Source organism: Kitasatospora sp. NPDC001547 (assembly GCF_042894165.1).
In the GTDB taxonomy this organism is placed as follows: Bacteria; Actinomycetota; Actinomycetes; order Streptomycetales; family Streptomycetaceae; genus Kitasatospora.
The window spans coordinates 54,989-112,659 of record NZ_JBIAVL010000014.1 but is presented as its reverse complement, the minus strand read 5'-3'; the positions used below and the strand labels follow the sequence as shown (position 1 = coordinate 112,659).

Sequence of the window (57,671 nt, the reverse complement as noted above, 5' to 3'; positions counted from 1 at the left end):
CGATCAACCAACTCCCGAACATCATGCTGAAGTTGGGTGAGATGCAGTCACGGTTGATGACCGCCAGGCTGGCCGCGTACCACGCCTCCCACCTGCTCGACCACGGCCGCGCCTGCGACGCCGAGCTGATGAACGCCAAGCTGATCAACACCGAGTACGCACTGGACTCCGCGCGCAACGCCATGGAGATCCACGCCGCCCGCGGCCTCCAGCCCGAGTTCGGCATCGAGCGCTACCTGCGGGACGCCACCCACGTCTACCCGCCGGCCGGCACCTCGGACGTCCAGCGGCTGCGGCTCGGGCAGGTCGCCTCGGGCACGTACGGCAAGCAGTGGTCGGCGGAGCTCTCCGACCTGACCAGCTGGGCCTGGAGCGAACTCGCCGCCCAGCGGGACGCCCCGGCGGAGGAACCGCCGGGGCGGGGCGGGCGGGTGCTGCCGATGCCACTGGCGGGCTGAGCCCGCCCGCCGGAGCGGCACTTGACCCGTTCCCGACGGATCCCCCAGCGGCCGCCCCCGGCCGCCGGGGACCGTCGGACCGGACCGGCCGCGGGCCGTGAGCTGCGGCGTTGCGCCGTCGAACGATTCGCCCCGCACTCCGCCCCCACTCCATCATCCCTTCGTCCAGGGCCAGTTGAGGTTGCGGCGCCGACACCACGGGCTGATAGCGTTCCGTGGCGTCGGCGGTCGCGCTGCACCCCCGCCGGGCCCGGTGGCAGTACGCCACCGGCTCCGGCAGTCCCGGCCTCGACTCCCTGAAGCCCGGCCGCGCCGTACGGGGTCGACCCGCCGCCCGGACCCCACCGGTCCGCGACCGGCGGCCCGGTCCCTCGGCTCGGCCCTGCAGCAAGGAATCAGATGCCAGGCATATCGGGCCCTCGCACGGGCCACCGCGCCGGCCGGTCCGGCTCCCTCCGCCGCCCGCTCCTCGCCCTCGTCCTGGTCCCCGGCCTGGGCCTCGCCGCCGCCTGGGGGTACGCCCTCTACCTGCTGCGCGGGTCCGGACAGCGCACCGAGCTGCTGGCCGGCAGCGCGGCCGTCGCCCTGGTGCTGCTGATCAGCCTGGTCCGCGGCCTCCGGACCGCCTGGACGCTGTCCGCGCGGCTGTCCGACCTACGGGCCGACACCTTCGCGCTCGCCCAGCGGGAGATCCCCGAGGTGGTCGAACGGCTGCGCGCCGGGGAACAGGTGCCCGTCCCGCCCGTCTGGGCGCCGTCCCGGCGGACCGGCGACGACGTCCAGCAGGCCTCCGAGGGCCTCGCCGCCGTCCGCCAGGCCGCGGTCGCCGCCATCGTCCACCAGGCCCAGGGCCGCGAGGGGACGAAGAAGGTCTTCCTCAACATCGCCCGGCGCACCCAGATCCTGATCCACCGGCAGATCAGCATGCTGGACGCGCTGGAACGCGAGCACGAGGACCCGGAGCTGCTGCGCGAACTGTTCGCGGTCGACCACCTGGCCACCCGGATGCGGCGCAACGCCGAGAACCTGGTCATCCTCGGCGGCGCCCTGCCCGCCCGGCGCTGGCGCACCGCCGTACCCGTGGTCAACGTGCTGCGCAGCGCCGTCTCGGAGACCGAGAGCTACTCCCGGGTCGTCGTCCGGGGCGTGCCGCGCGTCTCGCTCGGCGGGCAGGCCGTCGCCGACGTCATCCACCTGGTCGCCGAACTGATCGAGAACGGCACGACCTTCTCCCCGCCGTACGCCCAGGTGCAGGTCTCCGCGCAGGAGGTCTCCGAGGGCCTGTCGGTGGAGGTCGAGGACCGCGGGCTCGGCATGACCGAGGAGGAGTACCGGCGGCTCAACGAGTACCTGGCCCACCCGCCCGAGCTGGACGTCTCCGCGCTCGGCGACGACCTGCGGCTCGGCCTGTTCGTCGTCGCGCGACTGGCCGCCCGGCACGACGTCAAGGTCACCCTGGGGCCGTCCCCGTACGGCGGCACCCGGGCCGTGGTGCTGGTGCCCTCGGCGCTGCTGGAGCAGGCCCGGCAGCCGGCCGCGGCGCCCGGACAGTCGGCCGCCGTGCCCGGGCTGCCGTCGGGTGCCCGGATCACCCGGGCTCCGGCGGCCGACGGTCAGCAGGCGGCGGGGGGTGGGGACAGGGACGGGGCCGGCCCCGGGGCGGGGGCAGGGCCCGATGGCCTCGGGCCGGTGCCGTCCGGCGGGGTCGGTGGACTGCCGGGCGGGGGCCAGGGGGCTCCGGGGCCCTTCGGCGCCCCGGGGGCTCCGGCCGTCCCGTACACCGCGGACGGCGCGGGGGCGGGCGCCGGTACGGGCGCTGTGGGGACGGGCGCTGTGGGCGACGGGGGTGCCGTCCGCGCTGAGGCACCCGTCAACGGGGGCCTGGCGGTGGGCGCCGAGATCCCCGGACTGCCCGGCGCCGTGGTCGTACCCCGGCCCGTGCTGCCGCGCGTGTACGACCTGTCGGGCGGCCCCGCGGTGGGCGGTCGCGCCGCGGGAACGCCCGGCGACGGCCCGGACGGCCGGCCGCGCGCGCTTCCGGTCCTGCCGCAGCGGGCCCCCGACGCCGGGCCGGGCGCGCCCTCCGCCCCGCAGCAGGCCCCCGCTGAAGCCCCCGCCGCCCGGGAGGCCGAGGAGCCGAAGTGACGACGCGGCGGGCGTCGGCTTCGGACCTCGCCGCGGGGTTCAGGCCTTGGTACGGGGCGGCAGGCCTTGTCGCGGGGCCTCAGGCCTTGGCGTGGACCGGGTGGAGCTCACCGAGCGATTCCACCAGCGGGGCCAGCTCGGGGACGTCGGTGGCCTCGGCCAGCGTCGCCTCCAGGGCGGCGTCGTGCACCGGGCGGGCGGCCGTCAGCAGGTCCCGGCCCTCGGGCGTCAACTCGGTGTAGATGCCGCGCCGGTCGTCCACACAGAGGAAGCGGCTGAGCAGGCCGCGGTCCTCCAGGCGGCTCACCAACCGGGTGGTCGCGCTGCTGCTCAGCGCCGCCGCCCGGGCCAGCTGCTGCATCCGCATGTGCCAGCCGTCCTGACGGGAGAGCGCCTCCAGCACCGTGTACTCGACCACCGAGAGCTTGAACTCGGCCTGCAGCGCCTTCTCCAGCGCGGTGTCGATCATCCCGTGCAGCGCGGCGAGCGTCCGCCAGCCGCGAGCCCGGATCTCGGCCGCATCGTCGCGGATTCCCATGACTCGCCCACCCTTCCGTCGCGCTGATCGTGCCGTGTCGTGCCGTGTGCCGGACGAGGCCGTCTGCCAGGTCTCGTCCGGTGTCCTCGATCTACGACAAGTATGCCAGTAGGCGCGGAATATCGGACTGTGCAAATAGTTCGCCTTATACCTCGGCGGTTCACCCCTCCCCGGACCAGGCCGCCGCGCACAGCGCCGTGGCCAGCTCCTCGGTGTAGGAGGCCGCGGCCAGCCAGGCGGTGGCGAAGGCCTCGTGGTCGTCCGTGACGACCCGGCCGAAGACGTCGCGCCGCCGGTTGGCCGCGGCGGCCCGCAGACCGTCGAGGAGTTCCGCGGCGGTGGCCAGTCCGGCGGCGCGCAACAGGGCGCGGTCGGCCGCCGCCGAGGCCTCGCTCGGGGCGAGGGCGTGCCGACCGGTGGTGACCGCCTGCTCGACCCGGCGGCCGAGCACATGGACGGGCGGGCCGTACGGCGCCGGGGCCGTCGGCTGGTCCGCCCGCTCGTCGGCAGGTTGGTCCGCAGGCCGGTCCGTCCGGCCGGGCCCGGTGGGCGGGGCGGTCGCGGGCCAGGCAGTCGCGGGCCCCGCGAGGTCGGCGGTCTGGAGGCGTTCGAGGCCGAGGTTGACCCGGCCGGCCCGGTCCGCGGGCAGGGTGAGCGGGCCGGGGTCGTCCGGGGGTGCGCCGACCGCGAGCAGGTGCAGCTCCGGGCGGTCCGCGCGCTCCAGCCGGCCGATCACCCGCAGCCGTAGGCCGGGCGCGGTGGCGAGCAGCGCGAGGTTCGCCCGGAACGGCAGGTCGGGATGCTCGTGCGCCGGGCGCAGGACGATCACCGGGCCGCCGGCAGCGCCCTGCGCCGAGCCGTCTGCCGGGCCGCCCGTCGTACAACGCGCCAGCAGCTGCGGCGTCCCGCCCGGACCGGCGGGGGCGGTACCCAGCAGCGTGACGTCCAGGAACAGCAGGTCGCTCCCGGCCGGGCGGCTCTCGTACGGCAGCTCCTGCGCCGCGAGTGCCCGGGCCACCTGGGCGGCTGCCGGTTGACTCCAGAGCCGGGCGACCGGATCCGCCGTCCACGCCGCGCCCGCCGCGCGGACCGCCCGCACCGAGGCGCCGGCGCCCAGTCGGCCGCCGGTGGACCTGGTCGCGCCCTGGACGGCCAGCCCGGCGCGGCTGAACTCGCGGTGGCTGAGCGCGGCGTCGCCCAGCCGGAGCGTCCGGTTGCCCGCCCCGACCGCCTGCCGGGCGGCGGCCGCCGCGTCGTCGTGCGGCATCACCTCGGCGATCGAGCTGAGGCGCCCGGTGGCGTCCACCGCCCAGCTGACCGCGCCCGCGTGGGTGGCCGTCAGCACCGGCTCGGCGAACAGGCCGTGGAGCCGCAGACCGCCCTCCTCCCGGTAGGCCTGGCGCGCGGTGCCGCGCAGCTCGGCGACCGGGGCGGCGCCGGTGGCCAGCGCGGTGGTGAGGCCGAGCAGTTCGCGCAGACCGGCCACCAGGTCCACCAGGCGGTGGTCGGGCGCCCCGGAACGCGCCGCCCGGATCCGGGTCGCGACGGTGACCGCAGCCGCGGCCGGGCGGTACAGGCCCGCGAGGCGCGCCCGGTGGGCGGCGCGCAGCAGTTCGGCCTGGGAGACGGCACCGGCCCCGCTCACCCCGGCGGCCAGCACGGCGGCCGCGGCCCCGTGCAGGTGGTGGACGGCGGCGAGTTCGGCGGCGGTGAGGGGGACGGCGGCCGACTGGTCGGCCGGCTCCCCGGGGGTTCCCGGGGCTCCTTCCCGGCCTTCCGCGGCCACCGCCCCGGGGGCGCCGTCGGCACCGCCGCCGGTGCCGCTCCCGGGCTCGGGCTCAGGACCGGGCCCTGACCCGGCCTCGGGCTCGGCACCGGCCTCGGCGAGCGGGCAGAGGGTGACGGCGGCGGCCCGGTGCACACAGGCCGGGGCAAGCAGACAGCCGCAGCGGACGTCGACCTCCCTGGCGACCACCCCGCCCGGGGCGTGCAGCACGAGCACCGTCTCCTCGTCCACCTCCACCCGCCACTCGTCGCCCTCCCGGGCCACCGGCCGCTCCGCCAGCTTCGCCGCCGCGGCGTCCAGCCGCTTCTGCAACCGGGCGCTCAGCCCGGCCACCACCTCGGCGACCACCTCGGGCCGCACGCCCGGCCAGTCACTCGTCCGCGCCGTCACGCTCATCGCACCTTCTCCCCCACCCAGCGGGCCAGTTCCAGCGGGCTCAACGCCGCCACGGGCATTCCGGCCGCGACCAGTCGGCCCGCGACCGCCTTCGAGTAGCGGGCCGTCCCGGTGTCGTCCAGCGCCGCGCAGCCGAGCAGGTGCACCCCGGAGTCCACCAGGGCCCGGGTCTGGGCCAGCAGCCCGCCGACCGGCCCGCCCTCCTCGAAGTCGCTGACCACCGCGATCAGCGTGCGGGACGGCACCGTCACCAGGCTCCGCGCGTAGCGCAGCCCGCGCGCGATGCTGGTGCCGCCGCCGACGCTCACCTCCAGCAGCAGGCTCAGCGGATCGTCCACCCGTTCCGTGAGGTCCAGGACCTCGGTGGAGAAGGCGACGAAGTGGGTGCTCAGCGAGGGCACCCCGGCCAGGATCGAGGCCGTCAGCGCGGCCCACACCGTGGAGGCCTCCATCGACCCGGAGACGTCCACGACCAGGATCAGCCGCCAGTCGTTGGCCTGCCGCGCCCTGGTCCGGAAGACCGGACGCTCGGGCACGATCAGGGTGCCGCCGTCCGGCCCGGGGCGGGCGGTGGCGAGGTTGGCCCGGATGGTCCGGTCCAGGTCCAGCCCGCCGCCCGGGCGGCGCGAGGGGCGCGGGACGGCGATCCCGGTCAGTGCCGGGCGCAGCCGGGTGGCCAGCTCCCGGCTCAGCTCGTCCACCAGGCGCCGCACCAGCGGGCGCAGCCGGGCCACCCGGGCCTCGGGCAGGCCGCCCGCGTGGTCCAGCACGGTGCGCAGCAGGTCGACGGACGGGCGGACGGCGGCCGGGTCGATGGCCTCCAGGACGTCGGTGCGGCCCTGCGCGACGGCGGCGGCCAGTACCTCCTCGCGCACGCCGGGGCCGAACAGCGACTCCAGCTCCTCGGCCCACTCCCGTACACCGGGGTACGGGGCTTCGCGGCCGCCCTTGCCGCCCCGGCTGTCCAGGCCCGGGCCGGAGCCCTCGCCGTGGCCGCTGCCGTACAACTCGTCCAGCGCGGTGGCGAGCCGGGCACTGCGACCGGTCAGGCCCCCGTTGCCGCGGCGGCCGAGGAGCAGCCGCCAGCGCTCGGCGAGGGCGAGGGCGAGGGGCTGGGCGGTCGTGGCGGGGAGCCGCTCCGGGGCCGTGGGGACCGGTGCGACGGCCGAAGACTCCACGGACGCCGGGAGTTCCACGGACGCCGGGGGTTCCGAGAGCTCCGAGGGCAGGAGGCCGCGACGGGCGAGTGCCGCACGCGCCGCGAGGTCCGCGCGCACCCAGCCGGCGAGCGCGGCGGGGCCGGCCTCCTCGGGCAGGGCCGCGAGCCGGGTGCCCAGGCGCTCCTCGACCAGGGCCAGCAGCCGGTCGCGGGCGGCCGGGCTGAGCGTGTCGAAGCCGCCGCGCAGCGCGGGCAGCCGGTCCAGGAAGGCGTCGTCGGGCAGCGAGGTGACCCGCTCCAGCACCGGTTCCAGCGCCTGCGGCGCGGAGTCGAACAGCCCCTCGGCAGCCGTCAGCAGGCCGACCAGCGCCCGCCCGAGCGCGTGCCGCGCCTCCGGGCCGGTCGCGCCGTCCACCCACGAGGCGGCCCGGCCGCCCAGCACCTCGGCCGGCTCCTGACCGAGCAGCACCCGCACCGCACCGGCCGCGCCCCGCACCAACGGGCTCCCCTGCTCGGCGAGTCCGGTCAGCACGTGGGCCAGCCGCACTCCACCGAGCCGGTCCGCCCTGCGCACCAGCTCCACCAGCGCCCGGGCGTCCTGCGGGTCGTCCGACCCGCCCAGGCCCTCCAACTGCCGCACGGCGGCGACGGTGAGCAGCTCGCCTGCGGCGGCGAGGCGGGACCCGCCGCCCGTGGGCCCGGGGAGCGGGCCGGGACCGCTCCCCGCCGCAGGGCCGCCGGCGGAGGCGTGGAGGCCGTCGGCACCCGCCCCGCCCGGCACCGCCTCCCCGGCCGCTGCCGGGTCGGCACCGGCCGGGGAGGCGGTGTCCGTCGCCGCAGCCTCCGGTGCGTAGCCGGGGAAGTGGCCCGCGGTCAGCCGGTCGACCAGCGCCAGCGCGTCGAGGAGTTCGGGGAGGGTGGCGGAGGCGGGGAGGTCGGTGGTGAGCTGGGTGAGTCGGGTCTCCGCGAGGGCCGGGAGGGCGCAGGAGGCGGCGGCGGTGAGGCCGTCGACGATCTCGCGCGGAGTCGGGTCGTCGGTGAGTCGGGTGCGCAGGGCGCCTTCGGCGGCCTGGGCGGGGGTGACGCCGCGGGTGCCGGCGACGGTGAGCATGGCGGCGGTGGCGGGCGTCCAGTGCAGGCGCCAGCGGGTGCCGACGGTCTCGGTGCCGCCGGCGCCGGTGGTGGCGACGGGTTCGGCGTAGGGGACCTCGCAGACGGTGAGGCGGTGCAGCAGGACCTCGCGGCGGCAGTCGAGGTCGCTGCGCAGCGGGTCGAGGCGCAGGTCGCGCGGGCCCGGGTCGGCGGGGCCGGGGAGGCCGAGGCCGGCGAGGAGGGCCTCGACGGCGGGGGCGAGCCCGCTGCGCGGGGCGGCGGGGGTGGGGCGGCCGGTGCGGGTGCCGACCAGGACCTGTTCGAGGGCGCGGGCGACGGCCCGGCCGCGGCCGAGGGGTTCGCCCTGGGCGAGGACGGCCTGCACCGCTTCGACGAGTTCGCCGCGGCCGGGGGCGGCGTGGCCGCGCAGCCGGGCGAGGTCTCCGGCCAGGCGGACGATCTCGCGGGCGTCGGCCGGGCCGCTGGGGTGGTCCTGGGCGCGCAGGGCGGCGCAGATCCGCACGGCGGTGGTGGTGAGCGCCTCCGCGAGGCGTTCGGGGTCGCCGCCGGCGTCCAGGACGGTGTGCTGCCACTCCGGGTCGCGGATGCCCGCCGGGTAGCCGGAGCGGGCGTCGAGCAGCGGGTAGGTGTACGGGATGAGGGACAGCACGTGGCCGGGGTCGTCCGGGTGCGGCGGCTCCTCGGCGGCGAGCGGGCCGTCCAGCAGGGCGGGGGCGTGGAAGGCGCCGATCACGGCGGCGACCCGCCGCCCGCCGGCCGAGGCGGCCCGGATGCGGGCCCGCATCCAGGCCTCGCGGCGCAGGTCGTACGGGTCGACGCCGGGGCCCGTCTCGGCGTCCCGGCGCAGCGCCCAGCCGACCAGCAGCGCGGCGCGCCGGACGGCCTCCGGGGTGGAGCCGGGGGCGGCCGTCTCGACCAGGCGGTCCCACAGGTCCTCGTCGGAGCCGCGGCCGGTGAGGCGGTGGCGCAGCGCGTCGGCGACACCGGGTGCGTCCGGGCGTCCGCCGGTGGCCGGCCGGCCCACCGCGCGGGTGGCGCGGTGGGCGAGCGGGAGGTCGCAGGCGATGGCCTCCACCCCGTTGCGCCGGGCCCAGCGCAGGGCGGCGAGTTCCGGGGAGAAGTCGGCGAACGGGTAGAAGGCGGGCCCGGCCGCCTCCTCGGGCCCGGCCGGGGCCGCGGCGAGGGCGACCGGGGCCTCGGTCGCCTCGTCGGCGAGCCAGCCGAGCCAGGGCTGGAACTCGGCGGGCAGCTCGACCAGGACGGCGTCAGGCCGGGCCGCGTCGAGCAGCGCGGGGACCACCGCGCTGAGGGACGGCGCGTGGTGGCGCACACCGATCAGGTGCGGGCCGGGGCGGCCGGTGCCGGAGGCGGCCAGCCGGTCGGCCTCGGCCCGGACCGCCCGGTCCGCGTCGTCCGGGCGGGTGATCTCCGCGCTGCTCATCGGATCAGGCCTCCAGTGCCGAGCGGAGGTCCCACAGGGTGCGCCAGGTGGCGGCGCCCTGCTCGGCGCGGCGGCGGACCGGGCCGTCCCAGTAGCCGAGCAGCCGGGCCGCGTCGGACGGCTCGTCCTTGCGGACCACGCCGAGGAGCTGGCCGGGCAGCCGGCCGAGCAGGTCCCCGCCGTCCGGCAGGTAGGCGGCGCTGACGCCGAGCGAGGTGGCGACGGAGACCGCCTCGGCGGTGCTCATCACGGTGGACGGGCGTTCGACGTCCCAGCCTTCGGTGGAGCGGCCGGTGCGCAGGTCGCGGAAGGCGGTGACCAGGGCCTCCAGGACGGCGTCGTCCACCGCGTAGGCGGCGCCGGCCCTGGCCACGGCGGCGGTGGACTGGCGGCGGACCAGCTCGACCTCGGCGGCGAGGCTGCCGATCGGGCCGACCGTCTCGAAGTTGAACCGCCGCTTGAGCGCCGCGGACATCTCGCTGACGCCCTTGTCCCGCAGGTTGGCGGTGGCGATCAGGGTGAAGCCGGCCGCGGCGTGCAGCTGCCCGTCCGGGGTGCCGGCCAGCTCGGGGACGGCGATGCGCCGTTCCGAGAGCAGCGAGACCAGGGCGTCCTGCACCTCGGGCAGGCAGCGGGTGACCTCCTCGACCCGGGCGACCGCGCCGGTGGTCATCGCGGTGAGCACCGGCGAGGGGACGAGGGCCTCGCGGCTCGGCCCCTTGGCGAGCAGCAGGGCGTAGTTCCAGCCGTACTTGAGCTGGTCCTCGGTGGTGCCGGCGGTGCCCTGGACGGTGAGCGCGCTGCTGCCGCAGACGGCGGCGGCGAGCAGTTCGGAGAGCATGGACTTGGCGGTGCCGGGCTCGCCGACGAGCAGCAGGCCGCGCTCCCCGGCGAGGGTGACGACGCAGCGCTCGACCAGGGCGCGCTCGCCGACGAACTTCGGCTCGATGACCAGGCCCTTGCGCCCGGCCTTGAGCTTCTCGCCGCCGCTGCCGATCACGAAGGTGACCACGGCGCGCGGGGTCAGGCGCCAGCCGGGCGGGCGCGGGCCGCTGTCGTGGGCGGCCAGGAACTCCAGTTCGGCGGCGTACTTCTCCTCCGGCGGGACGGTCTGCCGGTCCGCGGCGGCGACCGTGGTGGTCGCTCCGGTGGTGGTCTGGTCGGCGGTCATCGGCGGGCCTTCCTGCGCTTGCTGGTCTGGAGCTCTTCGTAACCGGGGGCGTCGCCGTCGACGGTCCGCCGCCAGGCCCGGGCGAACAGCTCGGGGACGGGCAGGGTGACCAGCGCGGGCCGGTGGGTGGGCAGTTCGTACAGGGCGGCCTTCCAGGTCTCGGCCGGCAGCCCGGGGGCCTTGGCCTCCTGCCAGCCGCCGGGCAGGAAGAGGCCGCGGCCGGCCCGGGCGCGCTTGGCCTCCAGCACCAGGCCGCTGGCGGCGAGTTCGGCGCGGGCCTTCTTCAGCCGGGCGGGCTTCCAACCCGTCCAGCGGGCGGCGTTGCGGTCGGTCGGGTCGGGCAGGGCGAGCAACTGGAGGTAGAGCGCGGCCGCGTCCTCGCCCAGGCCGTGGGTGCGGGACACCTCGGCGACCAGCTCGGGGACGGACAGCTGCGGGTTCTGCAGCCAGGCCGGGCCCTCAGCGGGGGCCGGCACCGCGGCGGCGGAGGCGGCCAGCCGCTGCGGCTCCCCGCGCAGCACGGACTCGATGGCCCGCCGTTCGGCCGGGAACCAGTAGCTGCTGGACAGCCCCTCCAGCAGCTCGAGCAGCGGGTCGTCCGGTCCGGTGAGGGCGGCGGGACGCAGCCAGACCCGCTCGGCCTCCTCGTGGTACGGCGTCAGGACGAGCGCCGGTCCGCAGCGGACCAGGCCGTCCCGGTCGGCGCCGCCCTCGGCGGGCAGGCCGAAGTGGGTGCGCAGGACCGCGGACAGCGAGGCGCCCTTGGCGGTGCGCATCAGGTCGAGGTCGAGCAGCAGCTCCGGATCGGCCAGGCGGTCGCGCAGCGCGTCGGCGGCCGTGGGCAGCAGCGGACGCAGTGGGCTGTCGGCGGGCAGGTGGTAGGCGAGCCAGCGCAGCGCGGCGATGGTGGAGCTCAGCGCGCCGGTGTCGGGGACGGCGGAGGCGTCCTCGGGGACCAGCCGCGGGCCGGCCTCGCCCACCTCGGTGAGCCGGAAGCCGGTGCGGCCGGTCAGCCACGGGGTGTGGGCGGGGTTGAGCACCGCCTCGACCGTGTCGATGGACACGCCCTGGACGGTGGCCAGCGCCTCCTCGGGGAGGGTGACGAGCCGCCCGAAGCGGCGGATCCACTCCTCGGCGCCGGCGGCGACGTCCGGCCCGTCGCTCCACAGGGTCTTCGGGTCGGCGGGCAGCAGGGCGCCCCAGACGGCGGCGAGGCCGTCGTGGTCGTGCCGCCGCAGCCACTGCCTGGCCGCCTTGAACTCGGCTGCTTTGAGCTCGAGTTCGGCGGGAACGGGGATGTCCATCCAGTACAGCAGGCCGGACGGCGGGCCGAGCAGCAGGGCGGAGCGGGCGGTGCCGATGCCGGTGAGCCCGCTGAAGGCCTCGGCCCTGGCACCGTCCCACGGCACGGCGTCGCGCAGTGCGGCGAGCTGCTGGAAGGTGGCGATCCAGGCGGCGTCGACCAGTTCCTCGGTGCCGCGCTCCTCGACCGTGGTGAAGTGGGCGACGGGCCCGAACTCCCCGCTCGGGTCGTGGCCGACGGCGAGCCAGTGCACGGTGCCGTCGGTGAACTGCCGCAGGTGGCCGAGGATGACGACGGTGCGCCCGCCGTGCCGCAGCACCTGGCCCTGGCGGCGGACGACCGGTCGGCCGCTGGTGGTGTTCGCGGGCTCCGGGGCCTGCTCGGCGAGGACGATCTCGCGCAGCGTGGCGCCGCGGTCGGCCAGCGGGCCCCTGGTCAGTTCGCCGAGCAGCAGGGCCAGCGAGGAGCGGTGGGCGGGCTCGGTGAACGGCGAGGCCAGCGCGTGGGCCAGCGCGTGGACCCGGCCGAGCAGGCGCAGCCAGCCGTGACTGGCGTCGCCGTTGTGCAGGGTGACGGCGGCGGGGCTGCTCCAGCCCTCGCCGTCGGCGGCGGGCGGGGCGGCCAGCACACCGGTGACGGCGCGCAGGTTGTTGAGCACCCACCAGTGGTCGCCGGAGCCCCAGTTGTTGCCGAAGCCGCCGATCTCGGGCAGCACCGCGCGCACGGCGTCGCGCAGTTCGTGGTCGCGCCCGTGCTCGGGCTGCCACTCGGTGTCCTGCTCCTTGCTCGGGCGCTCGGCCTCCGGCTGGGGGGCGAACCGGGCGACCCGGTCCAGCAGCTGGGCGGCGAGGCGGGCGAGCCCGGCGACGCCGGCCAGCAGCCGCGGGTGCGCGATGCCGGGCAGGATCGCGCCGACCTCCTGGACGGGCAGGGTGCGCGGGCTGCGCCGGGCGAGCGGACGGCGCACGCCCTGGACGGTGAGCCAGCACTGCTCGTCCTCGGGGACCGGCTCGGTGTCGGTCGGCCAGGCGGCGTCGATCAGCCGGGCGGCCTGCTCGGCGGTGACGGTGCGCAGCACCTTCGAGCCCGCCTCGTCGCGCGGGCGCAGGGCGTGCCAGTGCGGGTACGGCGGGACGAGCGGGGTGCCGGCGGCGGAGAGTTCACCGGAGTGGCAGGGGCGCAGGTCGACCGTGCGGTCGGCGTCGCCGGCGAGGTCGGGCAGGTTCAGCGAGAAGTGGCCGCCGGAGGTGTGGCCGACCACCGGGGAGGCCGCGCCGGGCAGGGCGAGCCGGCCGACCGGGAAGGAGCCCGTCCGCTGCGCGGCCGGCGGCAGCACGATGCGCCCGCCGTCGGCGGTGAAGGTGGTGACGGCCCTGCCGGGATCGACCCGGACCCAGTTGCCGAGCACGGTGCCGTCGGTGCCCAGCGGTGTCCCCTCCAGGCCGGGCTGGAGCGGCAGCAGCCAGGTGCTGCGGTGGACCAGCCGGCCGGCCGCGGCGGTGGCGGCGATCACCGGCGGCTCGGCGGTGCGGCCCAGGGTGCCGGTGGCCGGATCGAGTTCGCGCAGCACGGCCTCGCCGCCGGAGCTGCGGCGCGCCGTCCAGTAGCCGGTGCCGTCGCCGAGGACGCGGTGCTCCTCGGGCATCCGGGTGTCGCCGGCGTGCAGCGGTCGCTCGCCGGTGGTGCGGCCGCCGCCGGGCAGCTGGAGGGACGGCGCCTCGGGCTCCCGGTCGCGGTAGTAGTAGCCGGCGATGCTCTCGCCCGTCAGCTCGAACTGCTCGTCCGGTCGGCTGGACCAGTACGCGAGCTGCTTGCCGTCCTGGTACCAGACGACCAGCAGCTCGCCGTCGACCAGGCGCAGCCTGGGCCGGTTGCGCTGGTGCTGCGGCTCGGGCACGCGCAGGGTGTGCTCCAGCACGATGCCCTCCGGGCCGACCACGACGGCCCGGTCGAGGCGGGCGAGGATCAGGTGCGGCCAGGCGTCCTCGATGATCAGGCCGTTCAGGCCGGCGCCGCCCAGGCTCGGGACGGGGTGCTGCGGGGCGTCGTCGGCGGGCGGGTCGGCGAGCTTGCCGAGCGCCTCCTCCAGCGCGGGCCAGCCGAGTTCGTCCAGGATGCCGGCCCGGAGGGCGTCGGTGAGCAGCGCGGCGACGTCGAGGGCGGCGACCCGGTCGGCGACGGCCGGCGCGACCGTCCGGACGGCGGTGCGGTGCTGGCCGAACGAGCGGACCAGGTCGATGGCGCCGGTCAGGCCGCGGGCGGCGAACAGCTCCTCGGCGCGTTCCTCGGCCCACTCGGCGAACAGTTCGTTCAGCAGCGGCAGGGCGGGCACCTCGCGCTTGGCGGCCGTCGCCCAGGCGGCCGGGGTGGCGCGGCGCAGCAGCGGCCGGTAGCGCTCGTCGGCGCCGACGGCGGCGAGCGTGGGGCTGTCGGGGCCGCACTCCGCGACCCAGTCCTGCAGCTCGAAGCCGAGGCCCTCCGGCGGGTCGGCCACCGGCACGCCCGCGGTCAGCAGGAGGTCCAGCAGGTCGATCCTGGTCCGGCTGGCGCGGATGCCGGTGTGGAGGTCCACCGGGACGGCGTCGGCCTTCAGCCGCTCGACCATCCGGCCGGCCAGCGCGATGGTGTCCGGGCAGCTGGGCCGCCGGCTGCGCCAGCCGCGGCCGTGGTGGTGGCACCAGCGCTGGAGCCAGGCGGCGGCGGGTTCGGCGCCCTCGGGGCGGGGGCCGGTGAGCAGGGCCTCGGCGCCGGTCTCGGCGAGGACCGCCAGCCAGGCGGTGTCGTGCGGGCCCGGGTCGGCGGAGGCCGGGTCGGGCAGGAGTTCCAGCAGTCGGGTGCGTACGGCCGCGTCGCCGCGGCCGAGTTCGACCAGCGCGCCGTGCCAGGACTTCCAGAACGCGGCGGGTGCCCGGTTGACCGCCGGGGAGTCCAGCAGCTCGGCGAGCAGCGCCCGTTCGTGCTCGGTGCGGTCCAGCCCGGCGGCCTTGATCAGGGCGCGGGCGTCCTCGGCGACCCCGGCGTACGGGGCCATGCCGGCCGCGGAACGCTCGGTGCACAGCTGGCGGAAGCGCTGCCAGGCGGTCAGCGGGTCGAGCCGCTGGGCGAGCTCCTTGACGTACTGGCGCAGGGACTTGACGGTGAGCGCGCCGGCCAGGGCGAACTCCAGGAAGACGGCGCGCAGCCGCTCCTCGTCCACCGTCAGGCCGTGGGTGCGCTCGGCCTCGCGGGCCTTGCCGAACCAGGCGGCGGCGTAGGTCTGGTTCTCGTGGCGGAGGAAGATCCGGCCGACCTCCTCGCAGAAGGTGGGCAGGAAGTGCGGGACGGCCCGGCCGAGGCGGGTGGCGAGCTCGTCGAAGCCGTCCTTGGCGGCGCCGGGCTTGGAGGTGGCCTGGCGGGCGAGCCGCTCCATCTCCTTGACCAGGGCGAGGGCGTGGTGGCCGTTGGCCGGGTCGTGGACCAGCGCCCAGGCGGGGAAGCCGAGCGCTTCCTGGCGGACCTGGCCGACCTCGGCGGGTGCGGCCTGCGGCGCCAGGCCGAGGAAGTCGAGGGCGAGGTCCTCGGCGGGGCCGAGCGCGCCGGGGACGAGCCGGACGATCCGGCGGCCGTCGAGCGCGGGGTGGGCGTAGCTGCGGGCGGTGAGCACGTCGGCGCCGCTGTCGGGGCGGCCGACGTCGGACAGGGTGCCGATCGGGAGCACGGCTCCGGCGTCGAGCAGCTCCTCGGGCGTGACGGCGGCCGGGTTCGTCGTGGCGGTCGAGTTCGCGACGGCGGCCGGGTTCGTGGTGGCGGTCATTCGGCTTCCTCCCCCTGGATGGTGCGGCCCGCGTACAGGGCGGCGGCCATCCGCATGCCCTCGGACCAGGCGACCGGCCCGACCTCGGTGAGCGGCAGGGCGCGGCCGTCGGGGCCGGCCCAGCTGAGCGCGCCGGTCTCGCACTCGTCGTACTCGTAGTAGTCGCCGGCCCAGACCCGGGCCTCGACGGTGCGTCCGCCCTCGGTGACGGGCTGGACGGCGAAGCCGCCGCGGACCCGGCAGCCGAGCCTGGTGCAGCGCCCGAGCAGCTCGCGCAGCTCCCGGTAGCGGCCGCCGGCGTAGGTGGTGACCTCGGTGTCGGCCGGCAGCTCCGCCGGCCGGTGCCAGACCTCGCGGTAGAGCTGCTGGACGCGCTGGGAGACGCCGAGCTCGACGGCGAACTCGCGCAGCTCGTCGAGGTCCTGGAGCAGGACCGGGTGCGGTATCAGCACCTCGCCGTCGGTGAGGCGCACGGTGTCGCCGTCCAGGTCGACCAGGCCGAGGCCGCGCTCGGCGTCGGCGCCGCGCAGGAAGCCGGCCACGGAACCGTCGGTGGCGGTGACCACGAGGTCCTTCAGGACGCCCTGCCAGGCCTCGTCCGGCCACACCGCGGTGAGCACGGCGGCGGGCACCGGCAGCGAGCGGACCATCCAGCGCTCGACGTCCTGTCGGCAACCCCGCTCGTGCGCGGCCAGCCACTCGGCCAGCTGCTTGAGCTGGGTGACCACCGGGTCGTCACCGAGCTTCGACGGTACGGACTTGAGGTCGCGGCCCGCCGCGTTGCGGCACACCACCCTGCCCTCCCCGTCGAGCGCGACGCGGTACCCTCCCGCGCCCGTCTCCACCCATGCCACGGCCGTACTCCTCCCACCGGGGAAACACCTGTCGATCGCCTGCTGACCAGCGATGCGAGGAACGTAGCGAGGCCCACTGACACTGATACTGCTAGCGGGTCCCTGGTGGTCGTGGCTCTGCCACTGACTGACGCCCTGCTGGGCTGTCCTCGCGTTGTTCTGTCCGGCTGCCGGGGCCCGTTCCGAAGGCCCCGGCCGGGCGGAGCATGACCTCATAGGAGCCTGGCCAGAGGCCCCCTCAGTGTCCTGTCTGCCCCACCCGACCGGAGGCCGCCTCCGGCAAGGAAGGCAGTACCAGCATGACAGGACCGGTCACACATGCCCCGGGCGAGACGGTGTTCGGCGGTGTCGACTCCCACGCCGACACGATCCACCTCGCGGTGATCACCGACCACGGCGGCCACGTCGCCGACGCTAAGTTCCCCACCGGCCAAGCCGGTTGCACAGCCGCGGTTGCCTTCCTGACCGCCCACGGCACGGTCGCCGCAGTCGGAGTGGAGGGCACCGCCTCCTACGGGGCCGGCTTCACCCGCGCCGCCCGCCGAGCCGGCCTGACCGTGGTCGAGGTCAACCGCCCCGACCGGGCCGAACGCCGCCGAATCGGCAAGTCCGACCCCATCGACGCCTACGCCGCCGCCCGCGCGGCCCTGTCCGGACGCGCCGACTCCGCCCCCAAGGACGACACTGTCTCCGGCATACGCGCCCTGCACAACACGGCCCGCTCCGCCGTCAAGGCCCGCACCGCCGCCCTCAACCAGATCACCCACATCCTCATCACCGCACCCGAGAGCGTCCGCACCCGATACGGCACACTCAAGACGGCCGAGCGCACCGACGCCCTGGCCCGGCTGCGGCCGGCCGGGGACGCCATCCACACCGCGGTCCTGACCGCGCTCAAGAGCCTCGCCCGGCGCGTCAAGGACCTCACCGCCGAGCACCAGGCCCTCACCAAGGCCCTCGACGACCTGGTCAGCGCCCACAACCCCGGCCTGCGGGCCGCCCACGGCGTCGGACCCGACACCGCAGCCCAGCTGCTGATCACGGCCGGCGGCAACCCCGAACGCCTACGCACCGAGGCCGCGTTCGCCGCCCTCTGCGGAGCCGCACCGGTGCCCGCCTCCAGCGGCAGGACCAACCGGCACCGCCTCTCGCGCGGCGGGGACCGGGCAGCCAACGCCGCCCTCTACCGCATCGCCCTGGTCCGCATGTCCAGCGACTCCCGCACCCGCGAGTATGTGGCACGACAGACCGCCGCCGGCCGAACGAAGAAGGAGATCATCCGGCTCCTGAAACGGGCCATCGCCCGGGAGGTGTTCCGCTGCCTGACCACCACGGTCACCGTCCCCGGCATCGCCGATCTGCGGCCACTGCGGCAGTCGAAGAACATCACCCTCACCGCCGTCGCCAACCACTTCGGGGTCTGGCCCGCCACCATCTCCACCCTCGAACGCGGCATCCGCCGAGACGACGACCTCGCCAACGCCTACCGAGACTGGCTCACCGCCGCTTGACAGCCAATAGGAGCATCAACGCGACGGGCGGGGTGAACCTGGGCCCTGACATGCAGAGTTCAAACCACTCGAACGGGTGATCGAAGATCGCGGCGGAGAACAGCGACCCGCGCCCGGACAGCAGGGCGGGGCGGCTGCCCCCACGCAGTCGCCCCGCCAGTCCCTCGCCCCGCCGGCCGCCCTGGCGGCCACACCGCCGGCCACACCGCCGGCCGTCCCGCCGGCCGCCCCGCCGGCCGCCCCATCAGCCCAGCGGCGCCCGGGGCACGATCACCGGAGCGCCGTCGCCCGGCGCCGCCAGCACATGGCTGTCGATGTCGTACAGCGCCCGCACCAGCGGCGCGTCCACCACCTCGCGCGGCGGCCCGCAGGCCACCACCGCGCCGTCCCGCAGCGCGACCAGCAGGTCCGCGTAGCGGGCGGCCGCCGCGAGGTCGTGCAGCACCATGACCACCGTCCGCCCGCCCGCCGCGACCCGGCGGACCAGCTCCAGCACCTCCACCGCGTGCCCGAGGTCGAGCGCGCTGGTCGGCTCGTCGAGCAGGACCACCGGGGTGTCCTGGGCGAGCACCATGGCCAGCCAGCAGCGCTGGCGCTGGCCGCCGGAGAGCCGGTCGAGCCGGCGGTCGGCGAGGTCCTCCACGCCGGTGGCGCGCAGGGCCTCGGCGGTCAGCCGCTCGTCCTCCGCCGACCACTGGCGGAAGAGCCCCTGGTGCGGGTGGCGGCCGTAGCGGACCAGCCCGCCGACGGTGACCGCCTCCGGCGCCTGCGGGCTCTGCGGCAGCAGCGCGATCCGGTGGGCGGCCTGGCGCGGGCGCAGCCGCCACACGTCCTCGCCGCCGACCAGCACCCGCCCGCCGTCCGGCCGGTGCAACCGCGCGACGGCCCGCAGCAGGGTGGACTTTCCGCAGCCGTTCGGGCCGACCACGGCGACCACCCGCCCGGCCGGGACGGTCAGGTCGACGCCTCCGAGCACCGGGCGCCCCGGCCCGTAGCCGGCGCTGAGTCCCTCGATCGTCAACTCCATGGCAGCTCCCCCTCGCCGGCGCGCGCTCAGCTGCCGCCGAGCGCCTTGGCGAAGTCGCCGATGACGACGTCGGCGGCGAGCGGGCCGCCACGGGTGGACCAGACCGAGCCGTCCACGGTGACGGTGTGGTTGTTCTTCACCGCGCCCAGGCCCTGGTAGGCGGGCTTGGACTGGACGTCCTTGAGCGCGGCCTTTCCGTCGTCGGTGAGGGTGGACAGGAACAGCCAGTCGCCGTCGATCTCGCCCAGCTTCTCCAGGCTGAGCGCCGGGCTGTGGGCGTTGCCGTCCTTGTCCTGCGCGGCCGGGCGGGTCAGGCCCATGTCCAGGGCGACGCCACTGGCGAACTGCTTCTTCTCCATCCAGCTCGGGCCGGTGGGGTTCCAGCGCACGATGGAGACCGCGGCGCCCTTGTTCGCGGTGAGCTCGCCGCCCGCCTTGGCGGCCTTGGCCTCGTAGTCGCCGATCACCTTGTTGGCCTGGTCGAGCTTGTTGACGGCGTTGCCGATGCCCCGGAAGGCGAGCTTCCAGTCGTCGGTGGGCGCCATGGTGACCAGCGTGGCGGGGGTGATCTCGCGCAGCTGCTTGAGCACCTGCTCGTCCTGCATGTCGCCGGCCAGGATCAGGTCGGGCTTGGCGGCGATCACCTTGTCCATCACGGGCTGGAGCAGGTTGCCGACCACCGGGACGCCCTGCACCTTGTCCTTGAGGTAGGCGGGCGGCTCGGCCAGCCCCTGGCCGTTGGTGATGCCGACGGGCTTGACGCCGAGGGCGAGCACCGCGTCCAGGTCCTCCTGGGTGAGGGTGACGATCCGCTTGGGCTCGGCGGGGACCTCGACGGCCTTGCCGGTGGCGTCCTTGACGGTCCGCTTGCCGCCGTTGCCGCCGCCCGCCGCGTCCGCCGCCGGGGAGGCGGCCGCGGACGAACCCGAGGACGAGGAGCCGGAGGAACCGCAGCCGGTGAGCAGGAGCGCGGCCGCCCCGGTGACGGCCAGCGCCTGGGCCGCACGGCGGCGGACGGGGCTGAGCGGGCGACGGGCGAACGGCATGAGTGCCTCCGGGCAACGGTGGTACGGGAGTTGAGCGGCATCCGGGCAGTTCGGCGGGGCGGGGTGCCCCACGGGTGCCCCTCGGGACGGGCTCGGTCATTAGGTTAGCCTTACCTTATGACATTGTCGCAAGCCGGCGTCCACCCGGCGCCCCCCGCCACCGCGCCGGACTCGCCGCCACCGGGCGGGCGCAGCCGGCGGCCCGAGGGCACCCGCCCCACCTGGCCGGCCGTCACGGCGGCGGTGGTGCTCCTGTTCGCCCTGGCCGCGCTGTCGCTGTCGGTGGGCGCCGGCGAGGTCGGCCCCGGCCGGGTGCTGGACTATCTGCTGAACCGAGACGGCGCCCGCGCCGACGGCCGACTCGCCCTCGTCGTCGGCGACCTGCGGCTGCCGCGCACCCTCACCGCCCTGCTGGTCGGAGCCGCGCTCGGCGTCGCCGGCGCGCAACTGCAGTCCGTCACCCGCAACCCGCTGGCCGAGACCGGCCTGCTCGGCGTCAACGCCGGCGCCTCGCTGGGCGTCGTGCTCGGCATCGCCGTGCTCGGCGTGCAGACCTCCTTCGGCTACCTCGCCTTCGCCTTCGGCGGGGCGGTGCTCGCCAGCACCGTGGTGCTGCTGGTCGCCAGCACCCGGGGCGGCGGCTCACCGATGCGACTGGTGCTCGCCGGCTCCGCCGTCGCGGCGATCTTCCGCGGCCTCACCGACGTGCTGATCGTCAACTCCCCCGAGGCGTACGAGCGGTACCGGGTCTGGGTGCTCGGCTCGCTGGCCGGGGTGGAGGGCTGGACGACGCTGCGCCAGCTCGCCCCGGTGCTCGGCGCCGGATTCCTGCTCGCCGCGCTCACCACCCGGCCGCTCACCGCGCTCGCCCTCGGCGACGACCTCGCCCGCGGCCTCGGCCACCGCCCCGGGGCCACCCGGGCCGCCGTCGCCGTCGCCGTCACCCTGCTGACCGCCTCCGCGGTCGCGCTGGCCGGGCCGGTCGCCTTCCTCGGACTGCTCTCCGGCTTCCTCGCCCGCACCCTCGCCGGCCCCCGGGTCGGCCGACTCACCCTGCTCGCCGCGCTGTTCGGCGCCGCCGTGCTGACCGGCTCGGACGTGCTCGCCCGGGTGGTGGCCCGGCCCTTCGAGGCGCCGGTGTCGGTGATCGTCGCGCTGATCGGAGCCCCGGCCCTGATCGCGATCGTCCGCTCCCGGCGCTCCGCCGCCCTGGCCATGGCCGACCCGCCCGCGTCCGCTCCTCCCCCGCGCCGGGGTGAACCGGCGCCCTCGAAACCCGACTTGACGCTGCGCTACGGCGCGTGGTCGCTGCTGCTGCCGCACCGGGCCCTGCTGGCCTCGCTCGGCCTGGCCGCCGCGCTGCTGGCCGCCGTGGTCGTCTCGGCGCACGCCGGGCAGAGCGAACTCGGCCTCGCCCGCACCTTCCAGGCCGTGTTCGGCTACGGGGACCGGCTGGACGTGCTGCTGGTGCAGAAGTTCCGGCTCGGCCGGATCGTCGCCGGGCTCGCCGCCGGCGCCGCCCTCGGCCTGGCCGGCTGCCTGACCCAGACCCTCGCCCGCAACCGCCTGGCCACCCCCGAACTCCTCGGCGTCAACGACGGCGCGACGGCCGCCGTGCTGATCTCCGCCAGCACCGCGGGCACCTTCGGCGCCTGGTGGGCCGGACCGCTCGGCGCGCTGGTCGCCGTCCTGGTCGTCACCCTGGCCTCCGGCGGGCTCGGCGCGCGCGGCTACCGGGTGCTGGTGGTCGGGCTCGCCATGTCGGCGCTCGCCTCGGCCGTCATCCAGGTCGCGATGGCCCGGCGCTCGCTCAACTCGGCCAGTTCGCTGTACATCTGGACCAACGGAAGCCTCAACGGGCGGGACCTCGCCGTGGCCACGCCCGTGCTGATCGGGCTGGCCGTACTGGTGCCGCTCGCCCTCGTGGTGGCCCGGCGGCTGGCCGTGCTGCGCTTCGACGACAGCGTCGCCTCCGCGCTCGGCGTCGACCCGGGCCGGGTCCGGCTGGCCTGCCTGCTGCTGGCCGTCGCACTGGCCGGGCTGGCGGTCGGCGTCTGCGGGCCGGTCGGCTTCGTGGCGCTGGCCGCACCGGTGATCGCCGGTCGGCTGGCCGGGCCCGCGCGGGTGCCGGTGCTCGGCTCGGCACTGACCGGGGCCCTGCTCGTCGTGCTCGCGGACACCCTGGGACGGGTGCTGTTCGCCGGGGTGGAGATCCCCGTCGGCATCGTCACCACCGTCCTCGGCGGTCCCTTCCTGCTCTGGGTGCTGCTCGGCCGCAAGGGCAGCCCCGCCTAAGCCTTCTTGGAGTCACTGCTGTGGAAACCCCGTTCATCGCCCCCGACCCCGACGACCCCGCCTACCGCCTGGTCACCTTCACCCACCGGGACGCCGACTGCGACGGCGTGCTCGCGCTGCTGCACACCGTCACCGACAAGGACCGCCACGCCGGAGACCTGACACCGCATCTGATGTCCCGCCGGGAGGACGGGACGTGGGCGATCACCTACCGGCTGCGTGCCGACCACCGCGCTTCCTACCAGCTGTACCCGTTCCGGGGCGAGGCCCCCGGCACCACCCGCCCCGACTGGCTGCGGGTCCTCGACCACGCCCGCCCCGACCCGCACGACACCGAGCCCCGGCTGCCGGCCCGCGACGGCCGCCACCCCGCCTCGGTGCTCAGCCTGCCCGACGCACCCGCGCAGCCTTACGTGGCGCGGCGCGACGGGGTGCCGCGCGGGCGGCCGCTCGCCCGCACGGCGGCCGGGCGGCGGGTGGACGTCCACCTTCCGGCCGGGCACCGCCCGGACGGCGGGCCGTACCCGGTCGTGGTACTGCTGGACGGCGAGATGTGGGGCGAGGTGCTGTCCGTCGGCGACACCCTCGACAACCTCACGGCGGACGGCGCGATCCCGCCGACCGTCGCCCTGCTGGTGCACACCATGGGGCCGAAGCGGCCGGACGACCTGAGCTGCAACCCGGCCTTCGTCGACCTCCTCGCCGACCGTCTGCTGCCGTGGGCGGCAACGGAGTTCGGCGCGACGGCCGATCCCGCCGCCAGCGTGATCGCGGGCCAGAGCGCGGGCGGACTGACCGCCGCGTACGCCGCCTACCACCGGCCGGACCGATTCGGCAACGCGCTCTCCCAGTCCGGCTCCTTCTGGTGGCCGGACGAGACCGAGTTCGACGCCGGCAGCGAATGGCTGACCCGCCGCTTCGCCGCCGAGGAGCGCCGCCCGGCCCGGTTCTGGATCGAGGTCGGTCTGCAGGAGTGGATGCTCCTCGCCCAGAACCGCCACCTGCGCGACGTGCTCACCGCCCGCGGCTACGACCTCGCCTACCGCGAGTTCAACGGCGGCCACGACTACGCCTGCTGGCGCGGCGGCCTGGCGGACGGGCTGGCGCACCTGCTGGGGTCACCCGGGGGGATGGTTTCGGGCTGATTCGCATACCTCCGGGCCATCGGGTGTCTAGCGTCGAACTTCGTACCGATCGGTCTGGAGGTCCCCCATGAACGCGTCCTCGCCCGCCACGCCGCCGCCGATGTCGTGGCGGTACTGCGGCAACCAGATCAAACTCTGGCGGACCCGGGCCGGCATCAGCCGTGAGGACCTGGCCACCGAGGCGGGGTACGGCATCGAGAGCCTACGGTCGATGGAGGCGGGGCGACGGAAGCCGTCGATGCACCTGCTGCAGGTGGCGGACGACATGTGCGACGCGAAGGGGATCCTGGCGGCCGGGGCGCAGTTCCTGCAACCTGAGAAGTATCCCCACTTCGCTGAGGACTTCATGCGGTACGAGGCCGTCGCCATTGTCCACAGCTCATACGAGAATCAGCTCATCCCTGGGCTGCTCCAGACCGAGGAAACCGTTCGATCGCTCCTACACGCGCACTGGCCACCTATGGACGACGAGACAGTCGAGGAACGAGTCGCTGCTCGACTTCAGCGACAGGAACTGCTGAAAACCCAGACGAAGTCGTTCAACTTCCTGATCGAAGAGCACGTCCTACGGCACCGGCTCGGGAGCGCCGAGGGACAGCGCCATCAGCTTCTTCACCTGCTCGCCAGTGGCGAGCCGCGCCACATCTCGATTCAGGTGGTCCCGGACACAGGTGCCCATCCGGGCCTCAACGGCCCATTCGTCCTTCTCGAGACACCGGAACATGACCGTCTCGCATATGAGGAAGGCCAAACGCTGGGTCGGCTGTCCTCGGAGCCGGACAAGGTCAACCAGCTCTGCCAACGACATGAAATGATCCTCAGGAAGGCCCTCAGCCCCGAGGCCTCGGCGGAGTTCATCGGCAAGCTCGCGGAGGAACTATGAGCACCGAACCGGCCTGGTTCAAGTCCAGCCACAGCGGCACCGAAGGCGGCAACTGCGTGGAGGTCGCCCATACCCCGGGCACCATCCGCGTCCGGGATTCCAAGGACAAGACCGGCCCCCAACTCACCTTCACGGCAGCAGCCTGGGCCGACTTCATCGGCACGCTCGCGAACGACCAATGAGCACCGAACCGGCCTGGTTCAAGTCCAGCCACAGCAACACCGAGGGCGGCGCCTGCGTGGAGGTCGCCCTCACCACAGGCACCGTCCGCGTCCGGGACTCCAAGGACAAGACCGGCCCCCAACTCACCTTCACGGCGGAAGCCTGGGCCGACTTCGTGAGCTTCGCCCGGGACAAGGGCCCCGGAAGGTAGCCGGGGCATGGTCTCCGGCCCAGTGGACCAGGCGACACGCACAGCGACCCGGCCGGGGTTCCGGCTGGGTCGCTGCCTAGTGGGTGCTCAGTCCTCTGGGGGCGAGCCCGGGGCGTCGGCGGGGAGGCGGGCGGCCAGGAGGGCGCCGGCGGCGACCAGGGCCGCCGTGAGCAGGAGGGCGAGCCGGTAGGGGCCGGCGCCCGTGGAGTCGCCGAGGGCGCCGATCAGCGCCGCGGTGGCGGCGATGCCGAGGGCGCCGCCGAGGGTGCGCAGGATGGTGAACAGGCCCATCGCGCGGCCCATCGCAGGGCCCGGGACGTCGGCGAAGCCGGCGATCTGGACGGCGAGGACGGCGGTGCCCAGGATCAGGCCGACCGCGAACATCAGCACCCGTACCGCCCAAGGGTTCTCCGCGAAGCCCAGGGCGGCCAGGACAGCCGCCGCCAGCAGCAGCGCGGGCAGGGCGAGCCGCCGCGGGCCGAGGCGGGGCAGCAGGCGGTCGACCACCTGGGAGGCCGCCATCAGGCCGATCGCCTCCGGGAAGACGCTCAGCCCGGCGTCCAGGGCGGTGGCGCCGCGCGCCGCCTGGTAGAGCAGCGGCAGCACGAACAGCGCGCCCATCAGCCCGGCCGAGGTCAGCAGGGCGAGCCAGCTCGCCGCGCCGAAGGTCCGGTCGGCCAGCAACCGCAGGTCCACCAGCGGTTCGGCGGCGCGCAGTTGGTGCCGTACGGCGGCGCCCAGCAGGGCCAGGCCGAGCAGTCCGCCGAGGGCCACGCCCGGGGAGGTCCAGCCGTGCGCCGGGCCGAAGCCGAGGGCGTAGGTGAGCAGGCCGAGGCCGGGGGTGGCGAGCAGGAAGCCGGTGGTGTCGAAGCGGCCGGCCGGGGGCTCCTCGGAGCCGCGCAGGCCGACCAGCCCGATGACCACGGCCGCGGCCCCGATCGGCACGTTGACCAGGAACAGCCAGTGCCAGGAGAGGTGTTCGGTGAGGAAGCCGCCGAGCGGCGGCCCGAGGGCGGGCATCAGCGCGGTCGGGACGATCAGGACGCGACCGAGGCCGGCCCGCTCGTGCGGGGCGAAGGCCCGGAACAGCAGGGTCATCCCGACCGGCGTGAGCAGCCCGCCGGCCACCCCCTGGACGGCCCGGGCGGCGGACAGCGCGCCCAGGCCGGGTGCCGCCGCGCAGAGCGCGGAGGCGAGGGTGAAGGCGGCGAGCGAGCCGAGGAAGACCCGCTTGACGCCGTACCGGTCACCGAGCCAGCCGGCCACCGGCAGGCCGAGGGCGAGGCCGACCAGGAAGGCCGTCTCCACCGCGTTGGCCGCCGAGACGGGCCGGCCGAAGTCCTCGGCGATGCTGAACAGCGCCGGATTGACGATGGTCGAGTCCAGGCCGTTCATGCACATCGCGGCCGTGTAGACGACCACCACCGCGGCGCGCCCCGCGAGCAGGGGGCGCGCCGGGGTCTCGACTGCCGGAGGGGTCACAGGGTGGTCCAGTGCGCGCTGATCCACTCCAGGGCGGCCGCTCGCTCGCACGGGCCGTGGGCGACGCTCCAGCCGGCCGGGACGGCGGCGAAGACGGGCCACAGGGAGTGCTGTCCCTCGGCGTTGACGAGCGCGAGGAACTCGCCGTCGGCGTCGAAGGGGTTGGCGGGGGCGTCACTCATCGGTGGTCTTCTCCATCGTCGGTCGCCTTCGGGAGGTCGGCGAGGTGGTCGGCGATCACGCTCGCGATGTGCGCGATCGGGGCGGGCAGGGTCATGTCCTTGTGGGAGCAGGCCACGTCGGTGTTGGCGATCCGGCCGGAGACGTACGGCTCCCAGAGTTCGGGCACCAGGGTGTCGTCGATGGTGTCGACGGTGGCGCGGAAGAACAGCACGTCGCCCTCGAAGCGGCGGTGGTCGTAGCCCCGGACCAGGTGGTTGGTGTTGAGGTAGATCTCGTTCAGCGCGGCCACGGTGGCGTCGTCGAGTCCGGCGAGCGGGCTGCCCTCGCGGCGCAACAGCTCGGTGACGGCGGCGAGTTCGAGCGGCCGGCCGGCCAGGTCGGCCGGCCCGAAGCCGCCCATGGTGAGCAGCGCCTCCAGCGCCTCGGCCCGGTCGGGGACGGGCAGCTCGCGGAAGCCCTCGGCCGGGTAGGCGTCCAGGACGGCGAGCAGCTCGACCTCCTGGCCCAGCTCCTGGAGCCGGACAGCCACCGCGTGCGCGATGATCCCGCCGGTGGACCAGCCGAGCAGCCGGTACGGGCCCTCGGGCTGGACCTCGCGCAGCCGGTCGGCGTAGTGCGCGGCCAGTTCCTCCAGCGATCCCGGCAAGGGGAGGCCGGCGGTGGCGGCGCCGACGCCCTGGGCCTGGAGGCCGTAGATCGGCACCTCGCCGGGCAGGTTGCGGATCAGGCCGGTGTAGCACCAGCTGAGGCCACCGGCCGGGTGGACCGCGAACAGCGGGCGCTGACGGCCGGGGGCGACCGGCCGCAGCGGGAGCAGCACGTCCAGGGCGTCGGTGTCCGGCGCGCCCGCCGCGAGGGCGGCGTCCAGGGCGGCCACGGTGGACGCCTGGAACAGCGCGCCGATGCCGACCTCCAGGCCGAGCACCTCGCGGATCCGCCCGGCGAGGCGCACGACCAGCAGCGAGTGCCCGCCGAGCGCGAAGAAGTCGTCCTCGACGCCGACCGCGGCCACGCCCAGCACCTCGGCGAACAGTTCGCACAGCTGCTGCTCGCGCGGGGTGCGCGGCGGGCGGCCGGCGCCCGTGGCGGGGGCCTCGGGGGCGGGCAGGGCGCGGCGGTCGAGCTTGCCGTTGGCGGTGAGCGGGAGGCGGTCGAGCAGCACCACGGCGGAGGGGACCATGTGGACGGGCAGTCCGGCGGCGGCGTGGGCGCGCAGCTCCTCCGGTTCGGCGGTGCCCACCGCGTAGCCGACCAGCCGCTTGTCCCCCGGCACGTCCTCCCGGACCACCACCGCGGCGTCGGCGACGGCCGGGTGGGCGGCCAGCACGGCCTCGATCTCGCCGAGCTCGATCCGGAAGCCGCGCAGCTTGACCTGCTGGTCGGCGCGGCCGAAGTACTCCAGCACGCCGTCGGTGCGGCGCCGGGCGAGGTCCCCGGAGCGGTACATCCGGGTGCCGCGCTCGCCGAACAGTCCGGCGTACGGGTCGGCGACGAAGCGGGTGGCGGTCAGCTCGGGGCGGCCGAGGTAGCCGCGGGCCAGGCCCGCCCCGGCCACGTACATCTCGCCCGTGACGCCGGGCGGGACGGGCTGGAGGTGCTGGTCGAGGACGTAGACCCGAAGGTCGGGGATGTTGACGCCGATGGTGCTGCTGCTCCCGGCGGCGGCGCTCGCCCGGTCGAGGGCGATGTAGGAGACGTGCACGGTGGTCTCGGTGATGCCGTACATGTTGACCAGGGTGGGCGCGTCCTCGGCGTGCCGGTCGTACCAGTCGTCCAGCCGGGCGAGTTCGAGCGCCTCGCCGCCGAACACCACGTAGCGCAGGGCGAGTTCGTTGCCGGGGCGGTCCCGGTCGGCGGCGCTGAGCTGGTAGAAGGCGGACGGCGTCTGGTTGAGCACGGTGACCCGCTCGCGGGCGAGCAGCTCCAGGAAGGCCGCCGGGTCACGGCTGACCAGGTGCGGGACGACGACCAGCCGGCCGCCGTGCAGCAGGGCGCCCCACAGCTCCCAGACCGAGAAGTCGAAGGCGTAGGAGTGGAACAGCGTCCAGACGTCCTCGGCGCCGAAGCCGAACCAGTGGTCGGTGGCGCCGAACAACCGGACCACGTTGTGGTGGGTGACCGGCACGCCCTTGGGGCGACCGGTGGAGCCGGACGTGTAGATGACGTACGCGGTGTCGTCGGCCCGCAGCGGGCGGGTGCGCTCGTGCTGGGCCAGCGGGGTGGCGGGGAAGGCGGCGGACTCGGGTCCGTCGACGAGCAGTTGCCGCACCTCGTGGGCGGGCAGCCGGGGTGCGGTGACGCGGTCGGTGAGCAGGGCGGCGGGCGCCGCGTCGGCCAGCATGTAGGCGAGGCGGTCGGCCGGGTAGTCGGGGTCGAGCGGCAGGTACGCGGCGCCGGACTTGGCCGCCGCCAGCAGGGCGACGACCAGTTCGAGCGAGCGCGGCAGGGCGAGCGCGACGATGGTGCCGGGGCCGATGCCCTCGGCGGCCAGCAGCCGGGCCAACCGGTCGGCACGGGCGGCGAGTTCGGTGTAGTCGAGCTGCTCGTCGCGGTAACTGACGGCAACGGAGCGCGGGTTCGCGGCGGCGGCCGCCTCGAACAGCTCGGGCAGGGTGGCGCTCGGGGCGGAGCCGGCGGGCGCACTCGGACCGGAGCCGGCGGGGGCGCCGTTCCACTCCACCAGGGCGCGCTGCCGCTCCTCCTCGCTGATCAGCGGCAGTCGGCCGATCGGGGTGTCCGGAGCACTCGCGGCGGCGGTCAGCAACCTGGTCAGGCGCTCCCCGAGAGCAGCCACCGTCGCGGCGTCGAAGAGGTCGGTGCGGTACTCCAGGAAGCCGCCGATGCCGCCGCCGGGCAGTTCACCGGCGTTGAGGGTGAGGTCGAACTTGGCGGTGCCGCTGGGGATCGCGGCGATCTCGGCGGTGAGGCCGCCGCCCAGGGCGATCGGCTCGTCCGGTCGGCTCTGCCAGGCGAGCATGACCTGGAAGAGCGGGTGGCGGGCGAGCGAGCGGGCCGGATTGAGCTCCTCGACCAGGCGGTCGAAGGGCAGTTCACCGTGCTCGTGCGCGGCGAGCACGGTGCGCCGGACGCGGGCCAGCAGGTCGCGGAAGGTCGGGTCGCCGGAGGTGTCGGTGCGCAGCACCACCGAGTTGACGAAGTAGCCGACCAGCGCGGCGGTCTCCTCGTCCTCGCGGCCGGCCACCGGGGTGCCGACCGGGATGTCGGTGCCGGCGCCGTGCCGGGTGAGCAGCGCGGCGAGCCCGGCCTGGACGGCCATGAAGACGGTGCTGTCGGCAGCCCGGGCGAGCCCGGCCAGGGCGGCGTGCGCCTCGGCGCCGAGCGCGAAGGGCACGGTGGCGCCCCGGTGGCCGGCGACGGCCGGGCGGGGGCGGTCGAGGGGCAGTTCCAGCTGGTCGGGCAGTCCGGCGAGTGCGGTACGCCAGTGCTCGGTCAGCCGGGCGGCGAGCGGGCTGGGGGCGTCGGCGGTGCCGAGCCGCTCCCGTTGCCAGGCCGCGTGGTCGGCGAACTGAAGGGCGAGATCCGGCAGTTCGGGTTCCTGTCCGGCGGTCCGAGCGGTGTAGGCGGCGGCCAGGTCCCGCAGCAGCGGGGTGGTGGAGGCGCCGTCGCTCGCGATGTGGTGGAGCAGCAGGAGCAGGGTGTGCCGCTCGGGGCCTTCGGCGAACAGCGTGGCGCGCAGCGGCGGTTCGGCGGCCAGGTCGAAGGCGTACCGGACGGCCTCCGCCAACTCGGCGTCCCCGTCGTGCAGTTCGATGGGCGACGGGGGCAGGATGCGCTGGTACGGCGTGCCGTCCGACTCCTCCCCGTAGACGGTGCGCAGGACTTCGTGGCGGGCGACGAGGTCACCGAGGGCGAAGGTGAGCGCGTGCCGGTCGAGCGGACCGGTGAGGGTGAGCGCCAGCGGGATGTTGTAGGTGGGGCTGGGGCCTTCGAGGCGGTGCAGGAACCAGAGGCCGCGCTGGGCGGGCGAGAGCGGCATCCGTTCGGCACGCGGCACCGGGACGGGACGGCGCTCGTCCTCCATGCCCGCGCCCGCGCCCGCGACGGGAGCCTCACCGAGCAGCGCGGCGAGGCCGGCCGGGGTCGGCTGCCGGAACACGTCGGCGAAGCCGACCGGCACGGCGAAGGTGTCGCGCAGCCGGGTGGCCAGGCGGCCGGCGAGCAGCGAGTGGCCGCCGAGGTCGAAGAAGGAGGCGTCCCGGCCGGGTGCCCGCGGCAGGCCGAGGACCTCGGCGAAAAGGCCGCAGACCAGCTCCTCCCGGGGCGTGGCCGCAGCGGCGCCTTCGGTCGCGGCGGCGGCCGGCTCGGGCAGGGCGCGGTGGTCGAGCTTGTCGTGGGCGGTGCGCGGCAGTTCGTCCAGCAGCAGGACGGCCGCCGGGACCATGTGCGCGGGCAGCCGGGCGGCCAGCGCGGCGCGCAGCCCGTCCGGGTCGGGCGTGCTGCCGCTCTCCGGGACGGCGTAGCCGAGCAGCCGCTTGCCCTGCGGGCCGGGGCGGGCGATCACCACGGCCTGAGCAACGCCGGGCAGTTCGGCGAGGACGGCGGCGATCTCCCCGGGCTCGATCCGGAAGCCGCGGATCTTCACCTGGTCGTCGGCTCGGCCGAGGAACTCCAGGGTTCCGTCGGGGCGGCGCCGGGCGAGGTCGCCGGTGCGGTACATCCGGGCACCGGGCGGGCCGAACGGGTCGGCGAGGAAGCGCTCGGCGGTGAGGTCGGGGCGGCCGAGGTAGCCGCGGGCCAGGCAGGCGCCGGCCACGTACAGCTCGCCGGTGACGCCGTCGGGCGCGGGGCGCAGCGAGCCGTCCAGGACGTAGGCGCGGGAGCCGCGCACCACCCGGCCGCGCGGGGCGCCGTCCGGGCCCGGGGTCCAGGCGTAGGCGTCGACGGTGGTCTCGGTCGGGCCGTAGAGGTCGACCGGGTGCAGGCCGGGGACGGCGGTCAGGCGCTGCCAGAGGGCGGGCGGGGTGGCCTCGCCGCCGACCACGAGGACGGACGGGCGGTGCCGGCCCTCGTCCAGGACGCCTTCGGCGAGCAGGACTTCGAGGTAGGAGGGGGTGAGGTCGAGGTAGTCGATGCGCTCGCGGTCGAGGTGGGCGGCGAGCGCGGCCGGGTCGCGGTAGGTCGCGTCGTCCAGCAGGTGGAGCTCGTGGCCGTGGACCATCCAGAGCACCGGGTCCCAGGAGGCGTCGAAGGCGAAGGAGGCGCTGTGGGCGACCCGCAGCCGGTCCCGGCCGGTGCGGCGCACCGCGGGGGCGATGTGGTCCTCGCCGAGGCCCGCGTACAGGTTGGCCAGCGAGGCGTGGGTGACCACCACGCCCTTGGGGCGACCGGTGGAGCCCGAGGTGTGCAACACGTAGGCGGGCTGGCCCGGTTGCGGGGCGGGCGGGGCGGCCTGGGGCTCGCCCCCGCCCCGGGCCTCGTCCGGCCGGACGGTCGGCAGGCCGGCGGGCAGGTCGAGCCCGGCGAGGGAGTCGGCGGTGCCGATCGCGCAGACCGGGCGGGCGTCGGCCAGCACGGCGGCGAGGCGCTGCGCGGGATGGGCGAGGTCGAGGGAGACGCAGGCGCCGCCCGCCTTGAGCACGGCGAGCATCGCGACCAGGGTGTCGGTGCCGCGCGGCAGGGCGATGGCGACCGGCGCGCCGGCCCGGACGCCGAGGGCGGTCAGCCGTTGGGCGAGCCGGTTGGCGGCGGTGTCGAGCTGCCGGTAGGTCAGTGCGGCCGTGCCGGAGCGGACGGCGACGGCGTCCGGGGTGCGGGCGGCCCGGGCGGCGAACAGCTCGGGAACGGTCCGCTCGACCGCGGGCTCGGTACGGCCTTCGGTGGCGCGGCGCAGGCCCTCGGGGTCGAGCAGGTCGATCCGGGCGATCGGCGCCTGCGGGTCGGTGAGCAACTGGTCGGCGAGGGCGTCGAGGTAGCGCAGCAGCCCGTCGCGGTGGGCGGCCAGCGCGGCGGCGCCGTAGCGGGCCGGGTCGGCGTCGATGACCAGGCGCAGCGCACCGTCCGGCCCGGGTGAGACGTTCAGGGCGAGGTCGTCGACCGGGCCGGCGGCGAGGTTGCGGACGGTGCCGGGCAGGCCGGCCAGGTCGAGGTCGCTCTCGAAGGCCTTGATGTTGACCATCGGGCCGAACAGGGCGCGGCGGTCGCCGGTGCGGGCGAGGTCGCGGCGCAGGTCCTCCAGCGGGTAGCGCTGGTGGCGGCGGACGGCGCGCAGCTCGCGGACCACGGCGCGCAGCAGGGCCTCCGCGCTGTCGGCGGGACGGACGGCGAAGCGCAGCGGGAGCACGTTGGCGGCGGCGACGGGGGTGCGCAGGGCGGCCGGTCCGCGGCGGTTGGCGAGCGGCAGGCCGAGGACGACGTCCCGGGTGCCGGCCAGGCGGTGCAGGTAGCCGGCCGCGGCGGCGAGGAGCAGCTCGGCCCAGGTGGCGCGGACGGCTCCGGCGGCGCGCTCCAGGCGGTCGCGGGTGCCGGCGGGCAGGTCGGCGGTGAGGCGGATCGACGCGCCGGAGGCGGCGTTGGTGGCGCCGGGGGTGCCGGGAGCGCCGGGGGTGCCGTTGTCGCCGGGGGTGCCGGTGGCGCCGTTGTCGCTGTTGTCGATGCCGCCTCCCTGGTCGCCGGTGGTGGGCTCGGCGGTGCCCGGGAGGGTCGCCGGGGTGTCGGCGTCGGCCATCCGGGCGGACCAGTGGGCGCGGTCGGCCTCGTACTCCGCGCTCTCCCGGTAGGCAGCCTCCTCGGCGGCGGCCTCGGCGAGTCCGGCGAAGGGGCTCGGGGCCGGTTCGGCCCCGGTGGTGCGGGCGGTGTAGAGGGCGGCGACCCGCTCGCCGAGGAGGGTCAACGCGTAGGCGTCGACGGCGAGGTGGTGGATACGGCGGTACCAGACCCGGCGGTCCTCGGTGAGCCGGATGAGCGCGTGGGTGAACAGCGGGCCCTCGGCGAGGTCGGCCGGGCGGGCGAGGTCGGCGCGCATCCAGACCTCGGCCTCGGCGGCCGGGTCGGCGGCGGCGCGCAGGTCGAGGCGGTGCAGCGGCCAGTGCCGGCCGGGGAGCAGCCGCTGACGGGGCGTGCCGTCCGGGCCGGTGACGACGACGGCGTTCAGCGCCTGCGCCTCGTCCACCGCCTGCCGCAGCGCCTGCTCGAACCGGTCCTCGTCGAGCGGGCCGGTGATCTCGACGGCGTCGCCGGTGTTGTAGACCGGGCTCGCGGGGTCGAGGGCCTGGGCGTACCAGATGGCGGCCTGGGCGGCGAGCAGGGGGATGTCGGCGGTCTGGCTGTCGGCGATCTGGGTTTCGACGGCAGGCATGGGGTGGAGAGCTCCTCGGGGATCCGGAACGCCTTACTTAGGTTAGCCTAATCTAACTTCATATGATCTGGTCAACGGCCCCTTACGGCCGGGCCCCTGACAATCCGGAGACGCCGCCCAATGCCCCAGACCGAGCCCCCGACCGCTCCGCCCGCGATCGTTCCTCCCACCACGCTTCCCGCCTCGCGTGCCACCACGCCTCCCGCCGAGACCAAGCAGGCCGTGCGCGACCGCGTCCACGCACACCGGGCCGAGCTCCTCGCGCTCAGCCGCCGCATTCACGCCCACCCGGAGACCGCCTTCGAGGAGCACCGCGCGGCCGCCTGGTGCGCCGAACTGCTGCGCCAACACGGCTACTCGGTGACCGCGCCCGCCCACGGCCTGGCCACCGCCTTCGACGCGCGCCTCGGCAGCGGACCGGTCACCGTCGCGCTGGTCTGCGAGTACGACGCGCTGCCCGGGCTCGGCCACGCCTGCGGGCACAACCTGATCGCCGCCGCCGGGATCGGCGCGGCGCTCGGGCTCGCCCCGTTCGCGGACCGGCTCGGGCTCACCGTACGGGTGATCGGCGCGCCGGCCGAGGAACGGGGGGCGGGCAAGGCGCTGTTGCTGGAGGCCGGGGCCTTCGACGGGGTGGACGCCGCGATGATGGTCCACCCCTGCCCCGTCGAGGTCGCCGACTTCCGCTCCTTCGCGCTCGGCACGCTGTCCGTCCGCTACACCGGGCGCGCCGCCCACCCCAGCCTCGACCCGCACCGGGGGCGCAACGCCGCCGACGCGCTCACCGTCGCCCAGGTCGCGATCGGCCTGCTGCGCCAGCAACTCCCGCCGCAGTGGCGGGTGCACGGCATCACCACGGCGGCCGGGACGGCGCCGAACCTGATCCCGGACGCCGCGAGCGCCGAGTACGAGATCCGGGCCTCGGCGGCCGAGGACCTCGCCGAACTGCGCTCCCGGGTCGAGGACTGCTTCCGCGCCGGGGCGCTCGCCACCGGCTGCGAGGTGGAGCTGACCAGGCCCGAGCCGGACTACCTGGACATGCGCTCCGACCCCCGGCTGCTGGCACTGTGGCGGGCCAACGCCACGGCCATCGGCCGGCCGGAGCCGATCGAGAGCGGGCCCTTCGCCTGTACGGACATGGGGAACGTGTCGCACGCGGTGCCGTCGATCCATCCGGTGCTGGACATCACGGGCGGCGCCTGCGCCCCGCACGAGGCGGCGTTCGCCGAGGCGGCGCTGGGCGCGGAGGCGGAGCGGGCGGTGCTGGACGGCGCGGTGGCGATGGCATGGACGGCGGCGGACCTGGCGACCGGTGCAGCGACGGCCGGTGCCGCGACCGCCGGGGCGTGCTGAGCCCCGGGGTGCGCTGACCGACAGGGAGCGCCGACCGACGGGGGACAGCGACAGGGAACAGCGAACAGAAGTCAGCGGACAGGATTCAGCGAACAGAGTTCAGAAGACAGATGATGAAATCTGTTCGCTGAACTCTGTCAGCCGCCGAGCAGCACCCCTGGCGCCACCCGCACCGCCGTCACGCCCGACTCCCGTACCAGCGTTCCGAGCTCGCCCTCCTGCCACGGGTCGGCGAGCACCACCGCGGCGCCCGTCCGCAACGGCCACAGGTACTCCCAGAGGGGCAGACCCAGGTGCAGCACCCGGTCGCCCGGCCCGAGCGGGTGGGCCGCCTGGAGCTCGCGCACCCGGCGGTCCGCCTCCCCGTGGGTGAGCCGGACGGCGGTCGGGCGCCCGCCCGGGCCGTACCCGACGCAGAGCAGGTGCTGCGGGGTGAGCGCCCGGGGCGGGTCGGTGGGCAGTTCACCGTCCGCCTCCAGCCCGGCCAGCGCCCCCGGCACCCCCTCCCCCAGCACGCAGACCGGGGCGTTCTCCGCGAGCAGCCGCTCCCGCCGGCCGGGCGTGTCCGCCGGATCCAGCGGCAGGTACGCCGCGCCGGACTTCACCACCGCCAGCAGCGCCGTCAACAGTTCCGCCGGACGCCGGAGTCCCGCCAAACCGACCACCGCGCCCGGGCGGGCGCCACGGGCGGCCAGGGCGCGCGCCAGTCGGTTGGCCGAGGCGTTCAACTCCCGGTAGTCGACGGTCTCCCCGTCCGCGAGCACCAGCGCCGGCGCGTCCGGCGTCCGCGCCGCCTGCGCCTCGACCGGCCCCACCACGGTGGTCGCCGGGTACCGCACCGCACGACGGGGCGGCGAAGGCAGCTCCGGGACGGAAAGCACCGAGGACACCGCGGGCGGTTCCACGCCCCGGAACGCCTCCCGGACCGCCTCGCCCACCCCCGCCGCCATCACGCCGCGCCCAGCAGCTCGGCCCAGGCCTCGATCGCCGGGCGCTCCGCGAGCTGGACGAACGCCACCTCGGCGCCCGCCTCCTGCCAGCGCGCGGCGAGGGTCATCAGCCGGATGGAGTCCAGGCCCCAGTCGACCAGGTTCTCGTCCAGCGGGATCTCCGCCGGGTCCTCGCCGAGCAGGTCGGCGACCTCGGCCCGGATCCGCTCCACCGTGAAGCCCACGCCCGTCACTTGCCGCCCACCCCTTCGAGTTCCACGTTCTCCGAAACGCCCGCGGCGTCCGCGACATCCGCGACATCCACGACATCCACGACATCTGCGACGCCCGTGCCGCTCGCGACATCCGAGGCGGCCGCGACGCCCGAGGCGGCCGGCCGCGCGGCCGCACCCAGCGCCCCGAGCACGGTCTCCGCCGTGCCGACCATGCCGCAGCGCCCGGCCACCCAGGCCAGCGCGCCGTGGTGCTCGGCAGGGCCGAAGTCGGCGACCGCGTCGGCCACCACGAAGGCCTGGACGTCCTGCATCCAGGCGTCGCAGGCGGTGGCCTGCACCCCGATGTGCGCGTACACGCCGGTGATCACCAGCTGGTCCCGCCCCTGCTCGCGCAGCAGCTGCTCCAACCCGGTGCGCACGAAGGCGCTGTACTTCCACTTGGTGAGCACGGTGTCACCCGGCGCCGGGGCGACGGCCTCGGCGATCGCGGTGGCCCGCGGGTCGTCCGGGATGCCCGGGCCCCAGAAGTCCTGCTGCAGTCCGCGCTCGGCCGGGCTCTGCCCGCCGAGCTGCGCCGAGTACACCACGGGCACGCCCGCGGCGCGCGCGGCCGCCGCCAACGCCGCGACGTTGCCCAGGAGTTCGGGCACCGGCGCGGCCTCGGGGTCGAAGGCGCCCAGGAAGTGGTTCTGCAGGTCGTGCACCAGCAGGACGGCGCGCGCCGGGTCCACCGTCCAGGAGACCCGGTTGGCGGGCAGCTCCTCGGCGGCGGGCATGGGATAGCGGGGAATGCGGGGCAGGCCCACGGTGGTGTTCCTTAACTCGATGGCGTGGTGGCGGGATCGGCGGGCAGTCGGCGGCCGGCGGGTCGGCGGTCCAGCGGTCAGCGGTCAGCGGTCCAGCGGACGGCGGTCCGGCGCGCGGTCACCGGGTGGTCAGCGAGGCCGCGATCGCGGCGCGCAGGTCCTTCTTGCTGACCTTCCCGATCCCGGTCGCGGGGAAGGCGGCGACGAACTCGACCCGGTCCGGCACCTTGTACTCGGCGAGCCCGCGCTGCCGCACGAACCGCTTCAACTCGACGCCCTTCGGCGGCTGTTCGCGGTGCTCGGCGCGCAGCACCACGTAGGCGCAGGTGCGCTCGCCCAGGTACGGGTCGGGCATCGACACCACCGCCGCGTCGTGCACCGCGGGGTGCGCGAGGAGGTGGTTCTCGATCTCCTCGGCGGCGACCTTCTCGCCGCCCCGGTTGATCTGGTCCTTGGCCCGCCCCTCGACCACCAGGTGGCCGGTCGGGGTGCGCCGGACCAGGTCCCCGGTGCGGTAGAACCCGTCCGCCGTGAAGGAGGCGGCGTTGTGCTCGGGGGCGTTCCAGTAGCCGCGGATGGTGTACGGGCCGCGGGTGAGCAGGTGGCCGGTGGAGCCGTCGGGCAGGTCCCGGTCCTGGTCGTCCACCACCCGGACCTCGTCGTCCGGCGAGATCGGCCGGCCCTGGGTGGTGGTGATCAACTCCTCCGGGTCGTCCAGCCGGGTGTAGTTGACCAGTCCCTCGGCCATCCCGAACACCTGCTGGAGCGTGCAGCCCAGCACCGGTCGCACCCTCCGGGCCGCCTCCTCGCTGAACTTGGCACCACCGACCAGCAGCACCTCCAGGCTCTGGTACCCGCGGACGCCGCGCTCGGCGGCGTCCAGCCAGAGCAGGGCGAGCGGGGGCACCAGCCCGGTGATGGTCACGCCCTCGCGCTCGATCAGCGGGAAGGCCGTCTCCGGGGCGGGCTGCGGGCAGAGCACCACCCGGCCGCCGGCGTACAGCGTGCCGAGCGAACCCGGCGAGCTGAGCGGGAAGTTGTGGGCGGCGGGCAGCACGCACAGGTACACGCTGTCCGCGTCCTGCCCGCACAGCTCGACCGATCCGCGCAGCGAGTAGATGTAGTCGTCGTGGGTGCGCGGGATCAGCTTCGGCACGCCGGTGCTGCCGCCGGAGAGCTGGAGGAAGGCGACGTCCCCGGGCGCGGGCTCCCCGCCGAAGGCCTCCGGGCCGGGCCCGTCACAGGGCACGTCCGCGAGCCGGACGTGCTCGCCCGGGTCCTCGCCGGCCACCAGCACCAGTCGCAGCGCGGGGTTCTCCGCCCGTACCCGGGTGGCGAGTTCACGGTAGTCGTAGCCGCCCTCGACGGCCGGCGCCACGTAGGCGGCGGCCCCGGTGAAGGAGCAGAAGTACCCGATCTCGGCGTACCGGTGCGCGGGCAGCGCGAAGACCGGCAGCGCGCCGATCCGGAACAGCGCGAAGACGACCTCGAAGAACTCGGCGGCATTGGGAAGTTGGACGACCACCCGGTCCCCGGCCCGGATGCCCCGGGCGAGCAGTCCGGCGGCCATCCGGTCGGCCCGGCGGTCGAGTTCGGCGTACGTCCAGCGCCGCTCCGCGGCCGCCACCGAGTGGCCGCCCGGGTCGACGACGGCGGTCCGTCCGCCGTGCGCGGCGGCGCGCTCGCGCAGCATCCGCCCGAAGGTCTCGCCGCGCCAGTACCCGGCGGCCCGGTAGCGCTCGGCGAACTCCGCGGGGTACGGGGTGAACCCGGCGAGAACGGTCTCCAGCGGCGTCACCGGGCCACCCCCGCGGCGTCCAGGAAGGTTCGGAACTTGGCGCTGGTCTCGGCGAGTTCGGCCTCCGGCCGGGACCGCTCGACCACGCCGGCACCGGCGTACACCCGCAGCGTCCGCCCCTCCGCCTCGGCGCAGCGGATGGTGACCACCCACTCGCCGTCGCCGGTCGCGTCCTGCCAGCCGACCATGCCGGTGTAGAGGCCGCGGTCGAAGGGCTCGACCTCGCCGATCACCCGGCGCGCGACGTCCGTCGGCGTGCCGCAGACCGCCGGGGTGGGGTGCAGCGCGCAGGCCAGTTCCAGGGCGGAGAGCGCCGGGTCGGCCAGCTCGCCGCGGATCGTGGTGGCCAGGTGCCACATCGCGGCCGTCCGTACCAGGGTGGGCCGTTCGGGCACCTCCAGGGTGCGGCAGTACGGCGCCAGCGCCTCGCGGATGGCGTCCACCACGACGGCGTGCTCGTGCAGGTCCTTGGGCGACTCCAGCAGCGCGGCGGCGCGCCGGACGTCCTCGCCGAGGTCCTCGCTGCGCGGCACCGAGCCGGCCAGCGGGTTGGCCAGCACGGCCGAACCCCGTCGGGAGAGCAGGAGTTCGGGGCTGGCGCCGATCAGGGTGCGGCCGCCACCGGACGGCACGGCGAAGGTGTAGCCACCCGGGTCGCGCCGGGCCAGCCGCTGCAGGATGGCGGGCAGGTCGAGCGGCTCGGCGGAGGTCAGCTCCAGCGTCCTGGCCAGCACGACCTTGCTCAACTCCCCGCCGCGCAGCCGCTCGACGGCCGCCGCGACGCCGGCGCCGTACGCCTCCGGTGCGGGCACCGGGCTGATCCGCCAGTCGGTCCGCTCGGCCCGCGGGGCGGGCAGGGCGATCAGCGGGTCGTCGCGCAGCGCCCCGGCGGTGCGCACCCGAGTGGGGACGGCGAGTTCGACCCGGCTGTCCCGGTCGAACGCCACCGCGCCGACCACCAGGGGCAGTTCGACACCGTCCCGGCCCGCCCGGGCCAGCGTCTCGGCGACCCTCACCGGCAGCGGCCGGCCGTCCTGCGGCACCCGGGCGTGCGTGCCGGAGCCGAGCAGGGTACGGGTCGGCGAGGCGAAGAACGCCTCGTCGGAGCCGGCCCGGTACTGGCCGAGCAGTCCGCTGGCCGCGCCGATCACGGCGTGGTCCGGGCCCTCGGCGAGGGCGGTCGCCGGGGCGTCGGGCCCGGCGGGTATCGGCCCGGCAGGGGCGTGGTGCACCGTGGTCACGGCGGTTTCTCCAGTCTGGGACGGTTCTACGGGAGGACGAGGAGGAACGGGGGGACGAGGAAGAACGGGGGCGGCGCGAAGAGCGGCCCGAGGGCGGGGCACCGCCCGGCACCGCTCAGGCGCGCAGGGTCGCGCCGCCGTCGACGTACAGGTCGTGCATGGTGATGTGCCGCGCCCGTTCGGAGGCCAGGAACACCACGGCCTCCGCGATGTCGGAGGGCGCGGCGATCCGCCCGAGCGGGATGCCGACCCGCCAGGCCCCCAAGTCGCCGTCGATCACGCGGCGTTCGGCCGCCTCGGCGTCCTCGCCCCACAGCGCGCGCTGCATCTCGGTGTCGGTCGAGCCGGGTGACACCACGTTGCAGCGCACCCCGGACCGGGCGAGCTCCAGCCCCAGGCAGCGGGTGAACATGGTGGCCGCCGCCTTGGACGCCGCGTAGGCGGCCATCCCGGCCCGCGGCACCCCGGCGGCGTTGGACCCGACCGTGACGATCGCGCCGCGCCCGCGTTCGGCCATCCGCCGGCCGACGGCACGGCTGACGCGGAAGACGCCGGTGGTGTTGACGGCGAAGGTGTCCGCCCAGTCCTCGTCGGTGAGTTCGACGACCGGGGCGGTGCGCAGGATGCCCGCGACGTTGACCAGTGTGCCGATCGGGCCGAGTTGGCCCTCGATCAACTCCACCGTGCCGTCCACGGCCTGGGCGTCGGCGACGTCCAGCACGTACGGACGCACGGCCGGCAGCTCGGCCACCAGGGCGTCGAGCCCACCGGGATTGCGGTCCACCGCCGCGACGACGGCGCCTTCGGCCACCAGCGCCCGCACGACGGCCGCGCCGATGCCCTGCCCGGCCCCGGTGACCATCGCGACGGCACCGGAAAATTCGGACTGCTGCTGCACAGGACATCCCCTCCGACCAGCAAGATTAGGCAAGCCTAACCTAACACAGCTGTTCGTCCACGCCGATAGTCTGTGCGAACGTCAACTCGCTCCAGGGCACCTCCGGACCCTTCGGGGGGCATGCGGCGCCGGAACCGCGCCCGGACACGACGAAGCCGCCCGACCCCGGGCGGGGCGGGCGGCCTCGGTGTCCTGCGGTGCTGTCCGAGAGGCTTCCTGACGGTGTACGGCCCCGCGCGGATCGAGGCGGAGCCGGTCAGGGGCCTGGGTGGCCGCACCGGCCGTCCGGACCGGCCGGGGACGGGCAGGGCCGGGCAGGGCCGGGCAGGGCAGGGCCGGGCGGTGGAGGAAGAGGTCGAGGATCGGCAGGGCCGCCGGTCTCCACCGGCTCGACGCGGCAGAAGCCCGGTGCCACCGGGGAGTTGAGCTCGCGGACGGTCCAGCGGCCGTACGGCTCGGGAACTCCGCGAACTCCGGGCCCTAGCGCGGCGCGGCGGGGGCCGTCGAGGCCTTCGCGGGCGCGGCCGGCGACTTGGCCGGAGGCGTGGAAGCGGAAGTGGCGGGGGCAGACGCGCCGGGGGCCGGGGAGAGGCCGGTGCAGCCGCGCAGGCCGTCGCGGCGCCTGAGGGCGGCCTCGGCGGTGGCGCCGGTGACCGGCTCCGGGATGCCCTTGTCGTCGATGGTGGCCGGGGTGAAGGCCTCGCCGGTCACCTTGCCGTCGGCGGTGAGGGTGAGGGTGGTGACGCCGGTCTCGTTGGAGTTGGCGTAGTTGGAGGTGCCGTACCAGAGGAAGTTTCCGAAGCCGTACCCGACGTAGGTGTCGCCGAGCATGCCCGAGCCGACCATGGTGTGCGCGTGGGTGCCGACCACCGCGGTGGCCCCGGCGGCGGCGAGCTTCCTGGCGATGGTGGTCTGCGGTCCGGTCGGGCAGGCCTTGCCCTCGTCGCCCCAGTGCAGGTAGACGAGCACCACCGGCGCCTGCTGCTTGGCCGTCTCCACCGCCTTGACCAGCGCCGGGACGTCCAGCGCCGAGGCGATGCCGGGCTTGTTGGCGCCGGCCCGCCACTTCTGGTTGGTGAGGTCCTCGACCTGGCTGGCGGCGACCACCGCGACCTTCACCCCGCGCACGGTGGTGACGTACGGGGCGTACGCCTCCTTGGCGTTGCGCCCGAAGCCGACCACCGGGATCGGCGAGGAGTCCTTGGCGGCGAGGGTGTCGGCGAGGCCGTCGGCCCCGAAGTCCACGGCGTGGTTGTTGGCCATCGAGACGACGTCGACGCCCGAGTCCTTGAGCACCGACAGCGCCTTGGGCGAGGTGCGGAAGGTGTACGTCTTCGGCTCCGGGGCGCCGCGCCCGGTGATCGCGGTCTCCAGGTTGAGGACGGACAGGTCGGCGTCGGCGAGGGTGCGGGAGATCGGGCCGAGCGCCTGCTCGGGCGGCTGGACGGCCAGCCGGGCCTCGGTGCGGCCCTCGAAGTGGACGTCCCCGGCGAAGGCGACGGTGATGGTGCCGTCGGGCCTGGGCGGGGCGCTCTTGCCCGGGGCCGCACCGGAGGGCGAGCCGTCCGGCACGGCGGAGGTGCTCGGCGGGACGGGGGCCGCGGAGGCCGGTGCCGGTGCCGGGTCGTCCGGCCCGCAGGCCGCGACGGCGGTCATTCCGACGAACAGCGCGACGGCGGCCGCGGCACGGCGCATGAGTGGATCCCCCCGAGGATGATGCAAGAGCGGTCAGCCTACGCCACCGAATCACCACCATCCGGACCCGAGCCCACAACATTCCGGCCACAAAAGGGCACTACGGGCCCCGGTCAGGACAGGACACCGATCGGGCCCGGCCCGGACGTTGCCCCCGGCCAGGCCCCCGACCGGCCGTTCCCCCGGGCGGCACCCCTGGCCCGCCCGGCCCAATCGCCCCGCCCGACCCGGCCACCGCGTCCCTGGCGCGGAGGCGGGCGGGGCGCGCAGCGTGGTGTACAGGGGACGAGCCCCGTGCCGAAGGCCGGGAGGTGTGACGTGATGGGCAGCAGTCAGCTCTCACCTGTGGGCGGCGAACCCCCGATCGTGGGCGAGGACCGGCCCTTCCCCGCCCGGGAGCGCCGGATCGTGGTCGGGATCGACGGCTCCGATCCGTCGAAGGCGGCCCTGCGCTGGGCGGTCGGCCAGGCCGTGCTGACCGGGGCGACGGTGCACGCCGTCGCCGCGTGGGAGTACCCCTCGCTGTACGGGTGGTTCGCGCCGATGGTGGACGACGGCTTCGAGCGGACCGCCCGCCGCACGCTGAGCGCCGAGATCAACGAGATCCTGGGGCCGGACCGCCCGGTGGAGGTCCGGGAGAGCCTGGTGCTCGGCCACGCCGCCGAAGTGCTGCTGGAGGCCGCCGAGGGGGCGGACCTGCTGGTGCTGGGCAGCCGCGGCCGGGGCACCTTCGCCCGGACCCTGCTCGGCTCGGTGTCCGCCCGCTGCGCGGTGCACGGGGCCTGCCCGGTGGTGATCGTCCGCGCCGACGGGACGGCCGCCGCCCCGTCGCGGGCCGTGGCGGCAGGCGCCGAACAGCGGGCCCCCGGCACCGTGCGCACCAAGGACTGGCAGCTCAGCCTGCACGTGGTCGAGGACGAGGACACCACCCGGGTGCACGCCGTGCTGGACGCCGACGGCAATGTGCTGCACAGCGACGCCCGCTCCCGCCGCAACCCGCGCGACGCCCCGGCGCCGGAGGTCGGCGACGACTTCGCCGTCGGCCGCGCCCTGGTGGACCTCGGCCACCAGCTGCTGCGCGCCGGCGTCCACGGCGCCACCGGGCCCACGGAGGAGTGAACCCCCACCCGCGGGTGGGAACCGGGCCGTGGCGTGGGCACCGGCCGGTCGGTTGCGCCATGCTGATCACCGCTGAACCCCCGTACCGACCTACCGACCTGCCGACTCCACCGGCGCCGCACCGACGCCGCCCGGCACCCGTCCCGCGACCCGACCGGAAGAGCCGCACCCCGCCATGGACACCACCCCGGCCCCCGAGAACCCTGGCCCCCGATCCGCGGACTCCCGGTCCCCGGTCCCCGGCGTCGCTTCCGACATGCCGCCCGACGCCGCGCCCGGTTCCACGGCCAACGCCGCCCCCGACGTCACCGCCGACATCACCGCCGACTTCACCCCCGACGAGCGCGCCCGGGGCCGCGCGCTGCGCCGCGCCCAGCTGCCGTGGGCGCTGGGCGGACGGCTGGCGGGCCTGGCGCTGACCCTGCTGCTCGGCCTCACCCCGGTCGGCGCGGCCGTGGTGACCGCCACCGGCGACTGGTTCGGCGGCTCCCGGACGGCCGGAGTGCTGGCCGGCTCGGCGGCCCTGCTGCTGCTCGGCCAGGCGCTGCAACTGCCGTTCGGCGCCGGGGCGCGGACCGTCCGGGCCCGGTTCGGACTGGTGACCCAGGGCTGGGCGGGCTGGGCGCTGGACGCCGTGCGCGGCCTCGCGCTCGCCCTCGTCCTCGTCCTCCCGCTCGCGCTCGGCCTGTTCGCGCTGACCGCCTGGTCCCCGCAGCGCTGGTGGCTGCCGGCGGCGGGCGCGGCGGCGCTGCTGACGGTCGCGCTCTCCTTCCTCCACCCGCTGCTGATCGAGCCGGTCTTCAACCGCTTCTCCCCGATGCCCCCGGGCGCGCTGCGCACCGCGCTGCTGGCGCTGGCCGAGCGGGACGGTGTCCGGGTGCGGGACGTCCTCGTGGCCGACGCCTCCCGCCGGACCACCGCGCTCAACGCGTACGTCTCCGGGTTCGGGGCGACCCGTCGGATCGTCGCGTACGACACGCTGCTGACCACCGCCGAGCCGCGCGAGGTGGAGCTGGTGGTCGCGCACGAGCTGGGCCACGTCAAGCACCGGGACGTGCCGGTGGGCACCGCGCTCGGCGCGGTCGGCGCAGCCGTCGCGGTGGCGGTCCTGGGCCTGCTCGGCGGCTGGCGGCCGCTGTTGGACGCCGCCGGGGCGACGGACGCGGCGGACCCCCGGGCACTGCCGCTGCTGGCGGCGCTCGCGGCGCTGCTGGGCGCGGTCTCGGGGCCGCTGCAGTGCGCGGTGAGCCGCCGGATCGAGGCCAGGGCCGACCGGCACGCGCTCGAACTGACCGGGGACGTCGAGCAGTTCGTGGCCATGCAGCGCAGACTGGCGGTGGCGAACGTCTCCGATGTCGACCCGCCGAGGGTGCTTGAGCTACTGTTCGCCACTCACCCGAGTGCGACCAGCCGGATCGCCGCAGCCCGCGCCTGGCAGGCCGCACCGGAGCGAGCGGCGCCGGAGCGGCGCGCGACCCCGGGCGAATCCGTTGTATAGTGCAACAAATATCGAGGAGGTAGGAACGCCGTGCCCGGCCGCCAGTCGTCCATCGAGACCATCCAGCGCGAGCTGACCGCCTTCGCCCGCCGCGCCCGGCACAAGGCCTCCCAGCTGCACCCCGACCTCTCCCTGGTCACGTACAGCATCCTCGACCTGATCACCGAGCGCGGCGGCTGCCGGGCCGCCGACGTGGCCGCGTACTTCATGCTCGACAAGTCCACCGTCAGCCGCCAGGTCACCGCCCTGGAGAAGCTCGGCCTGCTGGCCCGCGAGACGGACCCGGACGACCAGCGCGGCCAGATCCTGCGCGCCACCGAGGCCGGGCTCACCCTGCTGCGGGACGCCAACGAGCAGCGGCGGCTCTCCTTCACCGCGCGCTTCACCGACTGGTCCGACGAGGACGTCGCCCGCTTCGCCGACTACCTGGCCCGCTACGGCCAGGAGGGCTGACCGGGCCCGTCGGCGAACGGCCGGGCCCCTCCGGGTGCGCCCCACACCCCCCACGGTGTACAGAGGAGGAGTGCCCCTCCGGCAGCGCCCCGATGCGCCGCACCCGCCGCCCGCGCCGCATCCCCCCGACCGCCGCCGTGCCTGGCGGCCCGACCGCCGGGTGCTGACGGCGCTCACGCTCGCGTTGACGGTGCTGATCACCGTCGTCGACATCCTCTCCCCGCCGGACATCCACCTCGGCCCGCTGCTGATCGTCGCCCCCGCCCTCACCGCCTCCTTCGCCGGCCCCCGGGCCACCGCCGGCGTCGCCGCGCTCGCGTTCGCCGCGCTGACCGTCATCGGCGCCGTACGCGACAGCCTGACCAGCGCCAACGTCGAGACCCAACTGGGCGCGCAGCTGGTCGTCTCGGTGCTGATCGTCGGCCTGCGGGTGCTGCGCGACCGCCACGAGCGCGAACTGGCCCGGGTGCGCTCGGTGTCCGAGGCCGCCCAGCGGGTGCTGCTGCGCCCGCTGCCGGAGCGGATCGGGCCGCTGCACCTGGCCTCCGTCTACCTGGCGGCGGAGGCCGAGGCGCAGGTCGGCGGCGACCTGTACGCCGCCGCCCGCACCGCGACCGGCACCCGGCTGCTGGTCGGCGACGTGCGCGGGAAGGGACTGTCCTCGCTCGGCGACGCGGCCCTGCTGCTCGGCGCGTTCCGGGCCGCCGCCCACCTCCACGCCGAACTGCCGGACCTGGCCGCCTACCTGGACGGCAGCGTCAGCTGGGACCTCGCCCAACTCGCCGAACAGTCCCAGCGGGACCGCCGGGACCGCCGAGACCGGGACCGGGACCGGGACCGGGACCGGGACCGGGGCGAGCGGGGCGAGCGGCAGGGCCTGCAGGCGCTGGCCGCGCTGCCCCTCCCTCCGCCCGAGGAGCCCCCCGAGGAGAGTGGGGAGTCCGGCGAATCCTTCATCACCGCCGTCCTGCTCGACATCCCCGACGACGGCTCCCCGGTCCGCCTGATCGACTGCGGCCACCCGCCCCCGCTGCTGCTGCGACCCGACGGCATCACCGCCCTCACCGCCCACCACCCCGCCCCGCCACTGGGCCTCGGCGAGCTCGCACCGGTGCGGTACGAGACGGAGACCTTCCCGTTCCGGCCCGGCGACCGGCTGCTGATCTACACCGACGGCGTGATCGAGGCCCGCGACGCCCAGCGGCGCTTCTACCCGCTCACCGAACGCGTCGCCGCCTGGCACGCCGAGCGCCCCGCCACCCTGCTCCACCACCTGCGCCGCGACCTGCTCGCCCACGTCGGCGGCCGGCTGAACGACGACGCGGCGATGGTCGTGGTCGAGCGGCTGCCGTGAGGGACGCTGCCGGCCGACAGATGACAGCCGACAGGCGACAGCTATCAGATAACAGATAACAGAATTCAGCTGACAGATTTTGACATCTGTCAGCCGACGACTCGGCGAGCTCGCCCTACGGCTTGTACGGCAGCTGCGGCACGTCGAAGCAGTTCGTCGCCATCGACGGCACCTGACTGACCCAGCCGCCCTGCCCGCCCCGGGCCGCGTCCTGCCAGCGGGCGGCGTTCAGGCAGGCCCGGGTCGGTCCGGTGGGCGGCGGCCGCGGGACGAAGGAGGCGGGCAGGATCAGGCCGTGCGCGTCGTACGGCTCGGCGCGGTTCATGAACGCCTCGACGCAGGAGCGGGTCGGTGCGGCGCCGCAGGAGTCCAGCGCGTCGGTCAGCCACTGCGCGCCCGCCCAGCCCTCCAGCTCCCACGCGGACAGTCGGGCGGCCCGGTCCGGGTGGTAACGGGCCATCGCGGTACGGAAGTCGTGCACCGCCGGGTACTGCTCGTCCTCGTAGTTCAGGCTCGACGAGGTCGCCCACAGGGCGTTGCGGCAGTTCGGCGAAGCCGCGTAGTCGGTGCGCACCGACTCCGACCAGTTCTGCACGTTGGTGACCTTCGCCGCCACCGCCACCCCGGCCTCGTCCAGCGCCCGGCACAGCGCCGCGTTGCCCCGGGAGTCCATCGCGTCGAACAGCAGCTGCGAGCCGTCGGCGCGCACCGCCGCGGCCACCGCCTGGAAGTTCGGCAGCGCGAAGTCCACGGTCTGGAGCAGCACCCGGTACCCCTCGGCCTCCAGTCCGGCCTTCAGCTGTCCGGCGTAACGGGTCGAGTCGGCCTGGTTGTAGGCGACCACGGCGGCGCTGGTCGCGCCCAGGCGCTGCTTGAAGAAACGGAACACCTCGGTGCTCTGGTAGAGCGTTCCGTTCCAGCCGACCGACCGCCCGTCGCGCGGCGCGGCACTCCCGTAGATCCCGTAGAGGTGCGGCCAGCGGTCGTACTCCGTGCCGATCGGCTGGCCGCCGACGTCCGGCACCCCCTTGCCGCTCACGTACGGGGCGCCCGCGTAGTCGAGGACGCTGCCGCTGACGAAGGCGAAGACGTGCGCCTGGTCGATCAGCCGGTGGACGCAGTCCTGGTTGCCGACCCCGCTGCCGCCGTCGTCACAGGTCACCAGTCGGACGGTGCGCCCGTGCAGGCCGCCGCGGTCGTTGAGGGCCCGGAAGAAGGCTTCGGCACCGTAGCGCGGGCCGCTGAACACCTCGCTGCCGACCGGGCTGGTGAGCGAGGTGACGAGGCCGATCCTGATCTCGGTGGCGGTGACCCCGGTGTCCGAGGCGGGGTTGGCGCTCCCGGTCGCGCCGGTGGCACCGGTCGCGGGGGTGGCTCCGCTGGTGAGCGTGGGTCGGACCGTGAAGGCCTCACCGGGCAACCGGGTGCCGCAGCCGGCGAGCAGCGCGAGGGTCAGCAGCAGGGCGACACGGGCGGTACGGGCGGTACGGGCGGTACGGGCGGCACGGGAGCGGTTCGGGCGGACCACCGCCGGGACACGGCCGGGCCGCCGGCGCGGGAGCGCGTCGGCGGCCCCGCGTCGCGACGGGGCGGTCGGCCGCATCCGCTCAGCTGCAGCCGGGGATCGGGGAGGCGGTGGCACCGCCGGCCTGGGTGAGCAGGCCGCAGAGGGTCGAGCGGGACACCTTCCAGGTGCCGTTGTCGAGGACGGACTGACCGGTCGCGCTCGGCTCCACCACGTTGCCCTGGAGCGAGAGCGAGTAGGTGACGGTCGCGTCGCTCGCGTCGGTGAACTCGACGTCGCCGACCTTCGCCTGCACCTGGCCGACCCGCGGGTCCTGGGAGAAGCCCTGGAGCACCGGCAGCAGCGCGTCACCGCCCTGGAGCAGCTTGGCCTTCTCGGTGATCGGGGTGTCGGGGGCGAAGAACTTCTCCCAGTTGGTGGTGATCTCCGCCTTGGCGGCGGCCGGATCGGCGGGAGCGGTGCCGGTGGCCGTGGCGGGGGCGGTCGTGACCGCCGGGGAGGTGGCCGCCGGAGTGGTCGCCGCCGGCGAGGTGACCGCGGGACCGGACGACTTGCCGTCGCTGCTGCACGCGGTCGCCGTACCGGCGAGCAGCAGGGCGAGCAGCGCGCCCGCCGTCCGCAGAGCCCTGCCGCCGCCCCCGGGGGTACCGCTTCGCGTCACGTGCATGGTGGTCTTCCCTCTCGACTGCGCCGCCCGGGCCCCGCACTCGGTGTCCGGATGCTGTTCCAGGCCGATCCTGGAAACGTCTCAAGTGACACCATGAAGGCGGATCCATGGACGAATCGCAATCCGACGTCGAAATCACCCGTAACGCCCCGGAGGGTTCCCCCGTCCGGGGCGGGTGGTTCCGGCGCCGGCCCCTCCGGGGCGGGTTCCGTCGGGCCCGGCTCCTCCGGACCGGCCGGGAGTGGGCGGGCTGGCTGCTCGCCGCGGCCGGCGCCGTGCTGTGCGTGCTCGGCTGGTACGGGACCTCCGGTGAGCGCTTCGCCGAGCAGCAGGTCCCGTACCTGGCGTCGTCCACCATCCCCGGCGCGGCGCTGATCGTGTCCGGGACCGTCCTGGTCGCCCTGCGGCCACCGCCGTCACCGCCCGGGCGCTCGGACCTGACCGACCGACGGGTGGAGCGGCTGTACGACCTGCTGGTCGAACCGGACGCCGCGCCCGCCCCGCCGGACCCGACCGGCCGTTCCGACTCCTCCGGCCCGTCCGACTCCGCCGCCTCCGCCGGCCCGTCCGACAGCTCCGACAGCTCCGACAGCTCCGGCCGGGCCGACGACGCCGGGTGGCTGGCCGTCCCCGAGGGCACCCGCTACCACCGGCCGGACTGCCCGCTGGTCGTCGGCAAGGGGCGAGCCGCGCCCGTGGACGCGGCCGCCGTGCGGGCCCGGGGTTTGACGCCCTGCCCGCTCTGCTCGCCGCCGACAGCCGCTCCGGGGCCCACCCGTCCGGGCGAATCCGCCCCACCGAACGCCGGCTGACCGCCCATGAGCGCATCGGCCCTCACCGCCCTCACCGCCGCCCCCGGCTCGTTCGGCCTCACCGTCGACCTCGCCCTCGCCGGACTCACCGTCGGCGTCGCCGCCGCGCTCAGCGGTATCGGCCTGGTCGTCTGCCACCGCGCCACCGGCGTGCTCAACATCGCCCAGGGCGCCCAGGCCATGGCCGTCGCCTACCTGCTGCGCGACCTCGTCGTGATCCGGCACTGGCCGGTCTGGCCCGCCGTCGCCTGCTGCCTGCTGGTCGTCGCCCCCGTGCTCGGGGTCCTGCTCGACCTCCTGGTCTACCGCCCGCTGCAACGGCGCGGCGCCGGACCGGCCGAGACCATGGTCGCCGGGATCGGGGTGTTCGTGCTGCTCATCGGCGTGGCCGTACTGCTGTGGGGCGCGGCGCCACTGGCCGGCGCGCCCTCCCCGCTCGGCGGCGCCCCGGTCCGCCTGCCCGGCGGGCACGGGCTACGGCCGGACACCGTCGCCCAGCTCGCCGCCATCCTCGTACTCGGCCTCACCGTCCTCGCCACCACCCGGTGGACCGGGTTCGGCCTGCGGCTGCGCGCCGTCGTCGACGACCGCCGCCTCGCCGCCCTCACCGGAGTCGACGCCGACCGGGTCTCCGCCGCCGGCTGGGCCTTCGGCACCTTCACCGCCGGACTGGTCGGCGTCGCCCTCGCGCCGTACCTGCTGCTCGACCCGTACGGGCTGCCGCTGCTGGTGATGGAGACCATGGCCGTCGCGGTCGCCGCCCGGCTGCGCAGCATCCCGGTCGCGGTCGCCACCGGGCTCGGACTCGGCATCGCCCAAGCCGAGTTCACCCGGCTACGGCCGTCCGGGCAGTTGCTGCCGCTGGTCGAGGCCGTGCAGTCCAACCTGTTCGTGGTCGCGCTGCTCGCCACCGCCCTACTCGCCGGTCCGGGCATCACCGGGGGACGGGCCGGGGGCGGAGCCGCGCCGCTGGTCGGCCGCCGTCCAAAGGGAGGGGATGGGAGCGGGGGCAGCTCCGGGGCCGGGGGCGGACGGCTGGCGGGCTCCGTCTGCCTGGTGCTGCTCCTGCTGCCGCTCGGCTTCCGGGGCAACGACCTGCGCGACGCCCTGCTCGTGCCCGCGCTCGCCCTCGTCCTGCTGTCCGTCGTCGTGGTCACCGGCTACGGCGGGCAGATCTCGCTCGGCCAGGCCGGCTACGCGGGGCTCGGCGCGATCGGCACCGCACTGCTGATGTCCGGCCGCATCCCGGGCCTCCCGCCCCTGCCCGCCGCACCCGCCCTGCTGCTCGCCGTCCTTGCCACCGCCCCGCTCGGCCTGCTCACCGGATGGCCCGCGATCCGCCGCCGCGGACTCGCCCTCGCCCTGGTCACCTTCGCGGTGGGAACGGCGATGAGCCGGTTCGTCTTCGAGCAGCCGTACGCCACCACCGGCCTGGTGCTCGACCGTCCGTCCTTCCTCGCCGGCGACCGCGCCTTCTACCTCGCCGAACTCCTCCTCCTCGGCCTCGGCCTGCTCACCGTCCGCGCCCTGCACCGGGGCCGCCTCGGCCGGGCCCTGACCGCCATGCGGGACCACGAACCGGGCGCGGTCGCGGCCGGCGTGGACGTCCCCGGCCTCAAGCTCCTCGCCTTCGTCGCGGGCGCGGCCCTGGCAGCCCTCGGCGGCGGACTGATGGGGCTCGCCGGACGCGCCTTCGACCCCACCGCCTTCGACCCGGTGCGCGGCCTCCTCTGGTTCGCCGCCGTGATGGTCGCCGGCGCCGACAGCGCCCTCGCCGCCGTCCTCGCCGCCGCCCTCCTCATCGGCCTCGACGCGGGCACCGTCGCCGGAGTCTCCGCCGTCGCCGTCGGCGCCCTCGCCGCCACCATCGGCCGCCTCCCCGGCGGCCTCGCCGCCCTTCCCCTCCCCCGCCACCGTCCACCCCCGCCGACTCCCCTACCGCCCTCCCACCTCACCCCGACGGGCCGCCGCCTACGGGAGACCCTCACAGCCCGGAACGGACAGCGATGACCGCCGCCTCCCCCGCCACGCAGCCCGCGGAAGGTCGGACCCGGCCTGCTCGCCAGGCGGGCAGGCGGGAAGGACCGCCGCACTGCCCCTGGCGCAGCTCGCGGAACGACGATCGCAGCCGGGTCAGGCGGCGCCACCTGGTGGCGCGGCCCGAGCGGATCACCGCGCCCACCAGCCACCACCGCGTCGTCCACCCGCCGCGCGAGGTGCGGCTGTGACCGCCGCCCTGCCCCCCGCGCGGCTCACCGCGCGGGCGGTCGTGCGGCGGTACGGGGGGATCGAGGCGGTGGGTGGGGTGGATCTGGTGGCGCGGGCGGGGCGGATCACGGCGTTGATCGGGCCGAACGGGGCGGGGAAGAGCACGTTGTTCGACTGTCTGGCCGGGACGGTGCGGCCGGACGGCGGGCGGGTGCTGCTCGGGGGGCGGGATGTCACCGGGCTGGCCGCGCACCGGCGGGTGCGGCTGGGGCTGGCACGGACCTTCCAGCAGATCGCTGCCTTCCCCACTCTCTCGGTGGCCGACAACGTCCTGGTGGGCGCCGAGCAGCACGCCCGTCGGGTGGATGCCCGGGCAGCCGCCGAGCGGTCTGCCCGGGCGTTGCGGCTCCTCGGTCTGCAGGAGCTCGCCGCCGAGCCAGCCGGTGGGCAGCCCACGGGGGTGTTGCGGCTGGTGGAGCTGGCGCGGGCGCTGGCGGGCGGGCCCCGGGTGCTGTTGCTGGACGAACCGGCGGCGGGGCTCGACGCGGTACAGACGGCCCGCCTGGTGTCCGTGCTGCGCGGCCTCGCCGAGCGCGGCATGGCGCTGCTGGTGGTCGAGCACGACGCGGAACTGGTCGCCGAACTCGCTGACACCGTCTACGCCATGGCGGAGGGCCGGGTGGTCGCGGCCGGACCGGCCGCGGCCGTCCTCGCGGACCCCCGGGTCGCCAGGGCGTGGGGAGCCGCCACATGAGCCCCAACCACCGCCCCACCGAGTCGGGTTGATGCCCGTCGAAGCCGCCCTCCGTGCCGCCCGGGTCCGCTACGGCCCGTTGGAGGCGTTGCACGGCGTCGACCTGGACTTCCCGTCCGCCGCTGTCACCGTTCTGCTGGGCCGCAACGGGGCCGGGCGGACCAGCGTGCTGCACGCCCTCGCCGGGGTGGTGCCGCTGGCGGGCGGACGGGCGCTCTGGCGGGGGCGGGACGTCGGCGGGCTGTCGGTGCACCAGCGGGTGCGGCGGGGGCTGGCCCTCGTCCCGGCCGAGCGCGGGGTGTTCGGCTCGCTGTCCGTGGCCGAGAACCTGGGCCTCGGCGGCCCTGGGCGCGCCGAGGTGCTGGAGCTGTTCCCGGAGCTGACCGACCTGCTGGGCCGCCGGGCCGGCACGCTGTCCGGCGGTCAGCAGCAACTCGTCGCCGTCGGGCGGGCCTTGGCGGCGCGACCGGCCCTGCTCCTGCTGGACGAGCCCGAGCGCGGCCTGTCCCCCGCCGTCGCCGCCCGGCTGCACGCCCGCCTGCTGGTGGACGCCGCCGCCGGCCGTACGGTCGTACTCACCGCGCGGTCGCTGCCGCGCACCCTTGCCCGGGCGGCGGTGGTGCACGTGCTGCACCGGGGCGAGGTGGTGTTCTCCGGCGAACCCGGGGAGGCCCTCCCGGGCCGGTTGACGATCGCCCCGTGACGAGCGCAACCGACGGTGAACCGGCGCGTCCAGCGGCCCGCACTGCAGCAGCTGCTCGGCTGCCTCGGGTGGGCGATCGGGGTGCCGTTCCCGTACACCGCCGCGCACGACACCGGGACGCCGCGGAGCACCTGCCGCGGGCAGGGACGGCTCACGGGCGCGGTCGGTCCGGCCGTGAGGTGTCGGGCACGGCTCCCGGCCTGATCGCCGCCGGGCGCGTACGAGGCCGAACCCAAACCCAAGACCGAAGCAGAGGAGGGCGGCGGGCGCGACAGTCGTCTCGCTGAGGAGGCGGTGGCGGCAGATGTCGAACATCCTGGGCTCCTTCCCGGGGGCCCGGACGGCCCCCACTCGTGGTGCCCTAACGATGACCCCGTCCGCCCCTCCCGCACATGTACCGATCGGCACAACCTGAGTAGCGCCGTCCCTGGTGCTCCCTGCCGATCGGCAGGGAGCACCAGGGACGGCAGTGGTGAACGGCCCACCGGCGAACGGCTCACCGGGACAGGCCGCCGCCGCAGGCCGCGCGCCGGAGGCCGCGCGCCGGAGGCCGTCAGCCCCGGCCCAGCCCGGTCCGCGCCGCCCCCAGCCCGAGGGCCAGCCACGGGGTGGCCGCGGCGACCACCGCCAGCGGCCAGCCGACGAACGGCGACGGCAGGACCAGCCCGACGTACGCCGCGAGTCCCGCGCCGCCCAGCAGGATGCCGGCCGCCGGCAGGTGCACGGCCGGTCGGAAGCGTCGCGCCTCGTGCACCCTGCGGCGCCCGTCCGCCAGGACCACCGGGACGAAGATCAGGCCGGCGAAGGCGAGTCCCAGGATCCACGGCAGCGCGAGACCGCTGACCGTGGCGTACGCGTGCGGCTGGGCTCCCAGGGCCGGGGCACCGGGCGCGTAGTCGACCGTCACCTCCGCGCCGACGCGGGCCCGGCCCGCCGTCTCGACGTCCAGGGCGAGCGTCCGCGGGCCGTCCGCGAAGGGCACCGAGAGGTCCACGGTGGTGCGGTACACGGCCTTCCTGTTCACCGTGCCGATCCGCCGGGGCTCCGAGCGGAGCAGCACGATCGGGAGGGCGCTGCTGACGGCGCCCGCCTGGTGGATGCGGCGCAGTCGGCGGCCCTCCGCGCCGTCCGGCCCACTGGCCTGGGCCAGCGCGGCGGCGGAGACGAGCACCAGGGTGACGCCGAGGAGGACGGCGAGCATCCGTGACCCCCGCGACCCGCCGCGCCGTGGGTCCGGTGACGGTTCCGCGTCCGGTGACGGTTCCGCGTCCGGTGACGGCTCCGAGGCGATCGTCCTACGGCGGGCGGCCGTTCGACGGGCGGTGGCGGTGGCAGTGACAGCGGCGGAGGCGGCCAGCCAGGCGACCCCGGCCAGGACCGCCAGGCCGGTCGGGAGCAGCCGCTCGGCGGTGGGCGTGCCGCGGCCGGACGGCAGGACCGCGACGAGCAGCCCGTGCCCGGCGGCGGCCAGGGCGGCCGCCAGGGCCAGCCAACCCGTCAGCCGCGTCCACACGGTGGTCATGGATCTCCTGGTCCCGGGGCGAGTGTCAGCAGAACGGGATCGTCCCAGGCGCCGTCACGTCCCGGTACCCCCGGTCGGGACGCTCGGGAGGGCCCGCTCAGGCCGAAGGACGTACGGAGTCGTGGTGCTCACCCAGGCGAAGCCGAGGCGCTGGAGGATGGGCCGGCTCTGGTCGCTCGCGTCGACCTGGAGGTACTGGTAACCGAGCTCGGCCGCGAGGCGGGCGCGGTGGGCGACGAGGGCGCGGTAGATGCCCCGGCCGCGCCATTCGGGCGCGGTGCCGCCACCCCAGAGACCGGCGAACCCGGTGCCCGGGGCCAGCTCCATCCGGGCGCCGCTGACCGGGCGGTCGCCGGCCATCGCGACGACCATGCTGACCGTCCCGGTGCCGTGCCGCAGCTGGTCGAGCATCCGCCCGCGCAGACCGGGGTACTCGGTGCCGAAGGCCTGTTCGTGGGCTGCCATCAGCAGGTCCACCCCGGTCGGGTCGGTCACCGGGAGCAGCCGGACGCCCTCGGGCAGGACGGCCTCGGTGGGCAGGTCCGCGATCCGGGCGATCATCAGCGCCTCGGCCGGCTCCGGGGTGAAGCCGGCCGCCAGCAGTCGGTCGCCGAGGTCGGCCGGGCGGTCGTGGGAGTAGGCCTTCCACTCGAACTCCCGCCCGAGCTCGGCGAAGTGGCGCACCTGCGCGGCGATCGCCGCGTCCGCGCCGGCCTCGTCCAGGCCCGACCAGACCACGCCGTTCCAACCGTGCTCCGGGCCCGTCTGCCGGACCACGGCGCCGTCGCGTTCGACGCGGCACCCGGGGTCGGGCGGCGCGTTGCGCCGGAGCCGGTCGTCGAACAGGGCGAGCACCTCGTCGTGGTTCATCCGCTCACTCCAGCACGGCCCGGGAGCGCACGCCATCGAGTTTCCGCGCGGGCCGCCGGGGGCTGCGGCCCTCGGCCGCCGGACGCTCACCGGCCGACACGCTCTCGGCCGCCGTACGCTCCGCGGCCCGCAGCCGGCCTGACCTGATCAGCTCGCTCGGCGCCTCCGCCCCCATGATGGCGTCCAACAGGTCGCGGGCCTCGGCGAGTTCGTCCATCTGCCGGGTGATCCGGGCGCGCTCCCGGGCCAGCCCGGTGAGCAGCTCGGGGCAGGTCGGGCCGGGCGGGCGCTGCCCCGGCAGCGGCAGGCCGTGGAGGATCTCGGCGATCACCGCGCTGTTGAGGCCGGCCGCGAGCAGGGTGCGGATGCCGTGGACGGTGTCCACGTCCCGCTCGCCGTACTCGCGGTAGCCGCTGGGGCGGCGCTCGGGGGTGAGCAGTCCCTGTTCCTCGTAGTAGCGCAGGGCGCGCGGGGTGACACCTGCTCGCCGCGCGAGTTCTCCGATCCGCATCACGGACACCTCCTCGGCGGAACGCCCACCTGACGCTCCGACCCGTCTCTCCGCCTTGGCCCTGGCGCCACGGCTCTCCATCTCGGCTCCGACTCCTCGGCTCCGGCTCCTCAGCTCCGGCTCCTCGGCTCCGGCTCCCCAGCCCTGGAGCCGCAACTCCGGTGCCTTGACCCTGCCGTCGGCGTGAAGGTCTAGCGTAACCGCCATGCCGAACGAACGATCTTCCTCAACCTCCCCTGCCCGTACCGCCGTTGCCGTACTGGGACTGGGCCCGATGGGCCGGGCGCTGGCCGGCGCGCTGCTGGCCGCCGGCCATCCGGTCACCGTGTGGAACCGCACTCCGGGCCGCGACGGCGAGCCGCTCGCCCTCGGCGCGCGCTCGGCCGCGAGCGCCGCCGAGGCGGTGGCGGGCGCCCCGCTCGTGCTGCTCTGCGTCCGCGACCAGTCGGCCGGGCGGGCCGTCCTGGAGGCCGCCGGGACGGCGCTGCGCGGACGGACCGTCGTCAACGCCACGTCGATCACACCGAGCGACGCGCGGACGAACGCCGCCGACGCCGAGTCCCGGGGCTTCCGCCTGCTGGACGCCGCGATCCTCACCCCCACCCCGACCATCGGCCGCCCGGAGGGCACCGTCCTGCTGAGCGGCGACACCGAGGCCTTCGCCGACCACAAGGCGACGCTGCGGGCCCTGGGCATGGTACGCCACGTGGGCGCGGACCCGGGCCGGGCGGCGGCCTTCGACGCGGCCCTGCTCGACCTCTTCTGGACCACCGTGCACGGCTACCTGCACGCCCTCGCGCTGGCCCGCGCCGAGGGCATCAGCGGAGCCGAACTGGCGCCGTACGCGCAGGGGTTGCCGCGTCTGCTGCCGCCACTGATCGACCGCTTCGCGCAGCGCGCGGACGAGCGCCGGCATCCGGGTGACCACAGCAGCCTCGCCTCCGCCGAGGCCGGATTGGCGCACGTCGCGCACACCGCCCGGGCTCGCGGCCTGGACACCTCCGTACTGGACGCGGCGCTCGCGGTCACCCGGCGGGCGGTCGGGGCCGGGCACGGGCCGGACGGGGTGTCCGCCCTGGTCGAGCTGCTCGCCGGACAGCCGCGCGACTCGGCAGCCGGGCAGCTCCGTAGCCCGGCAGCCAGGTAGCCGGCCGGCCAGGCAACCCGGCAGACGGCCGGCCCGGCAGCCCAATAGCCGGCTGGCCCGACACCCTCGCCGCGCTACTGCGCCAGGTACCCGCCGTCCACCGGCAGCACGACCCCGGTGACAAAGGACGCGTCGTCGGAGGCGAGGAAGAGGAC

The 57,671-nt window shown here is 75.9% G+C and carries 40 protein-coding genes and 2 pseudogenes (2 of these 42 running past the window's edge); 18 read left to right on the top strand and 24 right to left on the bottom strand.

The window, feature by feature from the left end; all coding sequences use genetic code 11:
• Together ACFY0X_RS24705 and ACFY0X_RS24700 are read left to right on the top strand one after the other, a co-directional pair.
• On the top strand, positions 1-458 hold the final stretch of the coding sequence (locus ACFY0X_RS24705; RefSeq protein WP_387757589.1) for an acyl-CoA dehydrogenase family protein. 820 nt of this gene lie to the left of the window's left edge; only the last 458 of its 1,278 coding nucleotides appear in the window; the start codon falls outside the window, past its left edge; its stop codon occupies positions 456-458.
• Between the two features lie 399 nt (positions 459-857).
• Entirely contained in the window at positions 858-2,603 is a 1,746-nt protein-coding gene (locus ACFY0X_RS24700) for a sensor histidine kinase (RefSeq protein ID WP_387757587.1), read from the top strand.
• Between the two features lie 79 nt (positions 2,604-2,682).
• Here the strand turns inward: ACFY0X_RS24700 and ACFY0X_RS24695 are convergent, their stop codons facing one another.
• From ACFY0X_RS24695 to ACFY0X_RS24670, 6 genes are all read right to left on the bottom strand, one after another.
• Positions 2,683-3,141: a MarR family winged helix-turn-helix transcriptional regulator gene (locus tag ACFY0X_RS24695; protein ID WP_387757586.1), complete on the bottom strand. Its 459-nt coding sequence runs from the start codon at positions 3,139-3,141 to the stop codon at positions 2,683-2,685.
• Positions 3,142-3,301: 160 nt separating this feature from the next.
• A complete protein-coding gene (locus ACFY0X_RS24690; RefSeq protein ID WP_387757584.1) occupies positions 3,302-5,323 on the bottom strand; it encodes a hypothetical protein in 2,022 nt (673 codons plus the stop codon).
• Positions 5,320-9,036: a DUF5682 family protein gene (locus ACFY0X_RS24685; RefSeq protein WP_387757583.1), complete on the bottom strand. Its 3,717-nt coding sequence runs from the start codon at positions 9,034-9,036 to the stop codon at positions 5,320-5,322. The genes ACFY0X_RS24690 and ACFY0X_RS24685 overlap by 4 nt, the downstream gene beginning before the upstream one ends.
• 4 nt (positions 9,037-9,040) lie before the next feature.
• Entirely contained in the window at positions 9,041-10,207 is a 1,167-nt protein-coding gene (locus tag ACFY0X_RS24680; protein ID WP_387757581.1) for an AAA family ATPase, read from the bottom strand.
• Positions 10,204-15,303, bottom strand: coding sequence for a hypothetical protein (locus ACFY0X_RS24675; protein WP_387757579.1), 5,100 nt, complete (start codon positions 15,301-15,303; stop codon positions 10,204-10,206). The genes ACFY0X_RS24680 and ACFY0X_RS24675 overlap by 4 nt, the downstream gene beginning before the upstream one ends.
• Positions 15,300-16,157 carry a DUF4132 domain-containing protein gene (locus ACFY0X_RS24670; RefSeq protein ID WP_387757578.1) on the bottom strand — a complete coding sequence of 286 codons (858 nt, stop codon included), beginning with the start codon at positions 16,155-16,157 and terminating at the stop codon, positions 15,300-15,302. Before ACFY0X_RS24670 ends, ACFY0X_RS24675 begins: the two co-directional genes overlap by 4 nt.
• 299 nt (positions 16,158-16,456) lie before the next feature.
• On the opposite strand from ACFY0X_RS24670, the gene ACFY0X_RS24665 reads away from it, so the two are divergent.
• Positions 16,457-17,668: an IS110 family transposase gene (locus ACFY0X_RS24665; RefSeq protein WP_387757576.1), complete on the top strand. Its 1,212-nt coding sequence runs from the start codon at positions 16,457-16,459 to the stop codon at positions 17,666-17,668.
• A 244-nt stretch (positions 17,669-17,912) separates the two neighbouring features.
• Here ACFY0X_RS24665 and ACFY0X_RS24660 read toward each other — a convergent pair whose 3' ends face one another.
• On the bottom strand, positions 17,913-18,695 hold the full coding sequence (locus ACFY0X_RS24660; RefSeq protein WP_387757575.1) for an ABC transporter ATP-binding protein: 783 nt from the start codon (positions 18,693-18,695) through the stop codon (positions 17,913-17,915).
• Positions 18,696-18,721: 26 nt separating this feature from the next.
• Positions 18,722-19,741: an ABC transporter substrate-binding protein gene (locus ACFY0X_RS24655; RefSeq protein WP_387757573.1), complete on the bottom strand. Its 1,020-nt coding sequence runs from the start codon at positions 19,739-19,741 to the stop codon at positions 18,722-18,724.
• 117 nt (positions 19,742-19,858) lie between these two features.
• On the opposite strand from ACFY0X_RS24655, the gene fhuB reads away from it, so the two are divergent.
• The 5 genes and pseudogenes from fhuB (at position 19,859) to ACFY0X_RS24630 (ending at position 24,437) form a co-directional block, all read left to right on the top strand.
• Complete coding sequence (fhuB, locus tag ACFY0X_RS24650) at positions 19,859-22,036, top strand: Fe(3+)-hydroxamate ABC transporter permease FhuB (protein WP_387757571.1); 2,178 nt, start codon at positions 19,859-19,861, stop codon at positions 22,034-22,036.
• 11 nt (positions 22,037-22,047) lie between these two features.
• Positions 22,048-23,181, top strand: a pseudogene (gene fes, locus ACFY0X_RS24645) (enterochelin esterase); the annotation flags it as partial.
• A gap of 67 nt (positions 23,182-23,248) precedes the next feature.
• Positions 23,249-24,064 (top strand): Scr1 family TA system antitoxin-like transcriptional regulator, encoded by an 816-nt coding sequence (locus tag ACFY0X_RS24640; RefSeq protein WP_387757569.1) that lies wholly within the window; start codon positions 23,249-23,251, stop codon positions 24,062-24,064.
• Complete coding sequence (locus ACFY0X_RS24635) at positions 24,061-24,246, top strand: DUF397 domain-containing protein (protein WP_387757568.1); 186 nt, start codon at positions 24,061-24,063, stop codon at positions 24,244-24,246. Before ACFY0X_RS24640 ends, ACFY0X_RS24635 begins: the two co-directional genes overlap by 4 nt.
• Positions 24,243-24,437: a DUF397 domain-containing protein gene (locus ACFY0X_RS24630; protein ID WP_387757567.1), complete on the top strand. Its 195-nt coding sequence runs from the start codon at positions 24,243-24,245 to the stop codon at positions 24,435-24,437. Before ACFY0X_RS24635 ends, ACFY0X_RS24630 begins: the two co-directional genes overlap by 4 nt.
• Before the next feature lie 87 nt (positions 24,438-24,524).
• Here the strand turns inward: ACFY0X_RS24630 and ACFY0X_RS24625 are convergent, their stop codons facing one another.
• From ACFY0X_RS24625 to ACFY0X_RS24615, 3 genes are read right to left on the bottom strand one after another with little or no spacing between them, the layout of a single operon-like run.
• Positions 24,525-25,919 (bottom strand): DHA2 family efflux MFS transporter permease subunit, encoded by a 1,395-nt coding sequence (locus ACFY0X_RS24625; protein ID WP_387757566.1) that lies wholly within the window; start codon positions 25,917-25,919, stop codon positions 24,525-24,527.
• The gene (locus tag ACFY0X_RS24620; RefSeq protein ID WP_387757565.1) at positions 25,916-26,101 is read right to left on the bottom strand and encodes an MbtH family protein; all 186 of its coding nucleotides are present in this window, start codon (positions 26,099-26,101) and stop codon (positions 25,916-25,918) included. The genes ACFY0X_RS24625 and ACFY0X_RS24620 overlap by 4 nt, the downstream gene beginning before the upstream one ends.
• Positions 26,098-33,417 (bottom strand): amino acid adenylation domain-containing protein, encoded by a 7,320-nt coding sequence (locus ACFY0X_RS24615; RefSeq protein WP_387757563.1) that lies wholly within the window; start codon positions 33,415-33,417, stop codon positions 26,098-26,100. Before ACFY0X_RS24615 ends, ACFY0X_RS24620 begins: the two co-directional genes overlap by 4 nt.
• A gap of 120 nt (positions 33,418-33,537) precedes the next feature.
• Here ACFY0X_RS24615 and ACFY0X_RS24610 point away from each other — a divergent pair, with 120 nt between their 5' ends.
• On the top strand, positions 33,538-34,770 hold the full coding sequence (locus ACFY0X_RS24610; protein WP_387757562.1) for an amidohydrolase: 1,233 nt from the start codon (positions 33,538-33,540) through the stop codon (positions 34,768-34,770).
• Positions 34,771-34,907: 137 nt separating this feature from the next.
• Here the strand turns inward: ACFY0X_RS24610 and ACFY0X_RS24605 are convergent, their stop codons facing one another.
• From ACFY0X_RS24605 to ACFY0X_RS24575, 7 genes and pseudogenes are all read right to left on the bottom strand, one after another.
• The gene (locus ACFY0X_RS24605) at positions 34,908-35,609 is read right to left on the bottom strand and encodes an AMP-binding protein (protein ID WP_387757561.1); all 702 of its coding nucleotides are present in this window, start codon (positions 35,607-35,609) and stop codon (positions 34,908-34,910) included.
• 110 nt (positions 35,610-35,719) lie between these two features.
• Entirely contained in the window at positions 35,720-35,953 is a 234-nt protein-coding gene (locus ACFY0X_RS24600; protein WP_387757559.1) for a phosphopantetheine-binding protein, read from the bottom strand.
• 170 nt (positions 35,954-36,123) lie between these two features.
• A pseudogene (locus tag ACFY0X_RS24595) lies at positions 36,124-36,741 on the bottom strand (isochorismatase family protein); the annotation flags it as partial.
• Positions 36,742-36,859: 118 nt separating this feature from the next.
• Positions 36,860-38,539 (bottom strand): (2,3-dihydroxybenzoyl)adenylate synthase, encoded by a 1,680-nt coding sequence (locus ACFY0X_RS24590; protein ID WP_387757558.1) that lies wholly within the window; start codon positions 38,537-38,539, stop codon positions 36,860-36,862.
• The gene (gene dhbC / locus ACFY0X_RS24585; RefSeq protein ID WP_387757777.1) at positions 38,536-39,747 is read right to left on the bottom strand and encodes an isochorismate synthase DhbC; all 1,212 of its coding nucleotides are present in this window, start codon (positions 39,745-39,747) and stop codon (positions 38,536-38,538) included. Before dhbC ends, ACFY0X_RS24590 begins: the two co-directional genes overlap by 4 nt.
• Before the next feature lie 148 nt (positions 39,748-39,895).
• The gene (locus ACFY0X_RS24580) at positions 39,896-40,711 is read right to left on the bottom strand and encodes a 2,3-dihydro-2,3-dihydroxybenzoate dehydrogenase (protein ID WP_387757556.1); all 816 of its coding nucleotides are present in this window, start codon (positions 40,709-40,711) and stop codon (positions 39,896-39,898) included.
• 447 nt (positions 40,712-41,158) lie between these two features.
• Positions 41,159-42,373: a CapA family protein gene (locus ACFY0X_RS24575; RefSeq protein ID WP_387757554.1), complete on the bottom strand. Its 1,215-nt coding sequence runs from the start codon at positions 42,371-42,373 to the stop codon at positions 41,159-41,161.
• A 321-nt stretch (positions 42,374-42,694) separates the two neighbouring features.
• On the opposite strand from ACFY0X_RS24575, the gene ACFY0X_RS24570 reads away from it, so the two are divergent.
• The 4 genes from ACFY0X_RS24570 to ACFY0X_RS24555 all read left to right on the top strand — a co-directional run bounded on the left by ACFY0X_RS24570 (position 42,695) and on the right by ACFY0X_RS24555 (position 46,797).
• On the top strand, positions 42,695-43,492 hold the full coding sequence (locus tag ACFY0X_RS24570) for a universal stress protein (RefSeq protein WP_387757552.1): 798 nt from the start codon (positions 42,695-42,697) through the stop codon (positions 43,490-43,492).
• Positions 43,493-43,748: 256 nt separating this feature from the next.
• Positions 43,749-44,990 carry a M48 family metalloprotease gene (locus ACFY0X_RS24565; RefSeq protein WP_387757551.1) on the top strand — a complete coding sequence of 414 codons (1,242 nt, stop codon included), beginning with the start codon at positions 43,749-43,751 and terminating at the stop codon, positions 44,988-44,990.
• 30 nt (positions 44,991-45,020) lie between these two features.
• Complete coding sequence (locus tag ACFY0X_RS24560; protein WP_049651037.1) at positions 45,021-45,443, top strand: MarR family winged helix-turn-helix transcriptional regulator; 423 nt, start codon at positions 45,021-45,023, stop codon at positions 45,441-45,443.
• 160 nt (positions 45,444-45,603) lie between these two features.
• Positions 45,604-46,797, top strand: coding sequence for a PP2C family protein-serine/threonine phosphatase (locus ACFY0X_RS24555; protein WP_387757775.1), 1,194 nt, complete (start codon positions 45,604-45,606; stop codon positions 46,795-46,797).
• Between the two features lie 115 nt (positions 46,798-46,912).
• Here ACFY0X_RS24555 and ACFY0X_RS24550 read toward each other — a convergent pair whose 3' ends face one another.
• A complete protein-coding gene (locus ACFY0X_RS24550) occupies positions 46,913-48,325 on the bottom strand; it encodes an ABC transporter substrate-binding protein (RefSeq protein ID WP_387757550.1) in 1,413 nt (470 codons plus the stop codon).
• Between the two features lie 79 nt (positions 48,326-48,404).
• The gene (locus tag ACFY0X_RS24545; RefSeq protein WP_387757548.1) at positions 48,405-48,989 is read right to left on the bottom strand and encodes a hypothetical protein; all 585 of its coding nucleotides are present in this window, start codon (positions 48,987-48,989) and stop codon (positions 48,405-48,407) included.
• 107 nt (positions 48,990-49,096) lie between these two features.
• Here ACFY0X_RS24545 and ACFY0X_RS24540 point away from each other — a divergent pair, with 107 nt between their 5' ends.
• From ACFY0X_RS24540 to ACFY0X_RS24525, 4 genes are all read left to right on the top strand, one after another.
• Positions 49,097-49,801, top strand: a complete 705-nt coding sequence (locus tag ACFY0X_RS24540; protein WP_387757546.1) for a hypothetical protein — start codon at positions 49,097-49,099, stop codon at positions 49,799-49,801.
• Positions 49,802-49,807: 6 nt separating this feature from the next.
• Complete coding sequence (locus ACFY0X_RS24535) at positions 49,808-51,811, top strand: ABC transporter permease (protein WP_387757544.1); 2,004 nt, start codon at positions 49,808-49,810, stop codon at positions 51,809-51,811.
• 214 nt (positions 51,812-52,025) lie between these two features.
• Positions 52,026-52,763 (top strand): ABC transporter ATP-binding protein, encoded by a 738-nt coding sequence (locus ACFY0X_RS24530; RefSeq protein WP_387757543.1) that lies wholly within the window; start codon positions 52,026-52,028, stop codon positions 52,761-52,763.
• Between the two features lie 31 nt (positions 52,764-52,794).
• A complete protein-coding gene (locus tag ACFY0X_RS24525) occupies positions 52,795-53,466 on the top strand; it encodes an ATP-binding cassette domain-containing protein (protein WP_387757542.1) in 672 nt (223 codons plus the stop codon).
• Positions 53,467-54,019: 553 nt separating this feature from the next.
• On the opposite strand, the gene ACFY0X_RS24520 is transcribed toward ACFY0X_RS24525, so the two are convergent.
• The 3 genes from ACFY0X_RS24520 to ACFY0X_RS24510 are packed head-to-tail and all read right to left on the bottom strand — an operon-like array spanning position 54,020 to position 56,369.
• Entirely contained in the window at positions 54,020-54,988 is a 969-nt protein-coding gene (locus ACFY0X_RS24520) for a hypothetical protein (protein ID WP_387757540.1), read from the bottom strand.
• Positions 54,989-55,042: 54 nt separating this feature from the next.
• Positions 55,043-55,858, bottom strand: a complete 816-nt coding sequence (locus ACFY0X_RS24515; protein ID WP_387757539.1) for a GNAT family N-acetyltransferase — start codon at positions 55,856-55,858, stop codon at positions 55,043-55,045.
• 4 nt (positions 55,859-55,862) lie between these two features.
• Positions 55,863-56,369 carry a MerR family transcriptional regulator gene (locus ACFY0X_RS24510; protein WP_387757773.1) on the bottom strand — a complete coding sequence of 169 codons (507 nt, stop codon included), beginning with the start codon at positions 56,367-56,369 and terminating at the stop codon, positions 55,863-55,865.
• Positions 56,370-56,574: 205 nt separating this feature from the next.
• Here ACFY0X_RS24510 and ACFY0X_RS24505 point away from each other — a divergent pair, with 205 nt between their 5' ends.
• Complete coding sequence (locus ACFY0X_RS24505; protein WP_387757538.1) at positions 56,575-57,516, top strand: NAD(P)-binding domain-containing protein; 942 nt, start codon at positions 56,575-56,577, stop codon at positions 57,514-57,516.
• Between the two features lie 74 nt (positions 57,517-57,590).
• Here ACFY0X_RS24505 and ACFY0X_RS24500 read toward each other — a convergent pair whose 3' ends face one another.
• Positions 57,591-57,671 carry the 3' portion of an SDR family NAD(P)-dependent oxidoreductase gene (locus tag ACFY0X_RS24500; protein WP_387757536.1) on the bottom strand. It continues 708 nt past the right edge of the window, so the window shows 81 of its 789 coding nt (coding positions 709-789); the start codon falls outside the window, past its right edge; it ends in the stop codon at positions 57,591-57,593.

Excerpts from the sequence above, each read along its gene's own strand:
- ACFY0X_RS24695 (WP_387757586.1), bottom strand. The coding sequence starts at position 3,141 with ATGGGAATCCGCGACGATGCGGCCGAGATCCGGGCTCGCGGCTGGCGG.
- fhuB (WP_387757571.1), top strand. The coding sequence starts at position 19,859 with ATGACATTGTCGCAAGCCGGCGTCCACCCGGCGCCCCCCGCCACCGCG.
- ACFY0X_RS24690 (WP_387757584.1), bottom strand. The coding sequence starts at position 5,323 with ATGAGCGTGACGGCGCGGACGAGTGACTGGCCGGGCGTGCGGCCCGAG.
- ACFY0X_RS24680 (WP_387757581.1), bottom strand. The coding sequence starts at position 10,207 with ATGACCGCCGACCAGACCACCACCGGAGCGACCACCACGGTCGCCGCC.
- ACFY0X_RS24535 (WP_387757544.1), top strand. The coding sequence starts at position 49,808 with ATGAGCGCATCGGCCCTCACCGCCCTCACCGCCGCCCCCGGCTCGTTC.
- ACFY0X_RS24700 (WP_387757587.1), top strand. The coding sequence starts at position 858 with ATGCCAGGCATATCGGGCCCTCGCACGGGCCACCGCGCCGGCCGGTCC.
- ACFY0X_RS24675 (WP_387757579.1), bottom strand. The coding sequence starts at position 15,303 with ATGACCGCCACCACGAACCCGGCCGCCGTCGCGAACTCGACCGCCACG.
- ACFY0X_RS24635 (WP_387757568.1), top strand. The coding sequence starts at position 24,061 with ATGAGCACCGAACCGGCCTGGTTCAAGTCCAGCCACAGCGGCACCGAA.
- ACFY0X_RS24565 (WP_387757551.1), top strand. The coding sequence starts at position 43,749 with ATGCCGCCCGACGCCGCGCCCGGTTCCACGGCCAACGCCGCCCCCGAC.
- ACFY0X_RS24545 (WP_387757548.1), bottom strand. The coding sequence starts at position 48,989 with ATGCACGTGACGCGAAGCGGTACCCCCGGGGGCGGCGGCAGGGCTCTG.
- ACFY0X_RS24660 (WP_387757575.1), bottom strand. The coding sequence starts at position 18,695 with ATGGAGTTGACGATCGAGGGACTCAGCGCCGGCTACGGGCCGGGGCGC.
- ACFY0X_RS24640 (WP_387757569.1), top strand. The coding sequence starts at position 23,249 with ATGAACGCGTCCTCGCCCGCCACGCCGCCGCCGATGTCGTGGCGGTAC.
- ACFY0X_RS24570 (WP_387757552.1), top strand. The coding sequence starts at position 42,695 with ATGGGCAGCAGTCAGCTCTCACCTGTGGGCGGCGAACCCCCGATCGTG.
- ACFY0X_RS24510 (WP_387757773.1), bottom strand. The coding sequence starts at position 56,369 with ATGCGGATCGGAGAACTCGCGCGGCGAGCAGGTGTCACCCCGCGCGCC.
- ACFY0X_RS24685 (WP_387757583.1), bottom strand. The coding sequence starts at position 9,036 with ATGAGCAGCGCGGAGATCACCCGCCCGGACGACGCGGACCGGGCGGTC.
- ACFY0X_RS24655 (WP_387757573.1), bottom strand. The coding sequence starts at position 19,741 with ATGCCGTTCGCCCGTCGCCCGCTCAGCCCCGTCCGCCGCCGTGCGGCC.
- ACFY0X_RS24525 (WP_387757542.1), top strand. The coding sequence starts at position 52,795 with ATGCCCGTCGAAGCCGCCCTCCGTGCCGCCCGGGTCCGCTACGGCCCG.
- ACFY0X_RS24575 (WP_387757554.1), bottom strand. The coding sequence starts at position 42,373 with ATGCGCCGTGCCGCGGCCGCCGTCGCGCTGTTCGTCGGAATGACCGCC.
- ACFY0X_RS24620 (WP_387757565.1), bottom strand. The coding sequence starts at position 26,101 with ATGAGTGACGCCCCCGCCAACCCCTTCGACGCCGACGGCGAGTTCCTC.
- ACFY0X_RS24630 (WP_387757567.1), top strand. The coding sequence starts at position 24,243 with ATGAGCACCGAACCGGCCTGGTTCAAGTCCAGCCACAGCAACACCGAG.
- ACFY0X_RS24610 (WP_387757562.1), top strand. The coding sequence starts at position 33,538 with ATGCCCCAGACCGAGCCCCCGACCGCTCCGCCCGCGATCGTTCCTCCC.
- ACFY0X_RS24520 (WP_387757540.1), bottom strand. The coding sequence starts at position 54,988 with ATGACCACCGTGTGGACGCGGCTGACGGGTTGGCTGGCCCTGGCGGCC.
- ACFY0X_RS24665 (WP_387757576.1), top strand. The coding sequence starts at position 16,457 with ATGACAGGACCGGTCACACATGCCCCGGGCGAGACGGTGTTCGGCGGT.
- ACFY0X_RS24540 (WP_387757546.1), top strand. The coding sequence starts at position 49,097 with ATGGACGAATCGCAATCCGACGTCGAAATCACCCGTAACGCCCCGGAG.
- ACFY0X_RS24515 (WP_387757539.1), bottom strand. The coding sequence starts at position 55,858 with ATGAACCACGACGAGGTGCTCGCCCTGTTCGACGACCGGCTCCGGCGC.
- ACFY0X_RS24615 (WP_387757563.1), bottom strand. The coding sequence starts at position 33,417 with ATGCCTGCCGTCGAAACCCAGATCGCCGACAGCCAGACCGCCGACATC.
- ACFY0X_RS24505 (WP_387757538.1), top strand. The coding sequence starts at position 56,575 with ATGCCGAACGAACGATCTTCCTCAACCTCCCCTGCCCGTACCGCCGTT.